The organism is Cohnella nanjingensis (assembly GCF_014212125.1).
Classification (GTDB): Bacteria; Bacillota; Bacilli; order Paenibacillales; family Paenibacillaceae; genus Cohnella; species Cohnella nanjingensis.
Window position 1 is genome coordinate 173,015 of record NZ_JACJVP010000006.1, and the last position, 57,671, is coordinate 230,685.

At 54.4% G+C, this 57,671-nt stretch carries 40 protein-coding genes (2 of these 40 running past the window's edge); 8 read left to right on the top strand and 32 right to left on the bottom strand.

The features are described 5' to 3' along the window. The 16 genes from H7C19_RS05340 to H7C19_RS05415 form a co-directional block, all read right to left on the bottom strand. Positions 1-916, bottom strand: partial view of an alpha-L-rhamnosidase gene (locus tag H7C19_RS05340; protein ID WP_185141536.1) — the 5' portion only. Its footprint begins 1,319 nt before the window's first position; the window shows 916 of its 2,235 coding nt (coding positions 1-916); its start codon is at positions 914-916; the stop codon falls past the left edge of the window. A gap of 56 nt (positions 917-972) precedes the next feature. Next, on the bottom strand, positions 973-3,978 hold the full coding sequence (locus H7C19_RS05345; RefSeq protein ID WP_185141537.1) for a discoidin domain-containing protein: 3,006 nt from the start codon (positions 3,976-3,978) through the stop codon (positions 973-975). 59 nt (positions 3,979-4,037) lie between these two features. Further along, complete coding sequence (locus H7C19_RS05350) at positions 4,038-4,925, bottom strand: carbohydrate ABC transporter permease (RefSeq protein ID WP_185141538.1); 888 nt, start codon at positions 4,923-4,925, stop codon at positions 4,038-4,040. Positions 4,926-4,942: 17 nt separating this feature from the next. Beyond that, positions 4,943-5,857, bottom strand: coding sequence for an ABC transporter permease (locus tag H7C19_RS05355; protein ID WP_185141539.1), 915 nt, complete (start codon positions 5,855-5,857; stop codon positions 4,943-4,945). Positions 5,858-5,940: 83 nt separating this feature from the next. Next, on the bottom strand, positions 5,941-7,653 hold the full coding sequence (locus H7C19_RS05360) for an extracellular solute-binding protein (RefSeq protein ID WP_185141540.1): 1,713 nt from the start codon (positions 7,651-7,653) through the stop codon (positions 5,941-5,943). Positions 7,654-7,755: 102 nt separating this feature from the next. Continuing rightward, positions 7,756-9,411, bottom strand: a complete 1,656-nt coding sequence (locus H7C19_RS05365) for a response regulator transcription factor (RefSeq protein ID WP_185141541.1) — start codon at positions 9,409-9,411, stop codon at positions 7,756-7,758. A gap of 32 nt (positions 9,412-9,443) precedes the next feature. Then, positions 9,444-11,162, bottom strand: coding sequence for a sensor histidine kinase (locus H7C19_RS05370; protein ID WP_221469051.1), 1,719 nt, complete (start codon positions 11,160-11,162; stop codon positions 9,444-9,446). 644 nt (positions 11,163-11,806) lie between these two features. Then, positions 11,807-15,874, bottom strand: a complete 4,068-nt coding sequence (locus tag H7C19_RS05375; protein ID WP_185141543.1) for a LamG-like jellyroll fold domain-containing protein — start codon at positions 15,872-15,874, stop codon at positions 11,807-11,809. 119 nt (positions 15,875-15,993) lie between these two features. Further along, positions 15,994-17,490, bottom strand: a complete 1,497-nt coding sequence (locus tag H7C19_RS05380; protein WP_313731392.1) for a rhamnulokinase — start codon at positions 17,488-17,490, stop codon at positions 15,994-15,996. A 33-nt stretch (positions 17,491-17,523) separates the two neighbouring features. Next, a complete protein-coding gene (locus H7C19_RS05385) occupies positions 17,524-18,747 on the bottom strand; it encodes a TIM barrel protein (RefSeq protein WP_185141544.1) in 1,224 nt (407 codons plus the stop codon). A 41-nt stretch (positions 18,748-18,788) separates the two neighbouring features. Next, a complete protein-coding gene (locus H7C19_RS05390) occupies positions 18,789-21,902 on the bottom strand; it encodes a glycoside hydrolase family 2 protein (protein WP_185141545.1) in 3,114 nt (1,037 codons plus the stop codon). A gap of 91 nt (positions 21,903-21,993) precedes the next feature. After that, a complete protein-coding gene (locus tag H7C19_RS05395; RefSeq protein ID WP_185141546.1) occupies positions 21,994-24,486 on the bottom strand; it encodes a glycosyl hydrolase family 95 catalytic domain-containing protein in 2,493 nt (830 codons plus the stop codon). A gap of 20 nt (positions 24,487-24,506) precedes the next feature. Beyond that, positions 24,507-26,240 (bottom strand): type 2 periplasmic-binding domain-containing protein, encoded by a 1,734-nt coding sequence (locus H7C19_RS05400; protein ID WP_185141547.1) that lies wholly within the window; start codon positions 26,238-26,240, stop codon positions 24,507-24,509. Positions 26,241-26,310: 70 nt separating this feature from the next. Beyond that, positions 26,311-27,198, bottom strand: coding sequence for a carbohydrate ABC transporter permease (locus H7C19_RS05405; protein ID WP_185141548.1), 888 nt, complete (start codon positions 27,196-27,198; stop codon positions 26,311-26,313). A 15-nt stretch (positions 27,199-27,213) separates the two neighbouring features. Beyond that, positions 27,214-28,203, bottom strand: a complete 990-nt coding sequence (locus tag H7C19_RS05410) for an ABC transporter permease (protein ID WP_185141616.1) — start codon at positions 28,201-28,203, stop codon at positions 27,214-27,216. Then, positions 28,172-29,347 (bottom strand): glycoside hydrolase family 5 protein, encoded by a 1,176-nt coding sequence (locus tag H7C19_RS05415; RefSeq protein ID WP_185141549.1) that lies wholly within the window; start codon positions 29,345-29,347, stop codon positions 28,172-28,174. Before H7C19_RS05415 ends, H7C19_RS05410 begins: the two co-directional genes overlap by 32 nt. Positions 29,348-29,708: 361 nt before the next feature. On the opposite strand from H7C19_RS05415, the gene H7C19_RS05420 reads away from it, so the two are divergent. Both H7C19_RS05420 and H7C19_RS05425 read left to right on the top strand, forming a co-directional pair. Beyond that, a complete protein-coding gene (locus H7C19_RS05420) occupies positions 29,709-30,596 on the top strand; it encodes a MurR/RpiR family transcriptional regulator (protein WP_185141550.1) in 888 nt (295 codons plus the stop codon). A 16-nt stretch (positions 30,597-30,612) separates the two neighbouring features. Continuing rightward, complete coding sequence (locus H7C19_RS05425) at positions 30,613-31,518, top strand: substrate-binding domain-containing protein (RefSeq protein ID WP_246469313.1); 906 nt, start codon at positions 30,613-30,615, stop codon at positions 31,516-31,518. Between the two features lie 296 nt (positions 31,519-31,814). On the opposite strand, the gene H7C19_RS05430 is transcribed toward H7C19_RS05425, so the two are convergent. Then, positions 31,815-32,615 carry an alpha/beta fold hydrolase gene (locus H7C19_RS05430; protein ID WP_185141552.1) on the bottom strand — a complete coding sequence of 267 codons (801 nt, stop codon included), beginning with the start codon at positions 32,613-32,615 and terminating at the stop codon, positions 31,815-31,817. A gap of 160 nt (positions 32,616-32,775) precedes the next feature. Then, entirely contained in the window at positions 32,776-34,146 is a 1,371-nt protein-coding gene (locus H7C19_RS05435) for an aminotransferase-like domain-containing protein (protein WP_185141553.1), read from the bottom strand. 120 nt (positions 34,147-34,266) lie between these two features. On the opposite strand from H7C19_RS05435, the gene H7C19_RS05440 reads away from it, so the two are divergent. After that, positions 34,267-35,199, top strand: a complete 933-nt coding sequence (locus tag H7C19_RS05440; RefSeq protein WP_185141554.1) for a DMT family transporter — start codon at positions 34,267-34,269, stop codon at positions 35,197-35,199. A gap of 21 nt (positions 35,200-35,220) precedes the next feature. Then, entirely contained in the window at positions 35,221-36,117 is an 897-nt protein-coding gene (locus H7C19_RS05445; RefSeq protein WP_185141555.1) for a DMT family transporter, read from the top strand. A gap of 106 nt (positions 36,118-36,223) precedes the next feature. Here H7C19_RS05445 and H7C19_RS35655 read toward each other — a convergent pair whose 3' ends face one another. Further along, complete coding sequence (locus H7C19_RS35655; protein ID WP_185141556.1) at positions 36,224-36,565, bottom strand: recombinase family protein; 342 nt, start codon at positions 36,563-36,565, stop codon at positions 36,224-36,226. 57 nt (positions 36,566-36,622) lie between these two features. Beyond that, positions 36,623-37,027, bottom strand: coding sequence for a winged helix-turn-helix transcriptional regulator (locus H7C19_RS05455; protein ID WP_185141557.1), 405 nt, complete (start codon positions 37,025-37,027; stop codon positions 36,623-36,625). Positions 37,028-37,256: 229 nt separating this feature from the next. On the opposite strand from H7C19_RS05455, the gene ahlS reads away from it, so the two are divergent. Further along, the gene (gene ahlS / locus H7C19_RS05460; RefSeq protein WP_185141558.1) at positions 37,257-38,105 is read left to right on the top strand and encodes an AhlS family quorum-quenching N-acyl homoserine lactonase; all 849 of its coding nucleotides are present in this window, start codon (positions 37,257-37,259) and stop codon (positions 38,103-38,105) included. Between the two features lie 393 nt (positions 38,106-38,498). Here the strand turns inward: ahlS and rlmD are convergent, their stop codons facing one another. The 9 genes from rlmD to H7C19_RS05505 form a co-directional block, all read right to left on the bottom strand. Continuing rightward, positions 38,499-39,974, bottom strand: coding sequence for a 23S rRNA (uracil(1939)-C(5))-methyltransferase RlmD (gene rlmD / locus H7C19_RS05465; RefSeq protein ID WP_185141559.1), 1,476 nt, complete (start codon positions 39,972-39,974; stop codon positions 38,499-38,501). Positions 39,975-40,694: 720 nt separating this feature from the next. Then, positions 40,695-41,606 (bottom strand): diacylglycerol kinase, encoded by a 912-nt coding sequence (locus H7C19_RS05470; protein ID WP_185141617.1) that lies wholly within the window; start codon positions 41,604-41,606, stop codon positions 40,695-40,697. Positions 41,607-41,627: 21 nt separating this feature from the next. Then, entirely contained in the window at positions 41,628-42,497 is an 870-nt protein-coding gene (locus H7C19_RS05475; RefSeq protein ID WP_221469053.1) for a sirohydrochlorin chelatase, read from the bottom strand. A gap of 289 nt (positions 42,498-42,786) precedes the next feature. Beyond that, complete coding sequence (locus H7C19_RS05480; protein WP_185141560.1) at positions 42,787-44,388, bottom strand: ABC transporter substrate-binding protein; 1,602 nt, start codon at positions 44,386-44,388, stop codon at positions 42,787-42,789. A gap of 115 nt (positions 44,389-44,503) precedes the next feature. Next, positions 44,504-45,442, bottom strand: coding sequence for a carbohydrate ABC transporter permease (locus H7C19_RS05485; protein WP_185141561.1), 939 nt, complete (start codon positions 45,440-45,442; stop codon positions 44,504-44,506). 26 nt (positions 45,443-45,468) lie between these two features. Beyond that, positions 45,469-46,455 (bottom strand): ABC transporter permease, encoded by a 987-nt coding sequence (locus tag H7C19_RS05490; protein WP_185141562.1) that lies wholly within the window; start codon positions 46,453-46,455, stop codon positions 45,469-45,471. Positions 46,456-47,490: 1,035 nt separating this feature from the next. Continuing rightward, positions 47,491-49,482 (bottom strand): response regulator transcription factor, encoded by a 1,992-nt coding sequence (locus tag H7C19_RS05495; protein ID WP_185141563.1) that lies wholly within the window; start codon positions 49,480-49,482, stop codon positions 47,491-47,493. Positions 49,483-49,486: 4 nt separating this feature from the next. Then, positions 49,487-51,316 (bottom strand): histidine kinase, encoded by a 1,830-nt coding sequence (locus H7C19_RS05500; protein WP_185141564.1) that lies wholly within the window; start codon positions 51,314-51,316, stop codon positions 49,487-49,489. 195 nt (positions 51,317-51,511) lie between these two features. Beyond that, on the bottom strand, positions 51,512-51,826 hold the full coding sequence (locus tag H7C19_RS05505; protein WP_185141565.1) for a YerC/YecD family TrpR-related protein: 315 nt from the start codon (positions 51,824-51,826) through the stop codon (positions 51,512-51,514). Between the two features lie 243 nt (positions 51,827-52,069). On the opposite strand from H7C19_RS05505, the gene H7C19_RS05510 reads away from it, so the two are divergent. Continuing rightward, on the top strand, positions 52,070-52,609 hold the full coding sequence (locus H7C19_RS05510) for a hypothetical protein (protein ID WP_185141566.1): 540 nt from the start codon (positions 52,070-52,072) through the stop codon (positions 52,607-52,609). 358 nt (positions 52,610-52,967) lie between these two features. Here H7C19_RS05510 and H7C19_RS05515 read toward each other — a convergent pair whose 3' ends face one another. From H7C19_RS05515 to H7C19_RS05525, 3 genes are all read right to left on the bottom strand, one after another. Next, on the bottom strand, positions 52,968-53,912 hold the full coding sequence (locus H7C19_RS05515; RefSeq protein ID WP_185141567.1) for a DUF1861 family protein: 945 nt from the start codon (positions 53,910-53,912) through the stop codon (positions 52,968-52,970). A 316-nt stretch (positions 53,913-54,228) separates the two neighbouring features. After that, entirely contained in the window at positions 54,229-55,227 is a 999-nt protein-coding gene (locus H7C19_RS05520; RefSeq protein ID WP_185141568.1) for an inorganic phosphate transporter, read from the bottom strand. A gap of 32 nt (positions 55,228-55,259) precedes the next feature. Further along, complete coding sequence (locus H7C19_RS05525; protein ID WP_185141569.1) at positions 55,260-55,874, bottom strand: DUF47 domain-containing protein; 615 nt, start codon at positions 55,872-55,874, stop codon at positions 55,260-55,262. Between the two features lie 262 nt (positions 55,875-56,136). Here H7C19_RS05525 and H7C19_RS05530 point away from each other — a divergent pair, with 262 nt between their 5' ends. Together H7C19_RS05530 and H7C19_RS05535 are read left to right on the top strand one after the other, a co-directional pair. Beyond that, positions 56,137-57,246, top strand: a complete 1,110-nt coding sequence (locus H7C19_RS05530) for a rhamnogalacturonan acetylesterase (protein ID WP_185141570.1) — start codon at positions 56,137-56,139, stop codon at positions 57,244-57,246. A 148-nt stretch (positions 57,247-57,394) separates the two neighbouring features. Next, on the top strand, positions 57,395-57,671 hold the start of the coding sequence (locus H7C19_RS05535) for a sensor histidine kinase (RefSeq protein ID WP_185141571.1). Its footprint extends 1,478 nt past the window's final position; the window shows 277 of its 1,755 coding nt (coding positions 1-277); the start codon lies at positions 57,395-57,397; its stop codon lies off the right edge, out of view.

The following is a 57,671-nucleotide window of genomic DNA, read 5'->3' on the forward strand; positions in this document are numbered from 1 at the left end:
GGTACCCGGTAACTTCGACATATCGGAATGCCTTGTACGCAAAACTCGGCTGCCACTCTTCCATGGGCGATCCGCGCATCGTGTACTGGTCGTAATAAAATGCCGAGTTCTCGTTGCACACGTTATGCTTGACCCTTCCGTCAACGTCCAGATCCTCGGAGTAACGGAGCCGAATGGTCGCCCCCGCGATCCCTTTCAGTTTGAACTTCGGCCAGCCGGATACGATTCGCCCCGCATCGAACACTTGCGGCATTTCCTCATCCTCATGTGTGCCGGCAGGCAGGCGAAGCTTCTGCAGCGGAAGCTCCTCCTCGATCGCCCCTTCCGGGATCGCCTGCCGGAACATCGGCCATTCGTCGCGGCCGATCTTCGCTTTCTTGACTTTGACGGTTCCTAAGGCGTGTCCGCTTCCCGCATAACGCCAGGTCTCCTGCCATTTTCTCGCATCGTAATCCTCGACGGCCGATATTTTGCGGTTCTGCTGATAAGGCGTCCCCGTCCGGTGAGGCATCTCCGCAAGCGCAAGCCAGCTCGTATCGGTTTTCACGACTGCTTTTTTCCCGTTCGCATAGGTCAAATGCAGTTCGAGACGGAAGCCGGGACGCCCGTCGACGGCATTCTGTCCGCCGCCGCCCAAATAGTGCGCATCAGCCGTTATGCAATTCGCGCCTTTCAGCAGCAAGCCGGCAATTTCGTGCTCCGTGTACAGCTTTCTTTTCCAGGGGTCCGTCGGCGCGGGAGTGCCGAATCCGCCTACTCTGTCGCCGTTCACGTACACCTGGACGTAGTGATGCGCCGACACGCACAGCCGCGCGGACTCCAATTCCCCGACTACGGTAAATTCCTTGCGGAAATAAGAAAAATCGTTGACGCGAATGCGGCGCGAACGCCAAATCCAATCCGATACTCCGTTCACGTGAGCCAGTCCCTCCGTTTGTTCCAAATCGCGCAACGTGTTGGTAACCGAAAGCCTTATTCCGAGTATACTTCTATCTCGTTCACCCGGATATATTCCGGTTGAATATCAGGCCCGCTCGTGCCGAGAACTCTCAGCTTCGAGCCGGTGACCATCGGGAACGTGTGCGTCCGTTGGTCGAACGTGTTGCCTGTGATCGCAGGCAAGCAGTCGATCCAATTCGAGCCGTCCCAGTATTGAATCCGGTAATCCTTAATGGCATACCCCGATGTCGTGTACAACTCCACCCGGCTGAACGTTCTGGAAGCGCCGAAGTCCAGTTGTACCCACTGCGGCAGAGAGGTGCCGTCGGTAGCCCAGCCGCTCCAATCCGTCGTAGCCGCCCCATCGTTAACCTTCTCGGCGGCATAGCCGCCGGCCGTATCGGCGTTCGACGCCGAAGCCGTTGCGCCCTTCGCGAAGTTGACCATGGACGCCGTATTCAGCTTGATCTGGCTGAGCTGCGGGCTATATACCAATGATCCTCCCGTCGGAAACTCCGCCTTGATAAACTGGGTGCCTGCCGGAAGCTTGCCGAGCGTATAGACGCGTTTGGTCCAAGCGCCGTCATTGATCAGGGAATCTGCGTAATCCCAGCCTTGCTGTTCCGTCCACGTCACGCCGTCCGGAGCGGTATAAAACTTGAAGTTGCGGATGCCCGGTTCATTATCGGTCGCATACAGAGCCGTCAACTGAAGATCCGTCGCTTCGCTGCGATAAATCAGATGCTCGGGTGTCAGGCCTGTCTGCGTCCGCATGACTCGGCTTGAATCGCCCAGTGCCGCTCCGTGCGCCGTATCGAACATTAGACCCGAGCTGTGCGAGCTTACCTTTGACCAATCGTCCAGTTCGTCAATGATCGGCGCTGAGTTCCACGGCACATCGGAGATTTGCGCCTGCCCGATTTGCGGGCTGTACGATAGCGTTCCCCCGGTAGGGAACGCAATCTTGACATAATTCGTATGGTCCGGAAGCCTCGTCATCGTATAGACTCGCTTCGTCCAATAACCATCGTTGACAGGGGAGTCCGAATAACTCCATCCTCCATGCTCCGTCCAATTCGCGCCATCCGGAGACACATCAAATTTGAAGTTGCGGATGACCGGCTCCTGATCGGTCGCGAACAATCCGGTTAGCCGGAAGCGGGTTGCATTGTCCAAGCGATAGACGATGAATTGCGGCGTATCCCCGTTGCTCTGCCGCGTCGCGCGGCTCTGATCTCCCAACGCAGAGGCATTCGTCTTATCGAGTATGAGCCCCGCAGTGTGCGACAGAACCCCGCTCCAATCGTTCAGTTCGTCGGTAATCGTCGTCCCCGCGCTCATGGCATTCATAATCTCGTAGAAGACAACGCCGTGATGGTCAAGCTCGGGGGCCAGCGTCAAGCGGTTGCCGACGATGGTCTCCGTCGTCGTCACAGGCGTCAATGTTGCCAGCGTCTTGTAGGCGGCTTCACGCGAATACCAGTAATTTTGGTCCGCGGCATTTTTCAAGCTTCTCGGCACTTCCATCGTATACTTCGACCAGGAATACGCGGAATCCGGAATCCCGCGATTCGCCTTGTCACTCCACCAGGCCGGCCAGAAATTGCCGTGCGAATCGTCCACAATCCATTTCTTCACCGTGACCGTATTGCCGGAAACGGGGACAATGTTGTTGATCGTGACAGCGGGCGTCTCTCCTGTCGTACGATTCATGTCGTTATTATGATTGTAGACCATGAGGTGAACCGTTTTCGCCGCTTCGTTGTATCCGCCGATCCCGTTCACTTCGTTGCTCGAATCGACCGTCGCACCCGAAAATTCGCCTTCCACACGCTTATCGCCCACCATCCGGTAGCCGAGATTGGCAATATGCGTAGAGACCGCGGGAACGCCGCCCCAGATCCCTTCCGTGCTTAATCCCCATGCGGAAAACCAGTCGATGTCCCAATCGAGCATCGTCTTGAACTGCTTGGCATCCGAGGATGACTGGAAGCTACTGGCGACAATCCGCGAATATAGCGGCTTGGCATCCGGACCGGAGTTGATGCGCCCTTCGTCAATCCCGTATTTCAAATTCGCCAGCCCATCGGCGACAGCCCGTTTGCGGAGCGTCTCGATCGTGTCGACCAGGCTTTTGCCGCCGGGCATCTTGACTCCGGGCGTCAAGTCATAGAACGAAGCGCTCAAGAAATCGATCTTGGTGCCTCTCAAGCCCGTCTTGTAATTGACGCCGTCCGGTCCTACGCCGGCAGCATGATCGATAAAAGCCAGCTCGTCCCACAGTCCTTCGGTTACTGACATACTGTGAGCGCCCACCGTCAAGTTGCTTGCTCCGATCGCATCTTCGAGCGCCGCTACCGTATAATCGTAAATCTTGAAAAAGGCGGTCTGGGTGGAAGCGGAACTGACGCCATCGTCGAACCATTCCGGGTTCTCGTATTCGGTGAAGACGCCCCACGTCCAGGTTTTTACTTCAGCTAGCCCAAACTCGACGACAAGCGCCTGAGCCAACGCTTTGATGTAATTATAATATTGATTGTAATCACCGGGCGGTTTGAGGTTCGCTTCCATGACGCCTACCGTCGGATTGTCGGACAGCTTCATCGGGATATTGCCGGTTTTGATATGCGGCTTCAATCCTTGATCCACGACGTGATGAAGCGCGCTGATCAACCGGGAAAAATCATAGTCCGTTACCTTCGTTCTGTCGGAGGGATCGGCGAAAAGATCGCGGTTCGTACTGCAACCGGGAAAGCCGACATAGCAGCCTCCGGTCGCCGTCATAAACTGAACGTTCTTCACGAACGGATACTGGGTGGCGAACGTATTGGAAGGTTGACCCGCCGCTTTCGTTGTCCAATCAATCTCATAATCCCAGGCATTGATATCGGAGAATGTATTGTGTATCGTCTTGCCCTGAGCCGACAGATCGAACGACAGCGTCGGGCCGGAGGCGGCGAACGTCTTGCCGGACGGAGACAACGTCAATGAACCGAATAGGGCGAGCGAGCAACACAATAATGATATTCCTCTTTTCATTTCCTACTCCCCGCTTTCTGCGATTAGATCGTTTATACTCGTTCCCGAACGCCGACGCTTCATCCCTTGACGCTCCCCATGACGATCCCGCTCATGAAATACCTTTGCAGGAAAGGGTACACGAGCAGGATCGGCAATGCCCCAATAAAGATCTGTGCGGCCTTGTTCGTCCTATCGGAGACTGCGAGAAGCGTTTGCGTATCCTGAATGGTAATCATCTTGAGCAAGCCTTGTTGTACCACAACGGTTTGAAGATAACTCTGCAGTGGATAATGCTCCGTCCTGTTCATCAGGATAATGCCGTCAAACCAGCTATTCCAGTGGCCTACGGAAGAAAACAAGATCAAAGTGGCAATGGCAGGCATGGAAAGCGGCACGTATATTTTCCACAACGTATACCAGTGTCCGGCACCGTCAATAAACGCCGCCTCTTCGATCTCCTTGGGCAAATTTCTGAAGAAATTAAGCAGAATGATTACACTGAATATGGAAACGGCGCCTGGCAAAATCAGAGCAAAAATGGAATCGATCAACCCGGTCATTTTAATGACCATATACCAAGGAATTAATCCGCCTCCAAAGAGGATCGTAATCATATAAAATACGACATAGCCCTTGCGGAATGAAAGCATTCTTTCGTCTTTAGAAAGAGGATAGGCAATCGTGATGATCAGAAGCATATCGATCGGCACGCCAAGGAGCACTCTCTCGAAAGAAACCATCATGGATCGGATAAATTCCGGTTTGTTGGCAACGAACTCATAGGCTTTAAATGTGAAGTGAACAGGCCACAAAGTGACTTGACCCGATGACGCTGCCGTACCGCTGCTGAATGAAATAGCCAGCACGTGGACCAGAGGCAATAGACACAGCAAGGCGAAAGCAGAAAGAAACAAATAATTAAAAATAGGAAAAGCCAATCTTCCAATTGAAGTGTTACCCTTCATATCTGTCCTCCAACGGATTATAAAACTTTATATCCCGCAAATTTATCTGCCAGCTTGTACGAAACCGATATGAGAATAACAGAAACGACAGATTTGAATAAGCCGACGGCCGTAGCGATGCTGAATTGGTTATCGATCAGCCCCATCCTGTACACCATCGTATCTATGATATCTCCGGTGCTGTACACGAGCGGATTATATAAATTGAACACCTGATCAAACCCTGCATTCAATATGCCGCCAAGGCTCAATACGGTCATCAGAATGATGATCGGGGCCAATCCCGGCAAGGTGACATGCCAAGTCTGCCTCCATCGGCTGGCTCCATCTACGATAGCCGCTTCGTATAGCGTCGGATCGATCCCCGTCAATGCCGCCAGATAGATGATCGTTCCAAATCCTGCTTCCTTCCACACATGCGTAACGACAAGCAAATACGGAAATATCTTTTCATTCCCTAAAAAAAAGATGGGCTTGATGCCGAATATCCCCAAAAATTGATTGACGATACCGCTGGAGGGGGATAGGATATCGATTAAAATACCTGCAAGGAGGACCCAGGATAAAAAGTACGGTAGATAGATAATCGTTTGAATCCCTCTTTTGACATACTTCGCTCGCACTTCATTTAACAGAAGCGCTAATCCGACGGGCACGATCAAACTGGCAACAATCTTCATGAAGGCGATAAAGATCGTATTCCAGAACACTTGGCGTACATCGGGTATTTGCAAAATGAACTTAAAATTATCGAGTCCGACCCATTCCGACCTGAAAAATCCTTTGGAAATATTGAATCTCTCGAATGCCATTAAAATTCCCAGCATCGGTCCATAGCTGAATATCAGCAGCAGAATGATCCCGGGTACCATCATCAGATGCAACGGCGATTCCCGAACCCATTTTTTACCTCTCGCTCTTAGAGCCTCCATGCCTATTCCTCCGTCGTATTGCTTTCGATTTCAGTAAAAAGGAAGCTGGCGGAACCAACTTCCTTTTTACGCGTTATTCCCGACTATTGCGACTTAGATTTGTACCATTCGTTGACTTCCTTAGTCAGTTGGTCTCCGCCCAGCTTTTTCCACTGGTCGACGAATTTGTCGAATTCATCGATCGACTCTTTGCCCATGATAATCTTAAGGAAAGTTTCGTTCTGTATTTTGCTAAGCGTAGCTCCCCTATCAATCTCGGTTTGGGTAGGGGCGCCGTAGTACTCGTTGAAGACCCATTCTTTATTTTTGTCGATCTGCTCCAATATGGATTGCGAGCCGCCCGGCCCGAATATGGCTGCAGTCCCCCAGCTCTTGATATCCCCGCCCTGATAAGCGACAATTTTGTCATAGGTGGTTTTGTCGGAGGCATTCAGCTTTGAAGTATCCTTGGTTTGCAAGACCGTTTGCATCGTCTGGTAAATTTCGAGATTTTGCTTAGGCCCCCATACGCGGAACATGGACATCTTGAATATTTCTTTACCTTCAGGCGTAGTCCCGTATTTGTTGTTGTTCGCATTGGGACCCATCGTATTCTCTACCCATTCGTTTACCATTTTGATAAGCGCTTCGGGATGCTTGAAGTTTTTGTTTACGACATGGTAATTCGTAGCGGGAGACGAGACCAAAGACAGCGCAGGCTTATCGTCCGAAGAAACCAACGGAATCGCGATCCAGTCGCCGGAATCCTTTTCGTTTTCTTTACTTCCGTTCAGCGGCCAAATGGAGTTCCACATCGCTCCGAATTCGATTCCGATTTTGCCTGCGGTCGTGGATTCAGCCACTTTCGTGCCGTCTTTAACGCCGAATTCCGGATCGATCAGCTTTTTGCTGTACATGTCCTGCAATGCCGCCAAGGCTGTCTTGACTTCGGGTTGTACGGTGCCATAGACCAGATTGCCGGAGGCATCCTTGATCCATCCGCCCGGATACGCATGATGGCCATAGAATATCGGAGCAATATCGGCCCACCCGGTTAATGCGCCGCTTATCGCATCCTTATTGATCGCAAAGCCAAACGTATCGGCCTTTCCGTTTCCGTCAGGGTCCTGCGTGACAAACGCTTCCGCAGTTTTGATCAATTCATCCATCGTCTTGGGTACCGGCAAATTCAGCTTTTTGAGCCAATCGTTCCGGATCCAGATCATTTCAATGTTGTCCAACATCGATTGAGTCTCCGGAATCGCCATCAGCTTTCCGTTAAATTTGGCCGTTCCAAGCACCAAGCCGCCGTCGGCTTCAATAACGCTTTTGGTTAGCGGCGTGGCGTATTGTTCATAAAAGCTTGTCAAATCGGCAATCGCATCGTTGTCGATCAACTGCTTGAAGTCCTTCATATTGACATCGAATACATCGGGCAAATCGTTCGAGGCAATGGAAACGCCGAATTTTTGCGCATATTGTTCGGTCGGAACAACCCAATTATATTTGATATTGATTCCCAGATCGTCTTGATACGCTTTGGTCCAGACGTTGTTGTCGATCGTTTCGCCTGCATCATATTTATAGTTGGTGCCAAGATCCGGTCTTATGCTTGTTACCGTAATTGGGGGATCGTATTTGCCCATAGGATCGATTTTTTCGAGACTTCCCGATCCTTCAGGGGATGCCGAGCCGCTGGCTTGCGGGGATGGCGCTTCGTTCTTTGTAAGGTTCGACGAACCGCAAGCGGCCAATGACGATACTACTGAAGCCGCAAGCGCAAAGGAAATGAGCTTTACGATTCTTTGATGTTTCATGTACACCCTCCGATTTTTTATGTAAGTGAGATCTCTGAATTTATTATAATCGGCGAATGAAAGCGGTTAACATATGACATTCTTTACATTTGCGCTTTTCATTTACTTCATGATTGTAGAATCGCGGTACTCCTGGGGCGTCATTCCGGTGGATTTTTTGAAAAACTTGGCAAAGTAAGCGGGAGAATCAAAGCCGATCGCCAAGGAGACCTCGTGTATTTTCATTCCGGTTCCTCCGAGAAGCTCCTTTGCCTTGTTTATCCGCGCAAGCTGAATATGGTCTGAAATATTGGTGCCGGTTATCTGTTTGAACAACCGCGATAGGTACGAAGGGTTGAAATAGGTCAGCTCGCCTAGCTTTACCAGGGAGATATCCTCCGATAAATGCTCGAAAATATACTGTTGCACGAGCATGATGATATCCTCTTCCCGTTTTTCTTGATCGCGTTCCTGCAGCTTAAAGATGTCTTTGGCAATCAAGTGCAAATAGTCGACGGCATCCGTCCAGCAATCGAATTCATCGATCCGGGTAAGCTTGCTTAAGCTTGAATGGAATACCTGTTCTGCAACAAGCCCCCTCCGGTTGATGTAAGATAACAGCTTTAATGACAATGAAAAATAAATTTCCAACGCGGGAATGTCATGCATGCTATGAATCTTGGAAAGAAACTCCCCGATCTCCGAATAGATATCGAAGAAGTCCCGCTTCTGGCCTCGCTCCAAACAGCTCTCCAGTTTACTGATCTTATTCAGATACGCGTATATTTTTCCTTCATACCGGTTTGTACCTTGAGATTGATCTTGTACGACAGTTACGGGTTCATTCTCTCTAAGGATAATGCCGCTTTTAGAACCGATACGGTAGTTTAGCAACTGTCTTAAACCGTAGTACCTTTCGGAAACCGTATCCCAACTGCTTAAATCCTTGGCAAGAGCGAAAGACATACTTACTTGAAGGGATTCCATACAAGCCTTCTGAGCGGTTTCCAGCGTTTCCTTAATGAACAGGCTGGTTCTTTCCCAAGTGATCCGGGGATCGGCAGATTGGATTAACCATACGGAGTACGACTCTTCGTAAAAAATGTAGGATGAGCGGATGTTCTCGGACAAATACGCTTCCACAATGTTCTTTGCGGTATAGATCAGGCGGTTCTTCTCGGCCAGGGCCAGCTTTTTGGACAGATTATCCATTGTTCCTAGCAGCATAATTACAGGGAGATCGGCGTTCAGAGAGATCTCCATTTCATCCAGTTGCTGTTGCGTAACCGGAAGTACGGACTTCTCCCCCCGAAGGAGCGTGGTTAGATATTCCTTTTGAAGCAGCGGCATTGCCTTGCTTACTTGCTGTCTCGCCCTGCTGATCAGCTCTGTATTTCTGTAACTATTCTCAATCTCGCCGATGGCTTTTTCTACCGTCTTTATGATCTCGGAGTCGTCTTCCGTTTTCAACAAATAACTGACGCCGTCATGCTTTATTGCCGCATATACATAATCGAATTGGTCGTATCCGGTTAAAAATATGACCTTGCAGCCCGGCCACCTGATCTTGATGTGATCAAGGAGCTGTATTCCGTTCATCTCGGGCATATGGATGTCCGTCAGGACGATATCGATCTTCGTCCTATTCAGCCAGCTCAAGGCTTGCTCTCCCGTGTAGGCTTTGTATATATCCAGCTCAAGCTGCGTTAGACCGCCAAAAAGCCTGCAAAGCCAATCCACGATCATCTGTTCATCATCCACAATCAACAGTTTGTACATGGTCTCGCTCCCTCATTTCTCATTTCAAGAGGCTATAATGCAATTTGGACAGTCACCTTTAATCCACCCAGATCGCTTCTGGAAAATAGCAATCCGCTGTCGTTCCCCATGCTGTATTGGAGTCTCCTATGTATATTTTTAATTCCGGTCGTTTCTACCTCATCCATATGATCCTTTTCGATAAGAGACTTCTGCAGAGCCTCTAATTCTTGATCGTTCAGACCGTTTCCATTATCTTCGACGACAACATTCAACGCTTTTTCCGACTTTAGGAACGAGATGCTCAGTATTCCGCCGCTGGCCTTATTCTCCAGACTGTGCTCAAGCGCATTCTCGATAATGGGCTGTATAATGAGACGCGGCACTCTAATAGAGCTGTATTCTTCCGGCGTCGGTTCGAATTCGATTTTCATTCTGCTGGCAAACCGCATGCTCAATATTTCCGCATATATCCTTGCATGCTCGATTTCGCTAACTAACGTAACCTCGTCCGATCCGCTTCGCGTTATGAATTTCAGATAGGTTCCAAGCTGCTGCGAGAACCGCGCCGCATTGTCGTTATCTTCATCGATCACCATCCTGTGCAGGATGAAATAGCTGTTGTAAAGAAAGTGCGGGACGATTTGCGTCTGAAGCTGCTTCAACTGCGCGTTCTGCGCAAGTATTTTCTGTTTATAGACTTGTTCGATTAAAGTGCCGAACTTATCGACCATTTTGTTGAAAGCGTCGTACAGGTATCTGAATTCGTTGTCGGATTTATGCGTAATGGATATATTCAAATCGCCCTTCTCCATCTTGCGGAAAGCTTTGACTAGCAGCGACAAGGGTTTGTATATTATCCGGTAAGTAGAAAAGGAATAAATCAGAATAAGCAGAATCGCCGTCGCGGTAAAAATCCAAAACCAGTTGGAATACTTCTCGAAGGCTTTAAGAACTTCGCTCTCCGGTACGAACTTGGACAACGTAATGCCTAGATAGTCGGAGCTCGTATAGATCATCCAATACGACTTGTCCATGATCTTTATATTCTTAGAGCCGCTTTTTGCGGTTTTTACGGCCGTCTTCACGTATTCCGAAACCGTTGAATTTTCTTCGGCGTTGTTCGTGCTCGTCAATACGAAATTGTTGCGATGATCGACTAACAAAGCCCCTCCGTCATTGTAATTATTGAACTGCTTTAATGCGTCTTCCAACACGCGCAGATTCAATTCCAGGGCAATGATGTAAGCAGGTTTCTTTTTATCTTTGCTTTGGGTGTCGATCGGCGTGTTGGATAAATTGGAAATGCTTAAAAAGAGACGCTTATTCCAATAAATCGTTTGCGCGCTTTTAGAATTGTAAGCGTTCACATCAAGGGCGTTAAACTCCTCGTAAGGGATGGAGCTTTCAAAGGCCGATGACGAGATCACCCTATCTATAGACGGGATGTAGGCGCTTGCACTAATGATATAAGAACTGCTGCTGGCTATCGATTTCAAATGCTGTTGAACCTGTAAAATCGATTGTGCTTTGCCGTAGTCGTCGAGAGATTCCGGCAGAAAAGCAAGCTGCTGCAAATTCACGTCGTCCATGAAGTAGTACTGAAGAAGTTTTACTCTTTGTATTTCTTTTTCAAGATTCTCCTTGTAAAAATCGACCTGGGAAAGCATCGTATTGGAGATATCCTGCCTCTGGGTTTGTACGGTCCATTGATAGATCTCGATACTAAGCGCATAAATGGGTAAAATGATAAGCAGAAACGTGATGACCAATCTGCTGAAGAGAGACATTTTCCATACGGATTTAATAGACATTTTAATGGGTACCATCGGTCTATAAGCTCCCTTCCTAGAAAAACGAGCGACTGTATCTCAGCATACACCCGAATTCTGTATTTGAGTAGACAAGGGAAGGTCGGGGTCCGGTTAGCTATTTATTATGTTAGAGACGGAAAGACAAAAGGACGAATTGGTGAGCAGCTCTTCGATGGCGACAGAGTACTTCGAGAAGGTGAGCCGCTCCGTCATCCCATCTGTTGCGAGGCTATATGTTACCGGTGAAATGGTACATCGGGTTACTTCAAGAAGGGCACTTAGGTTCCGTTGGCTGCGTTCTGCCGGCATTCCGAAAACCATTCGATGACATTGAACACACCCCGTTCTGTTTCGGTTTCGGAATCCTATTGTCTGTTCATTGTTTCATTCCTCTAGCAATGTATCCATGTGTTCATTTCGGAATTTCTATTGTCGTTTTTATCGAATTGAATTCGCCGCACGCAGTTCGCAAACTCGGAAGGCTAGATGGTTTTACAGTAAAAATGGTTATAGACCCTAATCCAAGGGCCTATAACCATTTTTAATAACGTTTAACTTGCCGCATGACTTATGCACTTCGTTCTAATAACTGAATATTATCGCTAGAAGACACCGAAACCCTCTGCTTCGTCCTTTCTGCATCGTCCATTTTTTGCGTTCACGTCGATCGTCACCGATCCGAGGAAGACACCGTCGGACGTTACGGGCAGCGAAATGGAACTGCTATTCCTGGCTGGAGTAGTCGAGCCGCCGCCGGCCCCGTCTGTACTGCCGTTACCGTCGCCTCCTCCATCACCACCGTTGCCTCCGGAGCCGCTGCCGGCAGCAGCATCCGCGTTCCAGGCGCTGACGCTATCGATCGACGTCGTATTCACCGGTACGGTTTTGCTTTCCCCGGGCTCCAGCCAGAAGAAGTCGTCGTCCGCCATGAATTCGTCCGAAATATCCTCCACGTCAAAGCTCACGGCAACGGCCGGTTTATTCCCCGTATTCGTCACCGTAATGACGCCGTTGCCGGACTGCCAAGACAGCGTCGTTTTCGGTAGGTCGAACATTGCGCCCTGCACTTGCTCAAAATTCAACCAATAGAACGTGCGGTCGGCGAGCTGCCCGTCCTTCACAACCTCGGTCACGATCAATAACGGCGAGGATTCGGTCTGGTTCGCGCTCAGTTGGAAGGTGCCCGCCTGGCTGACTCTCCCGGCCGATCCCGTGCCCGAGTAGGTTTCACCCTTGACCAAATCCAGATTGTGATCGTACGCTTTGACCTTCACTTGCCAATTCGAATTCGCCGTCGCGTCATTGTCGTCCAGCAAATAGATCGGCGCACTGAGGCCGGTTCCGTAGTTGTCGAAGCTGCTCAAGCGCGCGACGGCATGAAGCGGCGCGTAACTATCCTGCACGAAGTAATAGCTCATTTTCGGAACGCCGTAATAGTCGATGGTCGACCAGAAAATAATCGGGTATTCCCCGTCGTAGAGCCGGTAATAGGACAGTCCGGCGGATTCCGGATAACTCGATCTGGCCAGATCGATCGTATGTCTTAAAGAGGTTGCTTGCGCAAGCTGCGTAGCTCTGGCGTAGTTGCGGTAATTCAGGAAATCGTCCGCCGTACTGCCCGCCTCCGCGAACAACAAAGCGTGCGCGGTCATCGTCGCTTCCTTGCCCGTGACGTTCTTCTGCGCCTGGATCATCTCCATGGCCGACTCCAGATCGGAGTCCGGGTCCGGCAGGCTGGGCGGCATGAACTTCTTGACCGACTCGATGTTGGGGCTGGACGGCTCGCCGAATTCCCCGAGAAACCGCGCCTTTTTGGACAAATAAACGTCGATATCGGCCGGGGGTTCGTTCAGGATGGCATCATAGAAATGCTCGCTTCCGCCCCACGGACTCGTCTTGAAAAAGGGGCGCGTTCCATCCAGCTCATATGCGGATTTGCCCATCATGGTCATATTCGTTCCGGTCGATGACGCCAGCTCGTTTCCTCCCCCGTACGCGACAAGCGAAGGGTGATTGCGAAGACGGAGCGTATTGGACCGGACTTGCCCTTCCAGAATGGAATAGGGCATCACTTCCGTCGCGCTCCATGCGGGCGTCCACTCTTGATAAACCATGATGCCTAGCTTGTCGCACAACGCGTAGAAATCGTCCGACCCGGGCACGCCGCCCCCCATGTTGCGAATATAGTTGATGCCTTGCTTCGCCCCGAGCGTCAGCATCCGCTCCAGCTTGCCGTAGTCTCCGCGCAGCAGCGCGTCCTCTACGCCCATGTCGGCTCCTTTAATAAACGTCGGCTTGCCGTTGACGACGTAGTTGAAATTATACTCATCCTCATTGGAACCTTGCGGTCCGGGCGTCAATTCGACGGTGCGAATGCCGAACGTCGACTCCGCGTAATCGGCCTTGCCCGAGGCCGGCGCGAACGAGACGCCCAGCTTGTAAAGATTTTGCTCCCCTCCTCCGTTCGGCCACCAGAGCCGCGGATTCGGAATATGAAACTCCAGATTCAGGGATTTCTCGCCCGTAAAAGCGCTGACCGGATATTCGTAATAATAGCTTGATCCCGTAAAGTTGGAAGGCGCGATCGTAATCAACAACGTACCGCTTGCGCTCGTGTGCGCCGACAAATCTACGGCCAACCCCATTTTACCGGAAGTGAAATCCCGGGTGGCGATGAAAGGCGAATGAATGTCCACCGCAGGGGATTCCTCCAGCGAGGCGCCCTTCCAAATGCCCTGAGGCGGCAAGTAGTCGTTGCATTCGGTGACGTAAGGAATTCCCGTGCATTCCGCTTCATTCTTGCGGGCATCCGATTTGACGACAAGGGTATTGGTCCCCTCGGTTACAATTCCGTCTACGTCGAACGAGAAGTCATCGTGCATCCCGGCATGCGTCCCAAGCAGTTGGCCGTTCAGCCATATTTTGCTCTTGTAGGCGACGCCTTGAAAAGACAGCTTCGAGAACGTCTTTCCGGCCGGTACATCGAAGGTCTTCAGAAAATACCAATCTTTATGGGCTTCTGCAGCCGGATACGTTACAGACGGCGTATCTTTGATCGTGAAGGGATCTTCCAGCACGTTCAAACCGATCAACGCCGCCGTTACCGGCGTAGGCACCGTAATCTCGTAAGCCTGATTCATATCCGTCCAGTTGCCGTCGCTTCGCTCGTTTTCATCTCCTTCGGCGATCATTTTCCACGGTCCGTTTAAGCTCATCGCGTCTTTCGCTTGCGGATGGGCAGCCGTCCCTTGCTGCAGTACGATAGAATCCGCGGCTCCGTCTAGCGGCGAAGGCCCGGGATTGAACTGTTCCTTCTCCATGTCGAACAGCGTATTCTTGAGCGGATGCTCCGTTGCCTGGGAGGGTTTATTGATCGCCTTGGAGAAAATTTTGACTTCCGCCATAAGCCCGCCCATGGAATCGTCACCGCCCGGAACACTTCCGATGGCGAGCGTATCCGTCGAGCTCGCGATGCTTCCCGTTACCGGGCTCGTTCGGACCCATATGCCATCGATATAAAATTTCATTGCGGTTCCGTTATAGGTGACCAAGAGATGATGCCAGGCGTTATCGTCGATCGTCACTCCGCTGGAGGTATCCCCGAGCAGATCCGGCGCTTCGAAATAAAGATCGCCCGTGCCCTGTGCCAGCGCCAGCTCGAAATGCCCCGTCGCGCTCCCGTCTCCTTTGGCCAGCAGCACCTGGTTATGACTGCGATTTTGCGGCGCCTTCACCCATGCGGACAGAGAGAAGACATCGGCCGGGTCGATATTCGCGGAGCCGATCTCGACGCGAGAGCCCGCGGCGCTGAAATCCAGCACGCTCCCGAACGTCGGATCGCTTGCCCAACTCGCCCCGGTAATGGTTCCGTCCCGGCCAAAGTAGGAACTGTCGGCCGCTACGGTCCCCGTTCCTTCGTTCAGATTCCATTGCCCCAAGATGGAGTCCGTGGGATCATACAGCTTCATCACTTGGGTAGCCGACAATGCTTCGCCGAATACTTGCACATCGGCCATGCTGCCTCCGATCGAGAACGCCCCTTCCGTCAGCGCGCCTATGGCCATGGCCGATGTCGTATCCGCAATGGCGCCCGTCACGGTATTGCTGGTGACGCGCTCGCCGTCCTTGTAGAACGTCAGCTTCTCGTCGCCCAGCGTGATCGCTACGTGATGCCATGCGCCATCGTCTATTTTCATGCCGCTGATCGTATTGCCCGACAAATCCGGAGCGGACATATACAGGATGCCCGTGTCCGGGAAGAGGGTGACGTCGAAATGGCCCACCGCTCCGTTCAGGCCTCTGGCGAGCAGCACCCTAAGCCGATTCTCTTGTGGCGTCTTCACCCAGAAGGATAAAGTAAACGTGTTACCAAAATGGATATCGTTGCTCGGAATATCAACCTTCGAGCCGTTAGTGGCAAAATCGGCGGCATGGCCGAACTTGGCGTCCGTCACCCATCCCGCTCCTCCCGCCAAAGTCCCGTCATAACCGCCGCCCGCGGAGTCGGCAGCGGTCGTTCCCGTTCCTTCATCCAGGCTCCACGCGGCAAGAGGGGCCGGCAGGATGACTTCGGCGTATAACGCCTGCGGGGGATAAGAAACGAAAAGCAATGAACCGACAAGCCACACGATCAACGTTCGCCAAAGCCCTTTCCTAGTGATCACATTCATCATACTCTCTCCTTCATCGCGAAATTGATAACGCTTGCACAATCGATTTCACGCTGTCGAAACGAAACGCTTATCCTGACTATTCTGAGCCCGCATCCCCCCTCTCTCGGCCCTGATCGTCAACCCTTTTCAGCAATTCGCGCCGCGATATTCAAGTAACGGTCATAAGCCTCGTTCCAGCGAAGCGTATCGGACGGCTCGTAGACTTCGGGCAAGAATGATCGGGCCACGACCTCGCGGGCCTCTGCTGCATTGGCGATTTCGCCGTGGCTGATAGCCTGCACAAGCAAATTGCCCGCGACCGTCGCTTCGACCGGCCCCGCTATGACGGGTTTGCCCGTAACGTCGGCTGTCAGCTGGCAAAGCAAGCGGTTGTTTACGCCGCCGCCGACCATATGAATCGCGCCGATCTTCTTGGCGAGCAGTTGCTCCAACTCCTCCACCGTTTGCCTGTATTTCAGAGCCAGGCTATCGAGGATGCAGCGCACGATTTGCCCTTTGGATTGCGGAACGGGCTGCGACGTGCGCCGGCAGTAGGCAAGAACCGCATGAGGCATATGTTCCGGTGCCATAAAGGACAAATCGTCGGGGTCGATGAAGGAGATTCCGCCGCTTTCGGCACTAGCCCATTCCTGCATGTCGGCGAAATCGGCCGTCTCCCCCTCCGCCGCCCACTGACGGCGGCATTCCTGCAGCAGCCAGAGTCCCATGATGTTTTTTACGATTCGGGTTTTCCCCTCCAGACCGCCTTCATTCGTAAAAGACAGCTGCAAGCCTTGCGGTCCCAAAACCGGCACAGCGCTCTCCACGCCCATAATGGACCATGTTCCGCAGCTGATGAACGCCGAAGACTCGTCCATCAAGGGGACGGAGACGACCGCTGCCGCCGAATCGTGAGACGCAGTGGCGATGAAGGGAACGGCGGGAACCCCCAACTCCGAGCAAACCGAAGGCAGCAGATTCCCCACACGGGTCCCCGGCTGAACGAGCTCCGCCAGCAGGCGTGTCGGCAACCCCAAACGCGAGAACAGCGTCTCGGACCAACAGCGCTTCACCGGATCCAGCAAACCGCCGGTGCTGACTACCGTGTATTCCGAAGCCTTCACACCGGTCAAGAAATATTGAAACAGATCCGGCATCCAGAGCATCGTTTCCGCTTTTTCCCACAGGACGGGGTCGTTCCGTTCCGTTGACAGAAGCTGAAAAAGCGTGTTGTACTGCCAAGGGTAAGCGCCGGTTAACGAATACATTTCCTCTCTGGGGATAATGTCATTGGCGAGCTCCGGCATGCCTTCGTTTCTGGCGTCCCGATAATGGTAGGGATTGGCCAGCAATCGGCCCCTTCCGTCCAGAAAGCCGATATCGACTCCCCAAGTATCGACGGCGATCGAGGCCAACTGTCCCCCATGACTATTCCAATACTTCGAGATTCCCCGCTTTAACTCAAGAAATAAACGCAGAAAGTCCCAGTACCAATGATCGCCAAGGCGCACGGGCGCATTCTCGAACCGATAAATCTCCTCTACCTTCAACGTTGAACCGTCGAAGGAACCAAGCATCGTCCGCCCCCCGCTCGCGCCATAATCCATTCCAAGCATTTTCAGCGATTGATCCACGATGCAGCACCTCCATCCGATTCGGATTTGTCGTTATCCGAGACTCGCGCCTTTCCCGTCGACTTCCGGCAAATTCCGCAACGCATCGCTTAAAGCAATTCCGTCATGAGGAATAAACTTGCGCCAGTAACGGACGGATTCGCGGATTTTGTACAAAATGTCCGAATTGATTTCACTTGTTCCGGAAAATACCTCCAACGTCAGATACAGCTCCCGGCATTTTGGCGGCATGCCGTCCGTCTCGGCGCGATGATAGGAGTCGGCGATTGCGCGAAGCAATGGCTCTCCGAAAATGATGCCCTTGGCATTCTCCTCCTCCGTGAAAGGAAGGTGCGAAGAGGAAGCCCCGTTCGTCTGCTGCAAATGCACAATCGGAGAGTAGCAGCCCAGCTCCTTCAGCCATAGATACGTATCCCCGTCCGTCGGCCGGGCGAACAAATGCGGATAGCGGTCCATTTCTTCTTCGATGAGATTCAAATACCGCTCCCGCTCGCTTTTCGGTTGGGCCGACATTTCCTGGAACAACAGGTCCGCCGATTTGGGACCGAGCCAGATGCCGTGAGCTCCGCCCGTCCGTGTCTTCCTTGAAGCCGCAAGCCTCATCTGCTCCCGGCCGGGCCTTATGAATTTGCGTTGCCCGCTTTGATGACCGGTGTCCAACGTCAAGTAGAACGGCGCTTGCGACCTCCGGTAAACTTCGCGCAGCAGCTTCTTCGAGCCTTCGATCGTCCAGGGAATCTGATGGGGCGTATACATTTGTTCGACGCCCGACGCCTCGATGCCGAGCTCCCGGCAATGGATTGCGAGCTCCGCCAGCCTTGCATATAGGTCAAGCTCCGCTTCGGCATAATCCTGCGGCGACTGCAGAATGGAATCGGGGAAGGCATGGCAGTAAAATCCCAAGCCCGCCCCCGCCTGAGCCGCGAAAGCCGACATCGGCTTCAGCCACTCGTTCAAAAACCGATCCCGGTTACGCTTATCCGTATGGGCTAGCCCAAGCGTCGTATAAGTGCCATGGCCGGAGAAGATATTGCCGATACGCACGCCCGTTCTCTCGCCCTCCCGCTTCGCCTCGATCAGCCAATCGGCCATATAGGAAACGTCCATATAGAGCGGATCGAATTCGTTGTCGGCACTCGCTTCCGCCACGTACACGCCAAACTCCCGCAATAGGTCCATCCATTCCGCCGGCCGCGTCCATCGTTTCGTGGCGAAGCAATTGTCTACGGCTAAATATAACTTGGGATCGGTTCTCATGCTTTCACTCCATATCCATTCGTTCTATTTGAATTTGAAATCTATCTGAAAGACAGGTTCATCGCGTCAATGCTGATCCAACCCTTAACGGTAGAGATAACGAGGAGATTCTCGCCCTCTTGGAAGGCTTCGGGAGGAAAAGCGATTGGCGTCGTCTGCGGCATGGCCAGCTGCCACGGCTCCGTTTTTTGAAATCCGTAGCCGGCCGGTATTTCACCTGATCGCTCCGTATCGTTGAGACGCGCCGTGATGCCGGCGCCGCCTTCCGCCTGGTCCGCCGAGTAAATCCACAGCGTTCCCGCTTTGCCGGTTTGTTCCTTGCCGACGGTGAAGCGGAACTCCAGCTTCTGCTCCCATAAATACGGCACTTCTTCTGCCGGTACGCGTCCGCTTGAAGGTTCCGCGGCAAAGCTGATCGCCCCCGTCGCCGAAGACCCGTCGCCGTCAAACCCGGCAAAGCCTTCGCAGGTCCGGTCCTGCCGCCCCGTCCACAGCGCAACGTCCTGCGGATGCACTTCGGCTGTCTCCGCGTTGAACGCGGTCACGTACCACCCCGTTTGCAGCAAGGTCAGATCCTCTCCGCGCGGAGCGGTGATCGTGACGTCTCTATGCTCGCCCGGAGGGATAAACCCGAACTGCTCATGGACGGTAATATCTGTCCGATAGAGCAGCAGCGGATGCGTCTCGACATACAAGGCCGTCATTTCGCCGGTATTCGTCACCCGCAGGCGAAGCGTTTCCCCTTCAGCGTCGGATTCATGGCTTAACGCCTCGGCGTTAATCGCCGCTCTTTTCACCGAGCCTCCCAGCATCCCCGTATAGGTCGGCGGCGAACCGAATTCCGGATCCGGCAGCCCTTCCTTATACATGCCGGCCAGCGGCGCGCGGGCGCCCTGCGCTCCGAAGACATAAAGCCGCTCGTTAACGCGCTTGCCGTCCGCGTCGTTCAGATACAGCTCCAGAATGACCGGGCCGGTTCTGACGGGAAGCGGAGGTTCGATCGTGATACGTCCGAGGGATTTGGCTTCCAGCATGCCGATGCTTGCCACGCCTTCATCGCTGCGGTACACGTCGCCATGGCGATCCCTCAGCACATAACGCCAGCGCAAATCTTTGACGTCCTCCGGCTCGTCGCTGCATAGAATCAGCTCCGCCTCCAGCCCGTCGAACAGATCGAACAGGACGGAATCGTATTTCAGGCACAGATTGATCGGCTCCATCGCCTGAGCCACTCCGTAATACATGTGAACCGGACGGCCGTCGTGATCGACCAGGAACGAACCCGCCCCGTTCGGCCACGGCTCGTTGAAGCACCAGCTCGTAAATCCGCCCATGCCCGTTCTCCAGCGCAGCGAATCGAAAGCGTAACGAAGCCCTTCGGCGCCCATCCACTGTGCCGATTTTATCAGCTCTTCGAAGGATTCCGCCTTCCCGAACAGCCGCTCGATATTGTCCGGCATCAGCCACACTTCATCGTTAAACGCCGCTTTAATCATATTTTTGCGAATCAGGACCGGGTCGTTCTTGTCGATCGGAAACCGGGAACGCGGCGGGATCGTGCGCTTGAGCAATTCGAGATTGTTCGGCGTCTGCGTGCCGAATTCTCCGTTCCTCATCATGGGATAGGTGCCGGTCTGGTCGCGCATATTCTCGTCGTTATAAAGCTTGTAATGGATCGCCGCATTGTAATCCCACGGCGCATGGCGCACGCCCTGGGCAGGACAGGTCGCGCGGAAATACCGTCCGTCCTCCTCCGCAATGATCGCCCTTGTCGCCTCAAGCGCCGGATGAACCGTATCCTGCTGCCATCCCATTTCGTTGCCGCCGGACCACTCCATAATGCTGGGATGGTTTCGGAGCAGCTTCACCATGTCGGTGACGACGCCGCACCAATGGCGAACGATGTCTTCGTCCTCTTCGATGATGCAATTCCCTGCCGGAAATTCGATGGACAGCAGCAGCCCCATTTCGTCGCAAGCATCGTAGAAGTCTTCGGTAAAAACGATCTGTCCCGCGTGCATGCGCAACGTATTGAAGCCGGCTTCCTTGGCGCGCTGCGCATAGAGACGTCCTCTGCCATGCGCTCTTCCGTGCAGCAGATCCGGGGAAGACATGTTGCTGCCCATCGTGCGAATCCGTCTTCCATTGACCGTGAGCTTAAGCGGATTGATAAAGTCCTCCGGCACGCCGTCCAGCTGCCCCCATTCCAGCCGGCGAATGCCGAATCGCACGGTCCGGCCGTCCGATGGCGTCGGGCTCTCTGCCATGTACAACTTGCTTTCCAGCGTATACAGCGGCTGCTCTCCATGTCCGGCGGGCCACCACAGTTCCGGGTCGTCAACGGTTTGTTCCCAGAGAATCCGGTTGTCTCCGGCTTTGAGCCGGACGGTTTGCTGGAAACGATACTGACTGTTGGGAGACGTCAGTAGGATATCCAGCTCGCCCTCGGCATCCTCCGTGCTGTTGATCTCCCACGTGCCGCGGACAATTGCTTGCTTATAGCTATCGTCCGGTTCGCTCCAGACGCGCAAATCTTCAATTCGCGCCACGTCGGAGGCGTACAGCGTAACGTCCTTCCACAAGCCCATCGTCCAAATGTTGGTTCCCCAGTCATAGCTGAAATTCGTGATGCTCTTCAGGCCTCTGAGCACCTGCCGGGTTTTGTTCATCCCCCAGACGAAGAAGAACGGGGTGCCCTCTCCGCTCCCGGCGCCGTCGGACTTCTGAAGGTACTCCTCCAGCTCGGGAGGCATCTTATGAAACAGAACGGACAGCTTATGACTTCCCTCAAGGCGGATATCTTCCGTAATGTCAACGGAAAACCGTTCAAACTGGCCCTCGTGCGCCGCAATTTTCCGACCGTCCAGGTAGACGTCGCAGGCATAATCCGCCCCGTCAAAGCTCAGCTTGATCCGCTTTCCCTTCCAAGCGGGCGGCACCGTAAATTCCTTGTCATACCGCCAATCGTGACGGGCCACCTCCCAGATGCGCTCATCGCCCATGCCGTACCATAGCGGCTTCAAGCAGCGCGCATTCTCCAGATCCGCTTGAATATTACCGGGCACCGTCGCCGGGATGGTCGGGAACGCTCCTCCGACGCATTCCAGCGTCCAGTCTGTTCCGTTCAGTGAATAGGCATATTCCGCTTTGTTCATTGTTGTCCTCCTTGGGCAATTAAGCCTCAATGGCACTGCCGGATGTACTCCATCGTTCTCCGCAGTCCCAGCCGATAATTGTGCATCGTGGTCACGAAATGCTCTCTTTCTGCAGAACGCCTTCGGCAACGAAGCGCCAACGGCCGCCCGGCTTGCCTGCCACTTCGTACGTTCCGTTACCCCTGTCGCTGAAGCCGTCGGGCAACGCGGCAATGATGTATCCTTCCGGCACGATGAGCGAGAAGGCGCCGGCGGCCGTCGTCGACAGCTCGACGTCTAACGTTCGCTTGACTTGATCCCACTCCAACGCCAGGGAAGCCCCGTTCCTGCAGCCGACGCGCCCGATGCGTCCGTTTGCCCAACGTTCCGGCAGAGCGGGCAGCAGCTTCACGACATGCGGCGTGGAAAACACGAGCGCTTCCAGCACCGCCGCAGTGATGCCCATATTGGCGTCCACCTGATAAGGCGCCCCCTTGCCCAGCGAAATGCGGAGCGTAACGCCCATGTTGCGCCAATCGTTGTGATAGGTGAACAGATTCGGGCCGAGACAGGTCCGGCTGAGCAGATCGAAGCATTCCTGTACCTTCGACGCGAAGCCCATGCGCGCGTAGATTCCGGCTTGATGGGCGAGAGACCAACCCGTCTGTGCTTCAAGCCCGATAGACATCCGCTTTTCCATCGCAATCCGGGTCGCTTCGAACAGCTCGGGCTGCTCCTCCTTGGTGATCTGGAAGCCGGGAAACAAAGGATAAATATGGGACAGATGCCGATGAGCGTAGTTATCGCGGTGGTCAGGGTGTATCCATTCCGCCAGCGCGCCGTCCTCATTGATTCGGTAAGGACGCAAATGGGCCAAAATATCCTGCCAAGCGGCCGTTTCTTCCTTGTCCAGACCGAGCGTCTCGTAGGCTTGACACAGATTTCCGAGCAGCTCGCGGATCAAAGCCGTATCGACGGTAGAATTGATCGTGAGCGGCACGCCGGGATTCATCGTCACGCTCAAATCGACTTCGCCCGAGCTTTCTTCCAACGGCGCATTTTCGGGAGAATTGGACGGCACGACAAGCACATACCCCTCCTCGTCCCTTAACAGATAATCCTCGTAAAAGCGGGCGACCTCGATCATAAACGGCAAAGCGCGTTCCTTCAGAAACTCGGCGTCCCGCGTATAGAGGTAGTAATCGTAAAAATGCTGCGCGATCCAGGGCGCGACGCCGATAAAGTGCAGCACGTGCGCCTGTCCGTCGCGAATCAGACCGGTGTCCGCTGCGGCGGTAAGCGGGATAAAGACCCCCCGGCAGCCGAACAGCTTGCGCGCGTTGGTCCGATAATCCTCTATCCGATCCTCGAAATAACGCAGCATCGCCTCCATCGTCTCCGGCAGACAACCGGCCAGCGCCTGCCAGTAGTACATCTGGGTATTCTCGTTGTGGACGTAAAAGCTGTTCCACGGCGGGTAATAATCGCCGTTCCACGTCCCCTGAAGCGTAGGCGGAAGGCATTCGCCGGAGGAGCAGGCAATCAGCAGATAGCGGCCCATGTCGAACATCTTCTCGATCAGATGAAGCGGAGCCTCGCCTTGATAAGCCTCCAGCAGAAGCGATTCGTTGAGGTCGTCCGTCCCGGCGGTTTGTTCGGTCAAGGCAAGCTCGCATCGCAGAAACTTCTCGCGATGGACTTCGGCGTGCCTGGAGAAGAGTGTCTCGTAATCGCCCGGCAGATCGTCCAGTCGACGGCAGAGCGCTTCAATCTCTCGTTCGGGATTGTCGGTATTGACATAGACGCCCACCATCGCCACGATTTCCGACGCTCCGGTTATCTTGGCCGTTTCATGGGACTCCATCGGCAAATTCCACAGCAGGTTCAGCGAAGAAAGCTGCTCCGTCCAAGTCAGCTCCTTGGCGAAACGGCGTTCCCCGCTGCCGCAGCTCATGCGCAGCACGGCGCCGTATTCCCCGCCCATGGAGCCGGTCGCTCTCAATACGAGCTTGTCGCCTCGCACCTCGGACTTGAAGGTGAGCGGCGGCGTCTGCGGGACGCCGCTCATCTGCACCGAATCGCTCAAGTTATGCTCGCACAGCTGAAAAGCCGCATCCACAATGCCGTCGCCGGACGAGATCCGCAATACGGCGACATTGTCGGTATGGGAAATAAAGAAGTTCCTGCTCTTGGCGACCTTGCCGTCTTTCCAGGTCACGGAAGCCTCCCCGGTCGTGAAATCGAGCGTTCTTCTGTAGGAGGTAAACCCTTCCTTCTGATGCATGGCGATCTTCAAGTCAAACGCCGGATGCAAAATCGGCAGCCCGGAAACAAATCCCCGTTCGTTCAGGGCGCGGGACATATACGTATTCGCCTCGGCAAACTGGCCGGCGAGGGCCAGCCTCCGGCACTCGGCCAACGTATCGGAAATATCGGGAAACGGCGATTCCGTCTTCTCATACCATAGGGAATCGTGATTAAACTGAATGGTTTCCGGAGAAATGTTGCCGTACACCGTGGCGCAAAGCGCGCCGTTACCGCAGGGCAGTCCGTCCCGCCAGCTTACGGCAGGCGTAAGCATCGTCATCTGATGGTTCTTTTTCATAGCGGAATATCCTCTCCGAATTAATAGACGGGATCGCCGAATCTCTCAACGTTCTTCTTGTGACGATCGGTCATATAAGCTTCAAGCTTGCTGTAATTTTTCACGTTCCGCATGTCCGCAATCATCTTCTCGACGATCTGTGCGGATTTCTCCGGTGTGGACGCCGTAATGGCTTTGACCACGTTGTCGGCAAGCTTGCCGACCGTCGTAAGAGCAATGCCCTCGTCGGATGTGCCGCTCGGCGTCATTCTGTACGATTCATTCGTGGAATCGTGCGCATAAGGCACGGAATTCGGAATGTCGTAAGCGACATTGTCGGCGGAGTCGCTGCGCTGGCCGGGCATCGGCTGATACCACAACGAATAGTAATCCCAAATCCCGGTTTTGTTCAGATACGCCGTCACGTCCTTCTCGACTTGCTCCGCTTCCGCCTGAGGCCGGAAATAGACGCCGTCCTTGACTTGATAATGCTTGCCGGGATTGCCCTGGCTGATTTGCATCGTACCGGTCGTGCTGAATCCGTAACGGAGCAGCTTGATGGCCGCCTCGGGATCTTTATTTTTCTTCGTTATGAACGTTTGCGTCGCGCCGCCCATGCGGGATTGGCCGGGGAAGCTGAACGCCTTGCCCGTAGCGGACATCGGCGGTATGGCGATAAAGTGGCTATCCGCCTTCTTGGAGTCCAATATGGCGTTGGCGGGGCCGGCTGCATGATAGACGTAAGGCAGCATAAAGGCGCTTGTGGCCAGATCCTCGTTCACTTGCTGTTCGTCCTTAATGAAAATTTCCGGATCCAGCAGCTTTTCGCGGAAAAGCTTGTTCATGAAAGCAATAAACTCCGGGTACTTCGGATTCATGTACTTGACGGAGCATACTCCCGTTGCATCGTCGCAATAATTATCATTGATTCCGAAAGAGTACCCGATCGTCTGGACGGCGCCATCGCCTTTGTTCCATCCGCTGATGCCGATTGACGTTTTGCCGTCGATGGTCGGATATTTCTCCTTGAAGAGCTTCAAGGTATTGTACAAGTCGTCCGGCGTGGCAATGGAGGGCTGACCCAATTCCGTCCAGATATCCTTGCGGACGCTGTAGGAGAAGTTGCCGACGATCGGATCTTTATGCTCCTTTAACAGCCAGTCCGGATTGGTGACGCCGGATATGCTCCACATCTGGTTATCGATGTCTTCGTACGTACCGATATCGCGCAGAATTTGAGGAATCTCATTCTTGAATTCGGGAGCGTACTTGTCGATCAGCTCATCAAGAGAATATACGTAGCCGCCGGTAATCAGCTCTTCGCCGGCCGGGTCGCCGAACCCGAGCGTAATGAGATCCGGCATGTCGTTGGTCGCCATCATCAAATGGATTTTCTCGTTAGGGTCGCCGTTCGGAATGGTGCCCGTCACGTTGATCCCCGTAATTTCCGCCGCCGTTTTTAACGCTTCATATTCCGTCCAAGGCTTTGTGGCCACATGGTTGTTGTAATTGAAATACCAGGTAAAATCGACCTTGCGTCCGACGTTCCACTTGGCTTTCTCGTCCTGAACGTATTGTTCGAACGGGAAGTTCTCGTCCACGTTTTTCGTGATGTCCCAAGAAACCTTATTTCCCGTCGCGCTGGCGGAAGAGGACGGCTGAACGGTTGCGGATGGGGAGGAGCTTGCGCTCGGCTGATTCCCCTTATCTTGGCATGCGGACAGCAGTACCATCATCCCCGCCATGATCATCATTAAGCTTTTTTTCTGTTTCATGAGATGACCTCCTAATTTATTTGAAGAGTCAAAAGTATGAAATACTGATGACTTTACTTCCGGCAGAGCGCTATTCCTTGACGGCGCCAATCAAAAAGCCTTTAACGAAAAATCGTTGGAAAAACGGGTAGATGAGAATAATCGGTCCGATCGCCACGACAAGCGTTGCAAGCTGCAGGGAATAAGGCGTTACCCTCCTGGAAAGAATCTCGTCGTTCGGCACGATTTTGACGATTTCCGACGCTGCATTCGAGCTTTGGATGACCCTCTGAAGAAGGAGTTGGACGGGCATCAGCGATTCCTTCGAGATGAAAATATAGGCGTCGATCCAGGCGTTCCACTGTCCTACCGCGCTCATCAGCGCAATGGTGGCGATCACCGGCATGGAGCTGGGAAAAACGATTTTGAAGAAGATCACGAAATCGTTGGCCCCGTCAATCATGGCGGATTCCTCCAGCGACGCGGGCAGGGAGTTAAAGAAGGATTTCATGATGATCATGGCCATGACGCCGTACATGGCGGGAACGATATAAACGAGAAAATTGTTGGCCAGTCCCAGGTCGCGCATGTTGATTACGCTGGGAATAAGTCCTCCGCTGAAAAACAAGGTGATGAAGCATAGCGTCAAATAAAAATTGCGGAACATCAGCTTTTTCTTGGAAAGGCCGTATGCGAACAAGGCCGTTGCAATCACGGTAGTAGCCGTCCCGAGCACCGTTCGCGATATCGTAATCAGATAGGAGCTATAAATTTGGTGATTCTGAAGAACGACCTTGAAATTCTGCAACGTAAACTTCCTCGGCCACAACAGCGCTCCGCCCAGAGAAGTATCGTTCGCCTCATTGAAGGCCATGACAAGCACCTTCCAGAACGGATACAGGAACGCAAGCGACAGAAGAATCAGAAACGTATAGAGAAAAGTGTCAAAAATTTTGTCGCCCGTGCTTCTCTTGAACATGGTCAGCCTCCTTTCCTAGAACAGTCCTTTCTCGCCTTTGGTCATCAGGCGAGCAATCCGATCCGCCGAGATCAATAAGAAAAACGAGACGATGGAGCATGCCAATCCGATTGCGGTGGCGTAAGAGTAACGTCCCGCCTGGATGCCCGTCCGGAACACGTATGTATCGATGGTTTCCGCCGTCTCCGACACCATTTTGTTCCCCAGCAAGAAATGCTGTTCGAAGTTCGAGCCCAAGATGCCGCTGACCGACAGGATGAGCAGGATGACAATCGTAGGCATAATAGAAGGAATCGTAATGTGAATGATGCGTTGGAAGCGGTTGGCGCCATCCATGTATGCGGATTCATACATATCCTGCGGAATGCTGGAGATGGCGGCGAGATAGATGATGGATCCCCATCCTATCCCCTTCCAGAGATCGGAAAGCACGGCGATCGCCCGGAAAAGCTCCGGTTGCGCCAGGAAGCTGATCCTCTGGTGAATCAAGCCCAATTGCATAAGCAGGGAATTCAGCGGCCCATCCAACGACAATATCGTTTGCATGAGCGAAACCATGACCACCCACGAGATGAAGAAAGGAAGGTAAGAGACGGTTTGCGCAACCCTCTTGAACATCAGCGATCTGACTTCATTCAAGAGCAGCGCGAAGATAATGGGTGCGGGAAACCCGAAGACAAGCTTTAAGGCGCTAATAATAAGCGTGTTTGTAATCGCTTTCAAAGCGAACGGATCGCTAAAGAACGCATCGAAATGCTTGAGCCCCACCCATGGACCCGCGAAAAATCCTTCCGTAATTCTGAAGTCCTTGAAGGCAATAATGATTCCGTACATCGGAACGTAGCAAAAGATGATCAGCCAAACGATTCCGGGAAGCACCATGCCCTGCAAAGGAAGTTGGGCCTTGAACCTCCGGCAGCCTTCCTTGAACCTGCTCAACAGGCTTTCCCGATGCACGGGACGATGAGCAGCTTCAGCTTGCTGTAATCTCTCCAACCCGCTCATCCCTTTCGTCATTTATGGACAATCCGAGCGCCTTCAGCAGCTCCCTGTCTAGCAAAGACTCTTCATCATGACCGAAAGGCTCCCTCTTCTCCGGCATAAACAAGGTGAAGGTTTCGTTGTACGACCAATAACTCCATCCCACGTCATGCGCCTCCATCGTTTCCCTGATATCCCGAATGAATTGGATTCTTTCCTCCGGCACGCAGCCCGGTCCTCCGTATTTCTGCCCCCTGACGTGATCCATCACCCCGAATTCGTTGCACAACACCGGAAGCTTCCGCCGATGCATGGCCCGCCAATCCTCAATCCGGCGCAGCCTCGTCTCATGCCATTCCCGGTTGAACCATCCGTGATTTCCCTGCTGAAAGTTCCCCTCCCCATAACCTCTTGCGTATAAGGCGGCCTCTTCACGATGCCCGGACGGCACGGATAAGATCATTTCCTCCAACCTGTCTTCCACGATATCCGGACTTGCGGGATAGGGGAGGCGGCCTATGGCGTTTAGTTCGGCCGGCGTTCCGCAGAAAAACGCGTTCCAGCTTTGCAAAGTAAAGGCGAAGGGATCGTAACTCGTATACCCGTAGTAAAGATTGCAGTCCTCCACAGGGTCGATGGCCAGCATGCCGGCCAGGCTTCCTACCTTGTCTCCTGATTGGACCAGCGTATGATGGGGCATGACCGACCGGACCGTGCGCCACAGCTCGCGATACATTTCGTTCCAGTCGGTATAATTCGCAAAGGGCTCCGTCATCGTCTGAAAGGCAATCTGATGCTGGTTCCATCGCCCGGCAAGCCATCCCGCAAACTCGCGGTAAAATTCCAGCACAACCCCGAACCGTTCCGGAGAGGCCAGATAGTCTCTTTTAAACGGCTCTTCCGGATGGATGCAAACCAGACAAGGAAGGCGCTCCCCGACTGCCATTCCCACGACTTCCTCGACGTACCAAAGCTTGCTCCGATCCAGGCCATCCTTCTCCATGATTGCCGATGGCGTAATCAAAACCTTCACATGGTCCGCTCCGATTTTCTTGATCGTCCGGATATCCTCGACTTTAATTCTTGCGGAATCCTGGGGCGGTATTCCCGCCGGTTGACACTTATCTATGACGATTCCTCTTGCAAGCCGCATCGTTGGCAGCGTCATGATTGATCCTCCGTTTTCTCCTCCGGAATGAACGTTCTCCGAATCCGATGATGAGATCGTAATAGCGCTTTCAATCGCTTGGCGATGATTGGTTTACGCCAAAATCATATCACCATAAAATCAATATTGTAAATATCACATATCACATTTTATTATATATTTATGAAATAAAACATTTCATTTATGAGGGGTTTTGATGATCGAAAATACCGTTAAACCCAGTTTATTTGTATTTATAGCCACTTTCAGATATTAATTTTGCTTTTCAATCATAATTTTTTATGATACTATTACATCGTATAATGACTATATTTTATGATATAAATTATATCGTGAACGATTGCTATATTGGAGGCCAATTATGAAATCGATGATATCTGCCAAAGGCAGTTGCATCCTGCGGATCCAAAGCATTATCGCGAATTTGAAATCGGCGGAGCGCCGGGTCGCGAATTACATTCTCCAGAATGCGGAGCTTGTAACGACCATAACGATGGATGAGCTTGCGGCGGCAAGCGAATCAAGCTATTCAACCGTAGACCGGCTGTGCAGAAAATTGGGCTATTCCGGTTTCCGGGAGTTGAAATCGAGTTTGATGTACGATGTATTTAATAACAACAACGTCGGAACGATTATTCAGAATATATCCGTGGGGCAGGAAACTTCAACGCAGGGGATTTGCGAGAACGTATACGGCTTGGCTTTCAAAGTGTTGGAGGACAGCCTTGCGATTATGGATATTTCCGTGATTGAAGTGGTTGTGCAACAAATCGTCAAGGCCAATAAACTGTGCTTTATCGGCGCCGGCTCATCCGGTTTGTCCGCCCGATACGCATACAGCCGCTTTTTCAGAATCGGCCTCAACTGCACCTCCGATATCGATTCGACCTTGTACACCATGCAAGCGGCCTTGTTAACCCAAGGCGACCTGTTGTTTGTCATTTCCTCCTCCGGGCGTACGGAGAATGCCGTCGAAGCGGCCCGTCTGGCCAAGAAAAACGGCGCTACCGTCGTCGGACTTAGCGACTATGCAATCACGCCGCTCTCTAAAACTTGCGATTACAATCTGTTCACGACTTCCCGTAATGCGAATATGTTTCTGAACATCGACATGCCGCTCATCACCGGACAAATTACCATTATTGATCTTCTGTATATGTGCACCTGCGTATCCTTGGGCGAAAGTGCTTCTATCAACTATGAAAAAACCATTAATACCGCAAATCAGGAAAAAACGAAGAATAGCTAAATTGGAGGCCAGAAGCATGGCGGTCAACGGCCGCAGTCCCGTATTGCAGCAGAGTCGCATGCTGTTCCTGCTCATTACGGATATTACGAACCCTTTCTATACGGCACTCGCCAGAGGAGCAGAGGACGCTGCGCGAAAATCCGGCTACAGCATGATAATGGGGAACTCCGACGAAAATCAAGAGATGGAGAAGGCCTATGTGGACACGATTCTCGCCATCCGTGTCGACGGGGTGCTGATGGTGCCCGCAGGCGACGCTTCCCTGCCCCATCTGGATGCGCTGCGCCGGCACAACGTTCCGTTCGTGTTACTGGACCGCGAAGTACCGGGCGTAGACAGCGACATTGTACTCGGTGACAGCAAGGAATCCGGACGGACGCTAGTCGAGCACCTCGCTTCCCTCGGACACCGCCGGATTGCCATGATCAACGGATCAAACGACGTCTCCAGCGCGCGATTGCGGCTGGAAGGTTACAGAGAGGCGCTCACGCTGAACGATTTGCTGATTGAGAAACAATACATACTGGAGACAACTCTAGAACCGCGCAGCAATTTGGCGGAGATCGAATATTGGCTCTGCGCGATGTCCTCGCCTCCGACCGCCATCGTCGCCGGAAACAACGCGCTTGCCTTACAAGTGATCCGCGCGCTCGCCAAGAGGGGCAAGTCCGTGCCGGACGACGTATCGCTAGTTTGCTTCGACGACCTCGGCCCATATCCGGAAATCGATACTTTTATGACCGTCATCTCCCGGCAGGCTTATCAGTTCGGCTATATTGGCACGCAACTGCTCATCGAGCGGATACAAGACAGGAGCAGTCCGCCGCAGCCATTGCGCAAAGTCGTGCTGCCCGGCGAAATGATCGTCCGGCGTTCGGTGGCGGATTTAACCTGCAGCCGTTCACTTGGCAAATCCAGTTGACTCAAGGAGCGAATGGGTACACAGAGGATGAATGGGCAGGCGAACAGCATGCAGGCAACATAAATGGAAAAGCACCCGTTATTCTTGGCGAGAATCATTTCACGTTGAAATAACGGGGAAATTCCATTTAGTCAAGCATTCAGGACCTTTGTAGCTGAAATAACTGTACGAAATAATGAATATACAGAAAAACCCGCAAGACCTACGCCCCGCGAGTTGTTCTTATGCTTACTCCGTTATTCCTTCAATTTATGTACCACCCCATGCCTTAAGGGATTCCCTTATGTAGTGCTTGACTACTCAGTACCCAGAAACGTAATGACGGCCTCGTTGAATGCCGCAGCCGAATCGGCATTGGAAATATGCGCGGCGCCCTGGATCTCAACATAGCGCGCATCCAGAACACGATCCGCCATGCGCCGAGAAACAGCTGGGGGTGACATTTTGTCCTGCTCGCCTGCGATGAACAGGACAGGCATGGAAAGGGATTCCAGGCGTGCGGTCGCATCGAAGCCGACAATCCCCTCCGCCACATAGGCGAGCGATCGTCCGTCGGCCGTCGCCGCAAGGCCGTGCCAAACCTGATAGGTCTTCATCCCTTCCGCGGTGGCCCGGAAGCCTTCGTTAACATTCATGGGCCAGACGCCTTCAAGCCGCTTGACCGGACCGTTTTCACTGCGGAACGTTCTAGCCCATCCTTCAGCCATAGTCCGAAACTCCTCGGTCGCTGACGTTTCAAAGCTATTAGCGACGATAAGTTTCCTGACACGCCGAGACTGTGTAAGAGCAATTTCAAGCGCCGCCATCCCTCCCAACGATAGACCGATGATGTCAGTGACCTCGATAGAAAGATGATCTAAGAGTGCAATCACATCGCCGGCAATGTCTGACACTCCGAACGGTCGATCAAGCTTTGCAGAGGCACCATGTCCAGCATGATCCGGAACAACTACGCGAAATCCTGCATCGACAAGCGGCGCTATCTGGGGTGACCAAGCGCGACCGGAATTACTGATGCCATGCAGCAGAATGACAGGACGGCCATTCCCAAATTCAATGAAATAATTCCGGCGGTTGCCGTTCATGTAAAATGCCATAATAAATTTGCTCCTTTTTTATTGCGGAGTGTTTACCAGTTAGCTCTATAATTCCCCTCGCCATCTCATATTAATCTTGGGTACCAGAATGCACAATAAATGAAATGTACATCTGTGCCGGAACAGATACCGGACGTGTTTGCATTGCACTTCATGTAATTCAGGGAGATCTAGAAAAGCTTGCTGCCATAAGCTGCCGTATTTCATCGATGAGTATGTGAACGCCATCCTCGATCCCATTCAACCGGACACGTGACACATTCAGCTTTAACAAGTTGTCTTTCGGAAACGAAGGAAGATAATGCTTATCAATCGTTTCAATCCTTAGTGATTTCTTCTTCAGTCTTCTGATCACTTCATTTGCGGGTACGTCTTCAATCAGTCTAATGTAGGTATGAAGCGAAGATTTTACGCCAGCATCGAAACTAAAAAGATTCCCATTCTGAATCAACTGTTGTTCTAAAGCTGCATGAAGAAGCCGTGATCTTTGCTCATAATAGGATTTAATTTTTTGTTTATGTCGATCAAACATGCTGCTTTTTAAGTAAATTTCCAATGCTCCTTGCGAAAGCATTGAACTATCGATATCTTGAATTCTTTTGTACTGCGTAAAAGCGGAAAGAAGGCTGTCGGGAATAACAGCGATGCCGATTCTTAGGCCCGGAAAAATGATTTTGGAATAGCTTTTTAAGTAAATAACATGTGTCTTGTCATCGTACGCGTATAACGGATCAGCTTTAGTATCCTGCTCCATATCAGCCAAGTAATCATCTTCAACAATATAAACATCATACTTATGCGCAAGTGCAACGATTTTCTTTTTCTCCTCAGCGCTATAAGAACAGCCTAATGGGTTATGGAATCTCGGCATCGTGTAAAAGAATTTGATATCCTCTGTTTTGAAAATTTCCTCTAGCTCTCCGAAGTCGATACCCTGGGATGTTCTCTTTATCCCTACAACCGGAACGCCATAAGTCATGACATGTTCAATGAGTAAATGATAGCTTGGCTGTTCGATTAATATCCTTCTTTTTCCGTTTGGAAACGGGAGAGCAGTCAAAATGGAAAGAGCCTGCTGTATCCCGGAGACAACAAAAAGGTTGCGGACGTTCGTGAATACCTGATAATTGGCTAATTGCTTTTGCATAATGAGGAGAAGAGATGGCAGCCCTTGCGGTGTTCCATAAGTAAACAAGTCTTGCTTATATGTATCAATGGCTTTATTGACGCAATGCTGAAAATCCAAATACGGGAAAATGTCCGGGTCCGGCGAAGAAGTCGCAAAATCAATCATTCCCTGCTCTTCCTCATTGGCAGTGATTACCGATTTGACCAGGTAATAACCGCTCTTGTCTACAGAATAAACGATGTGGCGTTGTTCAAGATCATGAAGAGCCCTTATCACAGTGCTTTTACTAACGTGATATTGGTTTGCAAGAACCCGAATGGAGGGTAATTTATCTCCCTCTTTTAAGTTATGGTTAACAATTTGTTCTTCTAATTCCTTAACGATAAGAAAATATTTATGCACATCATTCGCTCCCGCGTGTATCTGTATCGGTACAGATGTACTGTTTATTTATTGTAGCATCAAGTTCCTCATGTTTAAATTGGCTAGCGGGAAGTCATTCTAAACATGAGGAGGCAAACCATGAAAAACGTGAAACGAACAAACCTTGCCGCTTACATGGCTGCGATTGCCTATGCGGTCATTATCGGGTTTTCATTTTTGTTTGTTAAACTAACCGTTACGGCAGCTCATCCTCTGGATGTGCTGGCGCATCGTTTTTTTATCGGGTTGATTGCTGTGGCTATACCTGTTCTATTCGGTTGGGTTCATCTTCGGTTTTCATTAAGCGACTTATGGAGAATCATTCCATTAGGCCTATTTTCGCCCGTATTGTTTTTCGCTTTTCAGACTTATGGATTGATCAACACTTCTTCATCGGAGGCAGGCATAATCCAAGCAACCGTTCCTATTTTTACCTTGATCCTCGCTTCTTATTTCTTAAAAGAACGAACAAGCCTAATACAGAAGCTGTCTTTGATCCTGTCTGTGGCAGGCGTCGTATTGATTTTCGTCATGAAAGGTGGGAGTGGTCTGAATACAACGAATCTGGGCGGCATCTCCTTACTGGTGTTATCTGCACTTTCATTTGCTGGCTATAGCGTCTTGGCCCGTCCTCTTGCCAAAAAATACGCGCCGATGGAGATCACCTTCATAACAATGGGGATGGGATTTATTGTATTCATGGCCGCTTCGCTCGTTCGGCATACAGCGGCAGGAACAATATATACATTTTTTCAGCCGTTTACTCAACCCGCTTATGTGATCGCACTCCTATACTTGGGTGTACTATCCTCTGTAGGAACCACACTTTTATCAAGCTTTGCATTATCACGGCTCGAAGCTTCTAAAGTCAGCGTATTCAGTAATTTATCGACGCTAATTTCCATCATGGCTGGTGCTTTAATTTTAAAGGAGCATATTACGATTTACCATTTGATCGGTACCATGATGATCATTGCAGGAGTGTTGGGTACGAATAAAAAACAATTGCATTCTAAAACGAGCCGAATGTAAATAGTCGAGGAGGTCGTTCGCATGAAAATAAAAGGAGTTATATTTCTAATAGGAATTAGCTTCATCTGGGGTTCACAATTTTTCTTTACGGATATAATTATTTCCAGTGTGTCACCAGTTACACTTGCTGCAGCAAAAGCATTTGTTGGCGCAATAACACTAACGTTAATCTATATTTTATTTTCCAAGAAAGAGCAAAGTCCGATTTTTCTAAGATATCCTAGGAAAAGATTAATGCTGCTTTATGCTGCCATAGCATTTTTTGAAGCGATTATTCCCTTTTTCTTAATTGGGTGGGGACAGCAAAGAGTATCCAGCAGCATGGCTTCTATTATTATGGGAACAATTCCTATTTTCACGCTGCTTATCTTATTTCTCTTTAAAGTCAGTCGATTGCGTTTGATGCACTTTATTAGTATTGGCGTTGGTTTTGTTGGTATTCTCCTTATTATTCTTCCCTCTTTAACGATCGATATTACGAATCAAAGTTTATGGGGAATGGCCGCTTTGATTTTTGCTTCATTAAGCTTTGCGATTTCTTTGGTCCTGATTGAAAAACTGCCTCCTATGTCTTCAGTGCTGGCAATGAGAAATATACTTTTTATCGCATCTGTTGTCCTGATTCCAGCTAGCTTTATATTGGAGAGCCCGCTAAGCATCAGGCTTACTTCAATTGAAATACTGTGCCTTACAATTCTTGGGATTTTCCATGCAGGAATCGTATATATGATGTTTAATCTGCTCATTCAACAATCCGGAGCAGCTTTTGCATCCTTGACCAATTATTTTGTTCCCGTGATTGGCGTTATTCTCGGTACAGTTTTATTAGGAGATCAGATTGATTCAAAGACGTGGTTGGCATTATTGGTCATATTAATTTCCTTGTTGCTAGGGAGTATAGCATCTAAAAGTAAATAACTCAGACGATAATGCGATTTGATTCAGGCCTTTCACCGGATGCGGCAAAGGGTACAGCTACCTAAAACCTCATCAACATTACATTTGAGCGCGATACTGTCACATCTCATTTTCGAATCATCAATATGACCGACTCAGCGTTGCGAAAGAGTCGCCATATTTCAGTTACGAGGATGGCGTCAAATCTCTCGCGGCGCATGTCCGCAAGGAGCATACTCAGCCCGGGACGATCACGGTTGAACATTGAAACAGGACTGGTATCAACGTAAATCTCAGCGACAGTACCCCAGCGCCTTACCTTTGTCGTCAATATCTGAAGCTGCGATAGAAGCGAATCGGGGCAGTGTAACTGACCACGCCGTGCTCCCACCGTGGTCGGTTTCAAAGCCCCATAAATAACTTCTTCCTTGTTAATGACCGTACTAAACATCATCTTGTTCGAATACATTGCACCAGTTCGGAATGTTCATCGAGCTTAAATCTTCAAACATGGAGTTCCATGACTTCATAATCTGAACTTTTCTTCAGTAGTTGTATAAGCAAAGTCATAGTTAGCCCGTGCCTCTACAACTTGAGTATAATTCACTCTTCCCCACTGCCTTAGCTCTTTCATCGGCTGAAGCAATGTTTCCCCTAATGGCGTTAACGAATACTCGACACTTGGAGGCACTGTAGGAATTATATGTCGTTGGACCAATCCATCGCGCTCAAGCTTGCGTACCGTCTGGGTAAGCATTTTTTTGGATATCCCCTCGACCCTCCGGAGCATTTCTCCATATCGGATTTTACCGTTTTCCATGGCATAAATTACAAGTACAGTCCACTTGTTAGAGATAATGTCAAGAACTTTGCTATAACCGCAATTGGATAACGAAATATCCGATTGTTTTGTTTTAGATGAATATGTCAAATGATTTCCCTCCTACGCATTACGAAGTTCCCTGGATACTTTAAAGTGCCTACTTATATCATTCTAATTTTTGTATTACTGTATGTCTATACCAGTGCTGTAGCAGCTTTGTGCAAGATCTGCTGTAACAAGGCATCGCTTAAGGGCGATCCGGATGTTCCAAGAGCAGGAAGATCTACTCCCGAAAGGGGTATCTTGTACTGGATTACTTCGAAGGGTAGGTATAAACATGACAAATATTATTAAAACGCGTCCCAAGCTATTTGTATTGGATAACGGTCGAATGAGCATGGATAAAAATTGGATAATCGCCATGCATAATCCGGCTACAATAAATAATCCAAACGCCCCGACACAATTTGTGGAGTTTCCAATCTATACGGTATTGATTGATCATCCTGAGGGAAAAATCTTGTTTGATACAGCCTGCAACCCAAACTCCATGGGCATTGGAGGGCGTTGGGCACAATCGACCCAACTGTCGTCTCCATGGGTGGCAAGCGAGGAATGTTACCTGCATAACCGACTGGAGCAACTTCATGTTAGACCCGAGGAAATCAAGTACGTCGTTGCCTCCCACTTGCATCTAGACCATGCAGGATGCCTCGAAATGTTCACGAACGCGACCATTATCGTTCATGAGGATGAGTTTAATGGAGCACTGCAAACTTACGCCCGTAATGAAAAAGAAGGAGCCTATGTTTGGGCTGATATCGATGCATGGATCAAAAACCAACTACAGTGGAAAACGGTCAAACCGGGCGAAGACAACTTGGCTCTGGTGGATGGCATCAAAATCTTGAATTTTGGAAGCGGTCATGCATGGGGTATGTTGGGTCTCCAGATCGAAATGCCAGAAACAGGCGGAATCATTCTAGCTTCCGATGCCATTTATACCGCGGAAAGTTTCGGTCCTCCGGTCAAGCCGCCTGGTATTATTTATGATTTGATCGGCTACAGAAATGTGGTGGAGAAAATCCGTACATTGGCTACCCGCACGAATTCCCAAGTGTGGTTCGGGCATGATGCGGATCAATTCAGTCACTTGAGAAAATCTACTGAAGGATATTATGAATAATAATTCCCTATCATGTTTAGTGGATGCTTTAATTTGAAAGGAAAAGAAAATCACCAAAATTACTGGCGATTTTCTTTTCCTTTTTTTGACTGGACAATTCATTACCATTCTCAAAACTACTTCCTTGGTTTCATTATCGATTAATCCTGGATGATTTTTAGTGGTAGATTCAGACGCCGTGCTCGCTTCGCTCCGCGCGGACGAACCGCTGACCTCTTCGCTGCCAGCGAAGCGCTCTCCCAGCTGAGCTAATTCCCCATACTCCGCATGTCAACACCTCAATCACGTTGAGTGTTTGAAGTCACTTTGTTTATACAAATTCGCGTAAAAAAAGAGTTCAAACGCAAACTACGCCTGAACTCCATCAGTATAGGTAAATGTGGCTTCAATAAACTATTTCCTTATAAGCGACACACAGCACTCCACATGTGTCGTATGCGGAAACATATCCACCGGCTGCACCTCGATTGTCCGGTATCCTCCGTCCTCGAGTATACGTAGGTCACGAGCTAGGGTGGAGGGATTGCAGGAGACGTAGACGATGCGTTCCGGCTTGAGCTGGAGCATCGTCTCGAGCAGGGCCGGGTCGCAGCCCTTTCGCGGCGGGTCGACGACGATAACGTCGGGTGTCACGCCTTCGGCTTGCCAGCGCGGGAGGACGACTTCGGCTGCGCCGACGGCGAATTCGGCGTTGTGGATGTCGTTCAACAATGCGTTACGCTTCGCATCTTCGATGGCTTCTGGGACGATCTCGACGCCGTAGACGCGTCGGGAGTGCCGGGCGAGGAACAGCGTGATCGTGCCGATGCCGCAATAGGCGTCGACGACGGTCTCTTCGCCGGTGAGGGTGGCGTATTGGACGGCTGAACTGTACAGTCGCTCGGTCTGGATCGGATTCACTTGGAAAAAGGAGCGAGCCGAGATCGCGAACCGAATGTCGCCGATCTCGTCGTAGATAACATCGCTGCCCCACAGGACGCGGGTCTCCTCGCCGAAGACGAGGGACGAAGCGGCCGTGTTGACGTTCTGGCAGATGCTCTCGACGCCCGGTACCTGCTCGCGGATCAGGCCGACGAGTTCATCCCGATGTGGCAGATCCCGGCCGTTTGTGATGAGGACGACCATCCGCTGGCCGGTCGCTTCGGCATGGCGGACGATGACATGGCGCAGCAGGCCGCGTCCCGTGGCACGGTCATAAGCGGAGTAGCCTAGCGACCGAGCGATCGCCTTGACGATGCGTACGGTGTCTTCGTTCTCCTGCTGCTGGATGAGGCAGGCTTCCATATCGACGATGTCGTGGCTGCCCTGCTCGTAGAAGCCGCCGACCAGCCCTCCCTCGCCCGTGCCGATCGGCACCTGGGCTTTGTTGCGGTAGCGCCACGGCTCGTCCATCCCGATGATCGGATGGACGACGACGGGCGGCCGCCCGTCCGGCGCGCTATCGCCGCCGCCCGCCGCAGCGCCGCCGTCCAGCGGCGCCACCGGCAGCTTGCCGATGCGCGCCAGATTGTCGGCGACGTGCTGCCGTTTCCACCGCAGCTGCGCCGCATAGTCCCAATGCTGCAGCTGGCAGCCGCCGCATGCATCGAAGATCGGGCACGGCGCGCCGCGGCGGTCGGGACTCGCCTCGACCAGCGCCGTCATCCGCGCCCGGCCGAACGACTTGCCGACGCTGGCCACGTCGGCGCGCACCTTGTCGCCGGGCAGCGCCTGCGATACAAAAAGGGTATAGCCGTCTACCCGGCCTACCCCTTCGCCCTCATGCGTCAACCCGACGATGTCGGTGACGATCGATTGTCCCACGTCCACCGGCAGCCCGGTCGGACGAGATGGCGCCCTGCCGGCGCCGCCGCGCTTGTTGTGGCGCATATCTTTACAACTCCGTTCATTCACTCGATGCACGCTGGATGCCGTCTCGGTTTTGTCGCGCTTTTTCCTCTACGTTGGATGCCGTCTCGGTTTTGTCACGCTTTTTCCTCAACGTTGGATGCCGTCTCGGTTTTGTCGCGCTTTTCCTCTACGTTGGATGCCGTCTCGGTTTTGTCGCGCTTCTTCCTCAACGCTGGATACCGTCTCGGTTTTGTCGCGCTTCTTCCTCTCGCGAGCCTTCCCCGTTCCACAAAAAGTTGCATTTGTACATCTAATTTCCTTATCTAGCTCTCAAAATATCCAATAAGTTGCATTCGTACATCTAATTCCGCGTTAATTCATGCCAATGGTGGAAATCGGTCAAATTAGTTGTACGTTTACAACTAATTCACGTAAATCGCCGATTTCATCCCTAAATAGATGTACTTTTGCAACTAATTACGTTCTGCCGACGAGGAGGAACGTGGTTCGGGTACCCTGATCATGTATAAACTACCATCCTACCGACGGCAACTCGCCCCCCGAACACGTCCATACTCTTGTTCACGCCCTCGTCAGCATCATCGACGCTCCTACCCGATGGTAGCTCGACCCCCCGAACTCGTCCAAACTCATGTTCACGTCCTCGTTCGCATCATAGATGCTCCTACCGATGGTAGCTCGACTCTCCGAACTCGCCCACGATCATGCTGGTTGGCTTCGTTAGCATTATCCACGACCTTACCGATGATAGCTCGACTCCCCGAACTCGTCCACGATGATGTTGATGTGCCCTTGCAGAATCGAGAACGAGCCCGCCATATCGCCGCCGTACTCGCCGTCCAGATTGAGCTGGACGCCGTCGTCGGTGAGCACCTCCAGCTTGCTCGTCTGGAACAGCGTGATATGCGAGTCGTTCACGTGCTCCCCGCGCATCGCGAGCGTCGCGATCCGGATGAACTCGGCCAGATTGCACTTGCGCATGAGCAGCACGTCGAACAGGCCGTCGCCCGTCGAGGCGTTCGGCGCCAGCTTCTCGAAGCCGGCGACCGAGTTGCTGTTCGCCACGAGGAACAGCATGTATTCGTCGTTGAATTCGCCTACCCCTTCGGCGACGATGCGCATGTTGAAGGAGCGCAGGCTGACGATCTTCTCGAAACCTCTAATATAATAGGCCAGATGTCCGATCATCGTCTTCAGCTTGCTCGGCACCTCGTACGAGAGCTGGGTGAGCGAGCCGCCGCCGGCGATGTTGATGAAGTACTTGCCGTCCGCCCGGCCGATATCCACCGGCCGCGTGTACCGCTTCACGATCAGGTCGCACGCCTGATCCCAGCGCTTCGGGATGCCATGCGCGCGGGCAAAGTCGTTGGTCGTCCCGAGCGGCAGGATGCCGAGCGCGGGCCGCCGGTCGTGCCTCGCGATGCCGTTCACCACTTCGTTCAGCGTGCCGTCGCCGCCGGCTGCGATGACGAGATCGAACCCGCGCTCCACCGCCTCGGATGCCGCTTGGACCGCGTCGCCCTCCCGCTCCGTAGCATGGCAGGACGTCTCGATGCCGCCCCGCTCCAGCTTCTGCAGGATGGCCGGCAGCCGCCTGCGCACTTCCTCCCGTCCGGATGTCGGATTATATATTAATCTCGCTCGAATCAGATTGTCCAACTTGATCCCCTCTTATCTACTATCTCCTGCTGCCCTCTTGATGTCGGCCAGTCCTTCGGACGCGCGGCGCACGATCCAGTCGCCGATCCTCGCATGCGGGAGCAGCGCTCCCTCCGCATAGACGCAGTCCAGCCCGGCCAGCCGCCTCGGGATGGCCTCGGACGTGAAGTACCCTTCGCTCAGAAAAACAGGCACCGCGATCACCCGCGCCCCCGGCCGTCGCGCACGAAGCAGGCCGACGCGCGCCGCCACCTCGTCCGGGCGCAGCATCGCCGTCTCTGCATCCCCATAGCCGCCGCGCGACATCAGCTCCGACACGAGGCTCTCCAGCTCCGCGCGCCAAGCCTCGTGGAACCACGGCTCGTCGCTGCCATGACCGATCAGCAGCAGCGCATCCGCGATCCCCGGATCGCCAGCTCCCCCGCCGCCCTCAGCCTCCGAGGCATCCGCTCTCTCTACCCCCGCGAGCTTGTCGAGCAGCGCGTCCGCGATCTCCGGATCGCCGCCGATCGGCCTGCCGTACGAGAGGCGCGCGCGTACCGCGATCCGCTCCAGATCGGTCTCGCGGCGCGGCGTCTCGTAGGCGCCCAGCGCCCAGCCGATCTCGTCGACGTGCGTGCTGCCGCTGGAGACGAACAGCGGCACGGCGACGATATCCGTCACGCCTAGCGCCTCCAGCGCGTTCACGCCGTCCTGGATGAGACGTCCTTCTACCAGTTCCAGATAGGCGGCCACGACCGGCACCGGCTCCGTCAGCCCGAGACCCGCTAGACTCGCAGGTTCGTTTAAGCGCTCTCGCGTGGCATCCACCGTCCGGTCGACCCGCGCGACCCAATCCGGCTCCCGCGAACCGTGGCCGATGACCATTATGCCGGGCTTCATGATGGGCGCCTCCTTGCTTCTTGCCTTGCCATAGCACGAGATGAATGTATGTACCGTACGCCTACTGCTTCACTATCCATGCTAGCGAATCGTCATCGCAATGTCAACGAGACCGCCCCGCGCCGCCGCTCCCCGAAGCCCCTTGTTCGCAGCTTTGTCAAGACTTCTCGCGACAGGGGGCAAGCGCCCGATTTCCGGCCCTCCCCTCCTCCCCGATCACGTCAGAAACCGCCAAGCGCATCTCGCTTGGCGGTCTCTCATCTTCTCTATTTCTCATGCATTCCCGGATTTATTTGCCCAAGAACGCGTTCAACTGCTTCTGCTTCTCGGCGATGACGTCGTCGAGACCGTTGGCCTTCAGCTTCTTGTAGTATTCGTCCGCCTTGGACGGATCGATGGAGCCCGTGTCGAGACCCGGATCGTACTGCTTGCGGATGTTGTTCTCGACGGACACTTGCGATTTAACCGGCTCCGTGTTGAACGTGAAGCCCAGCGCCGGGGAGTTGTGCGCGTCCGTGTTGAACGCCTTGAACTGCTCCCATTTGTCCGGCGCTTCCGTGTTCCAGACGTAGTTCAAGAACTGGCTGCCGAGCATCCAAGCCGCGCCGATGCTGTAGTTGCCGGTGTTGGCGGTCGGGGTGATGATCTCGCCTTCGCGGGTATAGTGATCGCCTTCGATCCCGAAGTTGATCAGGTTGTTCAGCTGCTTGTCGGAGTGCAGCAGGTTGATGAACATCATCGCGCGCTCCGGATCGCCGGACGTCGAGGAGATGCCCAGCATCGAGCCGGCCGTGTCGCTCGTCGCGACCGTACGGGCGGTCATGGCGACTTGGCCCAGCTTGCCGGCCAGACCCGTCGCGTTCGCGAGCTCGGCGTCTTTACCCGGCTTCAGCGGAGACGGCACCATGAAGACATTGCCTTTCTTCAGCGCGTCGTTCACGCCCAGCTGCGTCGTAGCGGCATCCTTATTAATGTAGCCTTTTTTGAAAAAGTCGCGGGTGATATTCAGCGTTTCCTTGTAGCGCGGTTGGTCGTAACGGGCTTTGACCGTCGAGTCTTCGCCGTCCTTCATGATGACGCCGTCGATCGTGCTGTCGCCCAGGTAGTCGTACTTGGCGAAGTAGTGCGCGTTGAAGTTCTCGCCGTCACGCATGAAGATCGGGATCATGTCCGGCTTCTTCGCCTTGACTTCGGCCAGGATCGGCTCGAGGTCGGCGATCGACTTCACGGCTTTGATCCGGTCGGTCAGACCGAGCTCGTCGGCGATGTCCGTACGGTAGATGATACCGCCTTGCTCGGCCAGCTCTTTGTTCGCGGGTACGCCGTAGTTGAAGCCGTCGATCTTGGCGCCCTTCAGGAACGCTTCGGGCAGCGTGGACAGAATATCCTGGCCGTATTTCTCCAGCAGGTTGCCGTATTTGCCGCTCGGATCGTTCAGCTTCAGGAAGGCGCCCTTGGCGACGTTCGCCGAGTGGCCGTTCCATGACGCCGTGAAGATGATATCCATCGGATCGCGGGAAGCGATCGCGAGGTTCATCTTGTTGTCCCATTGGCCCCAGTCGATGAAGTTGATGTCGAGCGTGGCGTTGATCTTCTCCTTCAGGAGCTTATTGATCTCCGTCTCGACCTTCACTTCGTCCTTCGGCGGCGTGCCCGGCAGGAAAAGCGTAAGCTTGTAGTCCTTGAGATCCGACGCGGAGGAAGAGGGCGATGCCGATTCGGATGCGCTGCTGGATGGCGACGCGGATGCCGACTCGCTGGCAGAGGGCGAAGCGGATGCCGACGGCGATGCGTTGCCGCCGTTGTTGTTGTTGCCGCCGCAGCCGGCGAGTACGGTGGCCAGCGCCGCCAGGGCTAGCGCGGACTTGCCGAATTTGCTCTTGCTGAGCATGGGTGTTGCCTCCCTTTTCTGAGGTAAAAGTCATATATGCTCGAACCGGCCGGTAACCGGTAGAAGCCTAGCTCATCGCGGGCGGCTGAAGCCGGATGCCCCGCATTCGGTCCGATCAGCCCTTGACGGCGCCGACGGTCAAGCCTTGGATGAAGTACCGCTGGAAGAACGGGTAGATGAAGATGATCGGCCCGATCCCGACGACGGCCATCGCCATCCGCGCGGTCTCGCTCGGCATCTGGAAGTTCGGATTCGCCTGCATGATCGCCGAGTAGGCCTGCGAGTTGGAACTGAGATACGCGATGTCGAGCAGCGTCTTGTACATCCGGAACTGGATGCTCATCGGACCGTCCGGCGAGATGAACAGCAGGCTCAGGAACCAGTCGTTCCAGTAGTTCAGCGTGCTGAGCAGGCCGACGGAGGCGAGCACCGGGAGCGACAGCGGCAGCACGATCTGGAAGAACGTCCGCAGCTCGCCGGCGCCGTCGATCTTGGCCGACTCCATCAGGGCCGGCGGGATCGAGTTCGAGAAGAACGTGCGGATCAGGATGACGAAGAAGCCTTGGACGAACAGCGGCAGCATCAGGACGAGCAGCGTATTCTGCAGGTGAAGCCCTTGCTTGTAGACCAAGTAGAACGGAACGAGTCCGCTGTTGAACAGGATCGTGAAGAAGATAATGAACGAGAACACGTTGCGGTGCTTGAAGTCTCTGCGCGAGATCGGGTAGGCGTACAGCGTCATGATCGTCAGCGACACGATGGTGCCGATGACGGTGACGAAGATCGAGACGCCGTAGGACTCGACGATCGGCTTCCAGTCGGAGAGCAGGAAGTCGTAGGCGCCGAGGCTGAACTTCTCCGGCCAGAGCTTGTAGCCGTTGAGCGAGACGGCTCGCTCGTCGGAGAACGAGACGGCCACGACCAAGATCAGCGGCAGGACGCACAGAATGCTATACACCCAGAAGAAAACGTTGATCGCCGTATTGGCGCCGCTCGAGATCTCGTTGGCGGCGAAGCGTTTCTTTTTGACGGCTGGTGCGGTTGCGGTAGTCATGGGAGATCCTCCTTCGGGATGTCGGTTTAGAACAGGGCGTCGTCTCGGCTGATGCGGCGGACGATGAGGTTCGCGGTGAGCACCAGGATGAATCCGATGACGGCTTGGTACAGCCCTGCTGCCGAGGACATTCCGATATCGCCCGTGACCATGAAGCCTTGGTAGACATACGTATCAATGACTAGCGTCGTATCGTACAGCGCGCCCGCGTTGCGGGTCACCTGGAAGAACAAGCCGAAGTCCGCGTAGAAAATCCGGCCGATCTGCAGCAGCGTCATGATGATGAGGACGGGACGGATGAGCGGGATCGTGATGCTCCACACTTGCTTCCACTTGGTGGCGCCGTCCATATGCGCCGCTTCGTAATATTCGTTGTCGATGCCGATGATCGCCGCGAGATAGATGACGGCGTAGTAGCCGATGCCCTTCCACGTGTTCACGAGCGGCAGGATGATCGGCCACCACTTCGGATCCGAGAACCAGTCGATCGGCTGCGCGCCGAACCAGGGTAGGATGAACTTGTTCAAGATCCCGATGTCCGGATTTAGGAACGCGTACACGAGGTACGAGAGGATGATCATCGACAGGAAGTACGGCAGGAACATGAGCGTCTGATGCAGCTTGGCGAGCCGGCGGTTGCGCATGGCGTTGAACATGAGCGCGAAGGCGACGCCGACGATCAGGTTCAGGACGATGAATACGGCGTTGTACAAGATGGTGTTGCGCGTGATGTTCCAAGCGTCGCTGCTGGTGAACATGTACTTGAAGTTGTCCCAGCCCACCCAGGGGCTGTCCATGAAGTTCTGGAAGAAGCTCGGCGAGGCATACGTCATGTTCTTGAACGCGATGAGGCTGCCCACCATCGGGATGTAGTTATTGACGATCAGTACGACGAGCGCCGGCGCCATCATGAGGTAGAAGATCCCGTACTTCTGCCAGTAGCTCTGATTCAGCGTTTTCGTCTTCTTGCGCGAGTTCGGTCGTTCCACCGCCGCTTGCGTGGCTTGTTCCATCTCCATCACAATCCTTTGTCTTTATCTCTAAGATCCGGGTGTGATGTCATTGTACAGGGAGACGACGAGGCCCATCTATCTACTGGGGTGACTCACATAGCACAATTGTGACATTGCGGCGCTTCGGTTCCGACCGCGCGGTCGAGATCGGGAATAGGCGCTCGCTTCGACGGCCAGCCGCGGCTTTCAAACGTTTTCTCTTTCCGGCAAAAAAAGGACGGCCAAGCCGTCCCCCACTTCATCTTCATCGCGCGCGTATAGCCGTCCGCAACCTCTATGCGATCGATACTTCTCTTTTAACCACTTCATCGTCATCGTGCGCGCGTATAGCCTTCTTCGGTTGCTCTCTGGCTCTCCGGCTATCCGATACTTAGGTTCACCGGCACTCAGGTTCTTCGACACTTTGTATCTCCAACACTCAGTTTCTCCGACACTCAGTTTCTCCGGTTCTCCGACTATCCGGCTTTGCGGCTCTCTAGCTTTCCGGCACTCTAACTCTCCAGCTCTCCGGCACTCAGGTTCTTCGGCTATCCGGTTTTGCAGCTTTGCGGCACTCCAGCTCTCCGACTCCCTGCCTCTCCGGCTTGATTAGTTGTATTTGTGCAACTTATTTCGACGTTTTAGCCCCAATACGAGGAATAAGTTGCATTTGTACATCTTATTTGGGGCGATTCCTCCGAATTGCGGCTTTTCCTCCGAATAAGTTGTACGTTTGCAACTTATCTGCGCATTGACCGGCTTTTGCCCCGAATATGTTGTACTTTTACAACTTATCGGAGTTGGCGAGCGACGAAGACTCCGCCAATCAGCCGCATGACCGCCGTCTCCAACACTTTCTCTTCTTCCACGTCACTCTGCCGCTAGCTATCCCACCGCCAGCCGCACTCGCGTGCACTCCCGCCGACCGCCGCCAGGAGCCTGCCGCACTCGCGCACACTCCCGCCGCCCGCCGCCAGGAGCCTGCCGCACTCTCACGGTCCCGCCGCACTCGCATACTACTCATCTTGCCTATGCCATCCCCCGCTTCACGTGCGCCTACACCGCTTGATGCTTTTTGCGGTACTCCTGCGGCGTCAGGCCGGTGACCTTCTTGAACAGCTTCGCAAAATAGGAGAAATGAAGATAGCCGAGCCCTTCGGCGATGTTGCTGATCTTGTCGTTCGTGTCCGTGAGGAGCCTCTTCGCGCGCTCGATCTTCGCCTGCGCGATGTAGTCGGTGAGCGACAGTCCCGTCTCCTTGCGGAACAGCCGCGACAGGTAAGCCGGATTCCGGTAGACGGAGTGTGCGATATCGTCGCGGCTGAGGTCCTTGTGCAGGTTGTCCTGGATGAACGCCTGAATCTTCCCGATGACGGCGGATGCATCCCGTTGGCGGTCCTGCAGGGCGAGGGCGGATTTGTGCACCAGCTTCGACGCCCACGCCTGCATGAGCTGCGGCGAACGGATGCCTTGCCCTTCCCCCAGCTCCTGGGGGGTGAGCATATCGCCCACCGGCACGCCCTGGCGGAATGCCGTCTGGTAGAGCATATGTACGAACCCATGGTAGAACAGCTCGAGATTCTCCCGGCTCGCCCCTTCGCGCTGGAACCGCAGCAGCGTCGCTTCGACCGCCTGCAGCAGCTCGTCCGTGCTCGCGCTGTCCAGCAGGATGCCCCACTCGACGAACGGCGGCAGCAGCTGCCCTCCGCTCCCCGCGCTTCCCGATATGACGTCCGGCGCCTCGTTCGCGTCGATGACCGTCTGCGTCGACGAGACGTTGGCCCGCTCCAACTGCGCGAGCCCCTCCAAGCCGTCGGCCAATTGGACGATAGGGAGCGCATCGCCGACATAGCAGGAGACCCGACAGTGGAAATAGTCGTTGCAGGCCTGCACGTACGCCCGGCACCGCGCAAGCAGCGCCGAACGGTCGGAGAACGGACCGCCGGCGCCGTTCGTACGTCCCCTGGGACTCAGACCCGTTTCGACACCTTCGCCTGCAGCCTCGCTAGCTCCGCGGCCTTTGTCTGCCCCCAGGCTCTCGCTCGTTCCGCGCACATAGTATTCGCTTGCAACCTCGCTAGTTCCGCTCACGCCGCCTCCGTCTACATACAGCAGCACGACGCTCTGCTCGTTGCGGTCCTGCAGCACCGCGCCTGCGCCCTGCTCGCCCACGATGATCTCCTCCGCCGCTTTGCGCAGCGCATACTCCATGATGCTCTCGTCCCGCGCGTCCATCTCCACGTCCCACTGCTCGACGCTGAGCAGCACCGGCAGCACGCGCCCTTCCGCCGACAGCGGCATGTCGTACATCGCGAACTCGCGGTTCAGCCGCTCCGCCGACATCGGGAGCCGCCCGGCCAGCGCTTCCTGCCAGAACTTCTCGACCAGGACAGGCAGTTGGTTCGTCCATTGGCGCCGGTACTTGCCCAGCGTCTCTTCGAACGCTTGCTGCTCCTGGCGCCGCTCGAGCTCTTGAACCGCGCGGCGGACGATCTCCTTGAGTACGTCGTGATCGACGGGCTTCAGCACGTAGTCGAAGCAGCCGTAGTGCAGCGCTTCCTGCGCGTATTCGAATCTAGCGTGCCCGGTCAGGAAGATCGTGAGCGTCCCCGGCGACCGCTCCCGGATATATCGCAGCAGCTCGATCCCGTTCGCGCCCGGCATCTCGATGTCGGAGATGACCAGATCCACCTTGCCCTCCTCCAGCAGCTTCTGCGCCTCGGGCACGTTCTCCGCCTCGAGGATCGTTCCGATGGGCAGGTCGTTCCACTCGATTCCTTGGGTGATGCCCTTCAACGCGTAGATCTCATCGTCCACGACCAGCATCGTCAGCATGCGTATCTCCTCCTTGGCCCCGGTCCAACCGCCGCGCCATTTCTCTTTGCGTCCGCACTGCCCTCGCAGCCACTCGTCCCCCCGCACCTCGCTCATCTGCCATCGCCTCACGCCGACCGATCCGCTCCCTCGCCGCACCTCGCTCATCTGCCATCGCCTCACGCCGACCGATCCGCTCCCGCGCCGCCTCGCCGCGCCTCGCTCATCCGCCATCGCCTCACGCCGACCGCCCCGTTCCCTCGCCCGGCTCGCCTGACGCCTCCGCCTCCTCGGCCTCGATCGCGCGCAGCCGCGCGAACGGCAGGCGGATCGTCACCACGGCGCCGCCCGCCGGCGCGTTGCCGAACGAGATGCCGCCGTCGTCGCCGTACAGCATCTTGAACCGCCGGAGGATGTTCCAGATGCCCAGATGCTGCTCCCCGGTGCCCGCCGCATGCCTCCCGTTCTCGAGGTTCGCCAGCAGCTCCGGCTCGAAGCCCGGACCGTCGTCCGCCACGGTCAGCAGCAAGTAGCGGTCCGGCGCCTCCGGATCCTCCTCCGTCGCGATGACGATCGTGAACATCATGCCGTTCGGCACGCGCTTGTTGAAGCCGTGGATGACCGCGTTCTCGACGAAGGGCTGCACCATGAGCGGGGACAATCCCCACCCCGCATGCTGCGGCAGCACGCGGATCTCGTAATCGAGCTTCGAGACGTATCGAACCTTCTGAATCTCGAGATAATGCTCGATATGCTTGATCTCGTCCTCCAGCCGCACCGTCGCGCGGTGGCTCTGCATCAGGAAGCGGAAGTAGTCGGCCAGATGCAGAGACAGCTTCTGCACGGACTTGAAGTCCTTGAGCGCCGCCAGGTTGTAGATGATGTTCAGGCTGTTCATGTAGAAGTGCGGGTTGATCTGCACCTGCAGATGCTTGTACTCCGCCCGCTGCACCCGCAGCTGTTCCTCGTAGACGTCGATCTTGAGCTTCTCGATCTGCTCGGCCATGTTGTTGAACGTGCCCGACATGAAGGCGAACTCGCTGCTCTGGTCCGTCGGCAGCCGGATGTCGAAGCGCCCCTGTCCCAGCTTGCGCATGCCCCGGATGAGATCGACGAGCGGCTTGAACATGATGCGCTGCAGGAACACGAGGTAGAGCGACAGCAGGATCGCGACCAGGAGCGGTATCCAGTAATAGAGCACCTTTTGGAAGAAAGGCAGGTTCTGCAGGATATAATCCTCCCGCATGACGATCGCGTAGATGACATTCGCCTTCTCGGCCTGACGAACGAGGACGAGGTAGGAGCGCCCTCCCTGCTTCACGATGCCGTAGGAGCCGGACTGCTTCACGATGGCCTGCCGGAAAAGGGGATCCGTCATCAGCGGCGAAGCCGTATCCGTCAGCACCTCCCCGGACGAATCGAGCAGGAACGAACCGCCCTCGTCGCCGACGTCGAAGCCTTCCAATCCGCGCAGCAGGCTACCGGTCCGCACCAGTACGCCCGCGAAGGCGCCGAGGCCCAGATCGTGCGTGCGCAGCAGATAGTTGCCGCCCGTGCCTCCGCTGTTCACGGTCATCGAGATCCAGTGGGTATCGTCTTCGTCGAGCAGGCCGTTGCTCTGCAGATGCTGCCTGGACCATTGGAGCAGCACGTCCCGTTTGTCCGAGTAAGTGGAGTTATCCTGGGTGACGAAGTACATGTCGTCTTCCTTGCGGTCGTAGATGAACAAGGTGTCCTTGCGGTTGTAGATGCCGCTCGAGTCGAGCATGAATTGGTTCATGAGGCGAATCTTCGCCAGCGTATAGTCGCTGTCGCCGCTGCGCAGCGCCTGAATGATCGGAATGTCGGGATTGTGATCCAGCCGGATCAGATAGGAAGTGTATTCCTCCAGCACCTTGTCGTTCTCGCTGACGTTCAAGGACAAGAGGTTGTTGTAGTGCGAAGAGATCTGCTGCCGGACGACGTTCATGGCGTACAGATTGTTGTAGATGAGGAACAAGACCATCGGCGCGATAATCAGGAAAAAACCGAATACGATCTTGAAGCGTACGGACTGCCATACACGCATGCGAGTCTCTCCTCGGTCCCTGGTACGAACGGATCATTTTCTATTAGCATACTTGCAGCCGCAGGTTCAGGCAACCATATTTGAGCGTTGAAGCGTATGCTATATGCCCCCTCTCTGCAAATTAAAAAGCAGCCTACCGCGGACGGTTAGACTGCTGGGTTCATGCCAAGCTTCGTGCGGAACGGCGGCGAGAAGTCAGTCCGCTTCCGGTTCCTTGCCGAACCGGCCGAGCCGGTCGAGCGTCATCTTGTAGCCGTCGTTGCCGTAATTCAGGCACCGCTTCACTCGGGAGATCGTCGCCGTACTGGCGCCCGTCTCTGCTTCGATCTGGTTGTAGGTTTGTCCTTTGCCCAGCATCCGCGCCACTTCTAGCCGCTGCGACAGCGATTGAATCTCGTTGACCGTACACAGATCGTCGAAGAAAATGTAACATTCCTCCACCGACTTCAGTGTCAGAATCGCTTCGAACAATTGGTCGATCGACTTGTCATTCAGCTTCTTCAGCTGCATCTAATAGGCACCTCGGTTCATAACTTGTAAAGCCATCTCTTCCATTGTACTGCGTTTCATATAGCACTTCAAGCATTAGCGTATTCACGCTTCACAGAGGTAAAATCGAAAAATGGGCGGGCAGGCGTCCATTCGGATCGGACCCGTGATACATACCCTATAGCATCGAACGCCGGCTTAGGCACGCCATGCCCGAAGGGATGGGCAGGCGCCGGCGATTCTCAAGCCGAAGGGTGTGACAACATGAACGAACCGCATTCTCCGTATACGCGCAACTTCAATGCCGGCTTCGGAGGTCCGGCCGGCGGCGGAGGTCCGGCCGGCTTTGGAGGCCCGGCCGGCTTCGGGGGTCCGGCCGGCGGCGGTTTCCCCGGAATCTCCGAGCCCATCTCAGGTCCGCCCGCCTTGTTCGGGCCCGCGCAGGGCGTTACCCAGGTCTTGCCCGCGCAGGCCGCGGCGCCGGCGAAGGGCGGCCTGTCCAGCCTGCTCAACTTCAAGAATCTGAACGAAGTGAAGGGCTTGATCGACCGGATGGGCGGACTGGACGGCATCCTCTCGAATATCGGCAAGATCCAGAAGGTGATGTCCTCCGTCCAGCAGGTAGCGCCACTCATCAAGCTCTTCTTGAAAAAGGGCAAAAAAGATGACGACGAAGAGGAAGCCGTCTACCGCCCGAGGCGCCGCAGACGCCGCCGCACCGCACCCCGTCGGCGGTCGGCTTACTCGAATCGCCCCCGGCGTTCGGGCTCCCGCCGTGCGGGCCCCCGCCGCGCCAAACGCTAAGCGCCGCCGCTTCTAACCGCGCCGACATCACAGGGCTTGCCCAGCCGGGCGGCCTTGTGGGGCCGGGCCGCTCATGCAGGGCAGCCCCGCAGGCTCCGAGCCTGAAGGCGCTGCCTTTTTTGACGGCCTGCTGCGCTCCTGCGATCCTTCGCCGTGGTTCTCTATCCCCCGGCGCACCATGCTCCTCCGTTCGCCCCTTGCCGTCGGCTCTCCTTCGCCTCGGCGCTCTCTGCAGCGCCCGGCATTTCTTCGCCGCGGCAAGGCGCTCCATCGTCCGCCGAAGCGGCGGCGCACGCGGCGGATGCGCATCGCCGGACGCGCAAAAGGCGCCGAAGCTTCCCGCCTCGGCGCGCTAACCTTATGCCTCGTATTCCATGAACGGATCGTCGATGACGATCCGGTGGGCCTCCGCGTCGCTAACGCCGGTGTACAGCGTCGCCTTGCCGTCGCCCGGCCGTTGAAGGCCCCCGCTGAACAGGACGTCCTCGAGGTCCGGCCGCTTCGCCGGTCCTTCGGGGAACAAGCTCCTCATCGCGATCAGCTTGATGGGCGTATGGGCCCGCGTAGCCGGGTCCAGCATGAAGGTCATCGGATAATAATGCCTAATGTTCCCGTCGTCCATCCAGGCGATATGCCCCAGCACGCCGATCTTGCCGTTGCGCAGCAGATGCGCTTCGTTGGCGCCGCCCCATTCGACCTTCAGGAACTGGTTGTGCAGCACTTCGGCTCGCGCCATGACCTCCTCGGTCAGCTCGCTCAGCTCGCCGACCTCGGTATAGCCGATCATCGCCCTCGCGTCGCCGACCGGCATCGGCCGGGTGAAGACGCCGATCCGGCCGTTCGCCAGATCCACGAGGCGGATGTCCTTCATGGTCAGCGGCCCCTTCGCGAACGGTTCCAAATCGCGGATGCGGTAACCCCGATAGAACACGGTGCGCCAAGACGTCACGTAGTGCGGATCTTCGCCGTCAAAGTACACTTCCACGCCGCCGAAGACGAGCTCCCCGCGGATAAACGTCACGAACGGATCCTGCAGATCGAAGACGGGCGCGCCCTCCCGGGGTACCCACTTGCCTTGCCGCTCGACGAAGAACATGACGGCGGACCTTTCGCTGGTCCGGTCTTCGACCCGTCCCGCGAGGGTCCATTCTCCCTCGTCGAGGAAGGGGGCCGTCACGTTGTACACATCCCGTTTGCCGACGCCGGAGAAGATGAGCTTCTCGCCGCGGCAATCGACGCATTTGAGCCGGAACGCCTTAAGCAGTTCCACGCATGACTTGGCTTGTTGTGCGGATGCTTGCATGAGCGTGAATTCCTCCAAACTCCGTCCCGTCAAGAGCAAACGTTTCGCTTCTATTCGCTTCTATATTGTAATGTGGAAACGGCGATGATGACCAATGAGCAAGGGCCCATTTTTTTAAACGGATCAGAAAATATAAGTTTCGCCAATCCTTTTCGGATTCGTCTACGATAAAAACGTGTCGCCCTCTTCCAAGAAGACGGTGATGCCGTTTTTACTTGGATCCCGGGCAACGATGAAGCGGCATGCCTGTCCATTCCTGTACGATCTCCATGAAGTACGCGCCGCCGCCCGCCGAGGACGGCGAATCCGAGCTAGATCAATGGAATAGGCTCAGCACCGCATACACGGCGGCCGCGAGCACCGCAGCGATCGGGATCGTGACGATCCAGGCCATGATGATCCGCCCCGCCGTATCCCAGCGCACGCTGGAGAACCGCTTGGCCGCGCCGACGCCGAGGATCGACGAGGTGATCGCGTGCGTCGTGCTGACGGGCAAGTGCGTCAGCGTCGCGGAGAAGATGACGGCAGCGGAGCTTAGATCCGCGGAGAAGCCGTTGATCGGCTCGATCTTGAAGATCTTCGTGCCCATCGTCTTGATGATCTTCCAGCCCCCGACCGACGTGCCGAGCGCCATCGCGAGCGCGGCGGAGATCTTCACCCACAGCGGCACTTCGAGGTGGTCCTGGAGGCCGGCCGAGACGAGCGCGAGCGTGATGATGCCCATCGCCTTCTGCGCGTCGTTCGTCCCATGGGTGAACGATTGGAGCGCCGCCGTCAGGATCTGCCCGGTGCGGAAGCCCTTGTTCACGAAGCGCGGACTCGCGTTCGCGAACACATGCTTCAGCACGAACATAATTATGTACCCCAAAATGAACGCGATGATCGGCGACGCGACAAGCCCGATGACGATTGTCGAGAAACCGCCGTAATTGATGCCGCTCCAGCCCTCGGAAGCGACCGCCGCGCCGGCCAGCGCGCCGATGAGCGCGTGCGAGGAGGAGGAAGGGATCCCTCTCCACCAGGTCACCAGGTTCCAGATGATGGCGGCGATGAGCGTGGCGATGACGACGGTCAGGCCGTGTTCGAGCTTGAACGGATCGGTCACCTTGCCGCCGATCGTCTTGGCGACTCCCGTATACAGCAGCGCGCCTACGAGGTTCATGACCGCGGCGAGGATGATCGCGATGCGCGGCGTCAGCGCCCGGGTCGAGACCGAAGTCGCGATCGAATTCGCCGTGTCGTGAAAGCCGTTAATGAAGTCGAAACCGAGCGCTAGGATTACGATAAAGACTACGATCCATGTCATTTGATCCATGCTTGATTTGTCAGTCCCCGTCTTACGCGCAATTACGAGTTGCGCATGATAATCGACTGAAGGGTATTGGCCACGTCTTCGCAGGCGTCGGTCGTCTCTTCCAGCCGTTCGTAAATTTCTTTATGCTTAATCAGCTCGATCGGGTCCTTCACGTTCTGGAACAGCGACTTCACGCTTTGCCGCAGCAGTTCGTCCCCTTCGTTCTCAAGCTCGTTCAATTTGACGCAGTGCGTTTGGATGGCCAGCAGCTTCTTCTGGCTGAGCAGGTAGATCGCCGATTTGATCTCCACCGCGGAACGGTGCAGAACGTCGACGAATTTACGGATGTAGGTGTCGGGCTTGGAGATTTGGTACATATCGAAGCGGGATGCGCTTGCTTCAATGCCGTCCAGGACGTCGTCCAGCAGCTTGGTCAATTCCATGATGTCTTCCCGGTCGATCGGAGTGATGAACGTCTTGTTGAGCTCGGTGATGATCAGATGCGCGAACTGATCTCCGCGGTGCTCGAACTCCTTCATTTCCTTGGAGAATGCGGCGACATCGGTCAGCTCCCCGTTCATGGCGGAAGCGAACCGCTCGACCGTCTCCAAGATCAGGTCGGACATGTCCTCCAGCGTCTTAAAAAAGATATCCTTTTTCCGAAACACGCATAGCCCTCTTTCCCGCAAAGTAAATTTTACGCTGCCATAACGCAGGGTTGACGAACTTTACAAAAGTTAGCCTTTCATATCTTATCACAGCATGGACAGGCATGGTATAGGGGCCCGCGACATAAGCTGTGGCATTTTATTAAAGTTTGCGCCCGAACCCGTCGGATTATTGCACGAAGTTGCCGGAAAATTGAATTCCTCCCCGGCGGACGTCCCCTTATACTTGAAAGGATAGCTTACCCCAAAGGAGGTCCATTCCATGTCCGATGCCGCATGGCGGTTCGACTTCGGCAGCGCCGAGACCGCGCCGGGCTATACCAAGGCGGACGCCGCCCTCGCCTACGACCCGCAGCGCGGGTTCGGGTTCATCGCCCCCGCCAGGGTGACCGACCGGGATCGGGGAGAGCCGGAGCCGCTGAAGCGCGACTTCTGCATCCCCGCGGACGCGGTCTTCCGCGTAGACGTCCCTAACGGGACGTATGTCGTCTCGCTGCTCATGGGCGATTGGATCGCCCCGGTCAGCACTACGCTCAAGACCGGCACCGGCCGTCTCGCCTTCCGCCGCCGCCCCGTCCCCGCCGGCCAGTTCGCCCGCGAGACGTTCGCCGTCCGCGTTCGGGACGGGCAGCTGCGGCTCTCCTTCTCCGGACCGGCCCCGCGCGTCAACGCGCTCGAGATCGACGCGGCGCCGCACACCCTGACGCTGCACTTGGCCGGAGATTCGACGGTGACGGATCAGCCGGATGAAGGCTTCCCCTATGCGGGATGGGGTCAGATGCTCTCTTCCTTCTTTAAACACAATGTAGCGATAACCAACCATGCCGTGTCGGGACGCAGCGCCAGGAGCTTCGTCGAAGAAGGCCGTCTCGACGCGATCCTGCGCGAGATCAAGCCGGATGATTGGCTGTTCGTCCAGTTCGGCCACAACGACCAAAAGCCCGACGAAGCGAGGCGCACCGATCCTGCGACCAGCTACAAGGCGTACTTGAAGCATTACGCGGACGGCGCCCGCGAGCTGGGCGCGCACCCGGTGCTGGTCACTTCGGTGCACCGCCGCTACTTCGAACCCGACGGGTCGCTGCGCGATACGCACGGGCCTTATCTGGAGGCGGTGCGCGAGTTGGCGAAGGCCGAGGACATCCCGCTCGTCGACCTGGCCGAGATGAGCCGGATCTGGTTCGAAGCCCTCGGTCCGGAGGGGACGAAGGAAGCGTTCATGTGGGGCGCGCCCGGCGAATTCCTGCATTTTCCCGACGGGATCGAGGACAACACGCACTTCCAGGAGCGCGGCGCGCTGGCCCTAGCCGGGATGGTGGCGGGGCGGATTCGCGAGCTGGGCATCTGGCCGCTGACGATGTATTTGAAATAATTGGGGCGAGCCGACCGGCGGCCGAACAATTGACAGCGCTTGCAGAACGATGCCATAATCCCAAGTAAAAACGGCTTTGCCGTCTACTCGGAAGAGGGCGACACCTTTTTATCGGCTTAGAAATCGATCCGACGGGGAGCGGCAGCCTATGCAGCGATGGTTCTCGGCCTTTCGGCACATGAAGATCCGCAACAAGCTCACCATCTTCACCGCGCTTATCATTCTCGCCGCCTTCCTCTTTACTTTTATCGTCCAGCAGTATGCGTTCTCCATCTACGACGGGCAGCTCTACGACAAGTCGTCCAAGGTGCTCAACATGTCCTCCTCCGCCATCGAGACGGAGCTGAAGCGGATCGAACAAGCGTCCTACAATATGATCGCCGACGCGCAGATTCAGAAGCTGCTCAAGGCGGTGAAGGCCAGTA

Excerpts from the sequence above, each read along its gene's own strand:
- H7C19_RS05530 (WP_185141570.1), top strand. The coding sequence starts at position 56,137 with ATGTCCGATGCCGCATGGCGGTTCGACTTCGGCAGCGCCGAGACCGCG.
- H7C19_RS35655 (WP_185141556.1), bottom strand. The coding sequence starts at position 36,565 with ATGTATTCGAACAAGATGATGTTTAGTACGGTCATTAACAAGGAAGAA.
- H7C19_RS05415 (WP_185141549.1), bottom strand. The coding sequence starts at position 29,347 with ATGACGCTGCCAACGATGCGGCTTGCAAGAGGAATCGTCATAGATAAG.
- H7C19_RS05420 (WP_185141550.1), top strand. The coding sequence starts at position 29,709 with ATGAAATCGATGATATCTGCCAAAGGCAGTTGCATCCTGCGGATCCAA.
- ahlS (WP_185141558.1), top strand. The coding sequence starts at position 37,257 with ATGACAAATATTATTAAAACGCGTCCCAAGCTATTTGTATTGGATAAC.
- H7C19_RS05500 (WP_185141564.1), bottom strand. The coding sequence starts at position 51,316 with ATGCGTGTATGGCAGTCCGTACGCTTCAAGATCGTATTCGGTTTTTTC.
- H7C19_RS05520 (WP_185141568.1), bottom strand. The coding sequence starts at position 55,227 with ATGGATCAAATGACATGGATCGTAGTCTTTATCGTAATCCTAGCGCTC.
- H7C19_RS05480 (WP_185141560.1), bottom strand. The coding sequence starts at position 44,388 with ATGCTCAGCAAGAGCAAATTCGGCAAGTCCGCGCTAGCCCTGGCGGCG.
- H7C19_RS05515 (WP_185141567.1), bottom strand. The coding sequence starts at position 53,912 with ATGCAAGCATCCGCACAACAAGCCAAGTCATGCGTGGAACTGCTTAAG.
- H7C19_RS05505 (WP_185141565.1), bottom strand. The coding sequence starts at position 51,826 with ATGCAGCTGAAGAAGCTGAATGACAAGTCGATCGACCAATTGTTCGAA.
- H7C19_RS05495 (WP_185141563.1), bottom strand. The coding sequence starts at position 49,482 with ATGGCGGATGAGCGAGGCGCGGCGAGGCGGCGCGGGAGCGGATCGGTC.
- H7C19_RS05375 (WP_185141543.1), bottom strand. The coding sequence starts at position 15,874 with ATGAATGTGATCACTAGGAAAGGGCTTTGGCGAACGTTGATCGTGTGG.
- H7C19_RS05425 (WP_246469313.1), top strand. The coding sequence starts at position 30,613 with ATGGCGGTCAACGGCCGCAGTCCCGTATTGCAGCAGAGTCGCATGCTG.
- rlmD (WP_185141559.1), bottom strand. The coding sequence starts at position 39,974 with ATGCGCCACAACAAGCGCGGCGGCGCCGGCAGGGCGCCATCTCGTCCG.
- H7C19_RS05405 (WP_185141548.1), bottom strand. The coding sequence starts at position 27,198 with ATGTTCAAGAGAAGCACGGGCGACAAAATTTTTGACACTTTTCTCTAT.
- H7C19_RS05385 (WP_185141544.1), bottom strand. The coding sequence starts at position 18,747 with ATGAGAACCGATCCCAAGTTATATTTAGCCGTAGACAATTGCTTCGCC.
- H7C19_RS05365 (WP_185141541.1), bottom strand. The coding sequence starts at position 9,411 with ATGTACAAACTGTTGATTGTGGATGATGAACAGATGATCGTGGATTGG.
- H7C19_RS05510 (WP_185141566.1), top strand. The coding sequence starts at position 52,070 with ATGAACGAACCGCATTCTCCGTATACGCGCAACTTCAATGCCGGCTTC.
- H7C19_RS05390 (WP_185141545.1), bottom strand. The coding sequence starts at position 21,902 with ATGAACAAAGCGGAATATGCCTATTCACTGAACGGAACAGACTGGACG.
- H7C19_RS05395 (WP_185141546.1), bottom strand. The coding sequence starts at position 24,486 with ATGAAAAAGAACCATCAGATGACGATGCTTACGCCTGCCGTAAGCTGG.
- H7C19_RS05445 (WP_185141555.1), top strand. The coding sequence starts at position 35,221 with ATGAAAATAAAAGGAGTTATATTTCTAATAGGAATTAGCTTCATCTGG.
- H7C19_RS05440 (WP_185141554.1), top strand. The coding sequence starts at position 34,267 with ATGAAAAACGTGAAACGAACAAACCTTGCCGCTTACATGGCTGCGATT.
- H7C19_RS05400 (WP_185141547.1), bottom strand. The coding sequence starts at position 26,240 with ATGAAACAGAAAAAAAGCTTAATGATGATCATGGCGGGGATGATGGTA.
- H7C19_RS05475 (WP_221469053.1), bottom strand. The coding sequence starts at position 42,497 with ATGAAGCCCGGCATAATGGTCATCGGCCACGGTTCGCGGGAGCCGGAT.
- H7C19_RS05350 (WP_185141538.1), bottom strand. The coding sequence starts at position 4,925 with ATGAAGGGTAACACTTCAATTGGAAGATTGGCTTTTCCTATTTTTAAT.
- H7C19_RS05355 (WP_185141539.1), bottom strand. The coding sequence starts at position 5,857 with ATGGAGGCTCTAAGAGCGAGAGGTAAAAAATGGGTTCGGGAATCGCCG.
- H7C19_RS05490 (WP_185141562.1), bottom strand. The coding sequence starts at position 46,455 with ATGGAACAAGCCACGCAAGCGGCGGTGGAACGACCGAACTCGCGCAAG.
- H7C19_RS05410 (WP_185141616.1), bottom strand. The coding sequence starts at position 28,203 with ATGAGCGGGTTGGAGAGATTACAGCAAGCTGAAGCTGCTCATCGTCCC.
- H7C19_RS05360 (WP_185141540.1), bottom strand. The coding sequence starts at position 7,653 with ATGAAACATCAAAGAATCGTAAAGCTCATTTCCTTTGCGCTTGCGGCT.
- H7C19_RS05345 (WP_185141537.1), bottom strand. The coding sequence starts at position 3,978 with ATGAAAAGAGGAATATCATTATTGTGTTGCTCGCTCGCCCTATTCGGT.
- H7C19_RS05485 (WP_185141561.1), bottom strand. The coding sequence starts at position 45,442 with ATGACTACCGCAACCGCACCAGCCGTCAAAAAGAAACGCTTCGCCGCC.
- H7C19_RS05430 (WP_185141552.1), bottom strand. The coding sequence starts at position 32,615 with ATGGCATTTTACATGAACGGCAACCGCCGGAATTATTTCATTGAATTT.